General features: G+C 45.1%; 54 protein-coding genes and 1 rRNA gene (1 of these 55 running past the window's edge). 28 read left to right on the plus strand and 27 right to left on the minus strand.

What is annotated here, in order from left to right; all coding sequences use genetic code 11:
• Positions 1 to 77: 77 nt before the first annotated feature.
• Positions 78 to 551: a hypothetical protein gene (locus JGK11_RS03105; RefSeq protein ID WP_293210534.1), complete on the minus strand. Its 474-nt coding sequence runs from the start codon at positions 549 to 551 to the stop codon at positions 78 to 80.
• A 361-nt stretch (positions 552 to 912) separates the two neighbouring features.
• Positions 913 to 2,283 (minus strand): chromosomal replication initiator protein DnaA, encoded by a 1,371-nt coding sequence (dnaA, locus tag JGK11_RS03110; protein WP_293175392.1) that lies wholly within the window; start codon positions 2,281 to 2,283, stop codon positions 913 to 915.
• A gap of 1,038 nt (positions 2,284 to 3,321) precedes the next feature.
• Between dnaA and JGK11_RS03115 the strand changes: the two genes are divergently transcribed.
• On the plus strand, positions 3,322 to 4,566 hold the full coding sequence (locus JGK11_RS03115) for an HhoA/HhoB/HtrA family serine endopeptidase (protein ID WP_293175390.1): 1,245 nt from the start codon (positions 3,322 to 3,324) through the stop codon (positions 4,564 to 4,566).
• 101 nt (positions 4,567 to 4,667) lie between these two features.
• Positions 4,668 to 5,201 carry a peptide deformylase gene (gene def, locus JGK11_RS03120; protein ID WP_293175388.1) on the plus strand — a complete coding sequence of 178 codons (534 nt, stop codon included), beginning with the start codon at positions 4,668 to 4,670 and terminating at the stop codon, positions 5,199 to 5,201.
• 118 nt (positions 5,202 to 5,319) lie between these two features.
• Here the strand turns inward: def and JGK11_RS03125 are convergent, their stop codons facing one another.
• Positions 5,320 to 6,006, minus strand: coding sequence for a PEP-CTERM sorting domain-containing protein (locus JGK11_RS03125; protein ID WP_293175386.1), 687 nt, complete (start codon positions 6,004 to 6,006; stop codon positions 5,320 to 5,322).
• Between the two features lie 188 nt (positions 6,007 to 6,194).
• Between JGK11_RS03125 and JGK11_RS03130 the strand changes: the two genes are divergently transcribed.
• The 3 genes from JGK11_RS03130 to JGK11_RS03140 all read left to right on the plus strand — a co-directional run bounded on the left by JGK11_RS03130 (position 6,195) and on the right by JGK11_RS03140 (position 8,252).
• The gene (locus tag JGK11_RS03130; RefSeq protein WP_293175384.1) at positions 6,195 to 6,755 is read left to right on the plus strand and encodes an AAA family ATPase; all 561 of its coding nucleotides are present in this window, start codon (positions 6,195 to 6,197) and stop codon (positions 6,753 to 6,755) included.
• Positions 6,756 to 6,881: 126 nt separating this feature from the next.
• A complete protein-coding gene (locus JGK11_RS03135; RefSeq protein WP_293175382.1) occupies positions 6,882 to 7,451 on the plus strand; it encodes a TerD family protein in 570 nt (189 codons plus the stop codon).
• Positions 7,452 to 7,652: 201 nt separating this feature from the next.
• On the plus strand, positions 7,653 to 8,252 hold the full coding sequence (locus JGK11_RS03140) for a TerD family protein (RefSeq protein ID WP_293175380.1): 600 nt from the start codon (positions 7,653 to 7,655) through the stop codon (positions 8,250 to 8,252).
• A 442-nt stretch (positions 8,253 to 8,694) separates the two neighbouring features.
• On the opposite strand, the gene sufD is transcribed toward JGK11_RS03140, so the two are convergent.
• The 3 genes from sufD to sufB all read right to left on the minus strand — a co-directional run bounded on the left by sufD (position 8,695) and on the right by sufB (position 12,608).
• On the minus strand, positions 8,695 to 10,017 hold the full coding sequence (sufD, locus tag JGK11_RS03145) for a Fe-S cluster assembly protein SufD (RefSeq protein WP_293210536.1): 1,323 nt from the start codon (positions 10,015 to 10,017) through the stop codon (positions 8,695 to 8,697).
• Positions 10,014 to 10,805, minus strand: a complete 792-nt coding sequence (sufC, locus tag JGK11_RS03150; protein WP_293210538.1) for a Fe-S cluster assembly ATPase SufC — start codon at positions 10,803 to 10,805, stop codon at positions 10,014 to 10,016. The genes sufD and sufC overlap by 4 nt, the downstream gene beginning before the upstream one ends.
• 360 nt (positions 10,806 to 11,165) lie before the next feature.
• A complete protein-coding gene (sufB, locus tag JGK11_RS03155; protein WP_293204422.1) occupies positions 11,166 to 12,608 on the minus strand; it encodes a Fe-S cluster assembly protein SufB in 1,443 nt (480 codons plus the stop codon).
• A 188-nt stretch (positions 12,609 to 12,796) separates the two neighbouring features.
• Between sufB and sufR the strand changes: the two genes are divergently transcribed.
• The 3 genes from sufR to rrf all read left to right on the plus strand — a co-directional run bounded on the left by sufR (position 12,797) and on the right by rrf (position 14,448).
• Positions 12,797 to 13,486: an iron-sulfur cluster biosynthesis transcriptional regulator SufR gene (gene sufR / locus JGK11_RS03160; protein WP_293175372.1), complete on the plus strand. Its 690-nt coding sequence runs from the start codon at positions 12,797 to 12,799 to the stop codon at positions 13,484 to 13,486.
• A 202-nt stretch (positions 13,487 to 13,688) separates the two neighbouring features.
• Positions 13,689 to 14,066, plus strand: a complete 378-nt coding sequence (locus JGK11_RS03165; RefSeq protein ID WP_293189478.1) for a hypothetical protein — start codon at positions 13,689 to 13,691, stop codon at positions 14,064 to 14,066.
• A 265-nt stretch (positions 14,067 to 14,331) separates the two neighbouring features.
• Positions 14,332 to 14,448, plus strand: a 5S ribosomal RNA gene (rrf, locus tag JGK11_RS03170).
• A 54-nt stretch (positions 14,449 to 14,502) separates the two neighbouring features.
• On the opposite strand, the gene JGK11_RS03175 is transcribed toward rrf, so the two are convergent.
• The 4 genes from JGK11_RS03175 to JGK11_RS03190 all read right to left on the minus strand — a co-directional run bounded on the left by JGK11_RS03175 (position 14,503) and on the right by JGK11_RS03190 (position 18,194).
• Complete coding sequence (locus tag JGK11_RS03175) at positions 14,503 to 14,697, minus strand: hypothetical protein (protein WP_293189476.1); 195 nt, start codon at positions 14,695 to 14,697, stop codon at positions 14,503 to 14,505.
• Between the two features lie 79 nt (positions 14,698 to 14,776).
• Positions 14,777 to 15,229: a nuclease gene (locus tag JGK11_RS03180; protein ID WP_293189474.1), complete on the minus strand. Its 453-nt coding sequence runs from the start codon at positions 15,227 to 15,229 to the stop codon at positions 14,777 to 14,779.
• Positions 15,226 to 15,510, minus strand: a complete 285-nt coding sequence (locus JGK11_RS03185) for a hypothetical protein (protein ID WP_293189472.1) — start codon at positions 15,508 to 15,510, stop codon at positions 15,226 to 15,228. The genes JGK11_RS03180 and JGK11_RS03185 overlap by 4 nt, the downstream gene beginning before the upstream one ends.
• Positions 15,511 to 15,872: 362 nt before the next feature.
• A complete protein-coding gene (locus JGK11_RS03190) occupies positions 15,873 to 18,194 on the minus strand; it encodes a calcium-binding protein (protein ID WP_293189470.1) in 2,322 nt (773 codons plus the stop codon).
• A 130-nt stretch (positions 18,195 to 18,324) separates the two neighbouring features.
• On the opposite strand from JGK11_RS03190, the gene JGK11_RS03195 reads away from it, so the two are divergent.
• Positions 18,325 to 18,891 carry a hypothetical protein gene (locus JGK11_RS03195; protein ID WP_293210540.1) on the plus strand — a complete coding sequence of 189 codons (567 nt, stop codon included), beginning with the start codon at positions 18,325 to 18,327 and terminating at the stop codon, positions 18,889 to 18,891.
• A 101-nt stretch (positions 18,892 to 18,992) separates the two neighbouring features.
• Here JGK11_RS03195 and JGK11_RS03200 read toward each other — a convergent pair whose 3' ends face one another.
• A complete protein-coding gene (locus JGK11_RS03200) occupies positions 18,993 to 19,349 on the minus strand; it encodes a DUF2281 domain-containing protein (protein ID WP_293189466.1) in 357 nt (118 codons plus the stop codon).
• 295 nt (positions 19,350 to 19,644) lie between these two features.
• Between JGK11_RS03200 and nadC the strand changes: the two genes are divergently transcribed.
• Positions 19,645 to 20,502 (plus strand): carboxylating nicotinate-nucleotide diphosphorylase, encoded by an 858-nt coding sequence (nadC, locus tag JGK11_RS03205; RefSeq protein WP_293210542.1) that lies wholly within the window; start codon positions 19,645 to 19,647, stop codon positions 20,500 to 20,502.
• Positions 20,503 to 20,874: 372 nt separating this feature from the next.
• On the opposite strand, the gene JGK11_RS03210 is transcribed toward nadC, so the two are convergent.
• Together JGK11_RS03210 and JGK11_RS03215 are read right to left on the minus strand one after the other, a co-directional pair.
• A complete protein-coding gene (locus JGK11_RS03210; protein ID WP_293175352.1) occupies positions 20,875 to 21,903 on the minus strand; it encodes a C39 family peptidase in 1,029 nt (342 codons plus the stop codon).
• 373 nt (positions 21,904 to 22,276) lie between these two features.
• Positions 22,277 to 23,605, minus strand: coding sequence for a pitrilysin family protein (locus tag JGK11_RS03215; protein WP_293210544.1), 1,329 nt, complete (start codon positions 23,603 to 23,605; stop codon positions 22,277 to 22,279).
• Between the two features lie 323 nt (positions 23,606 to 23,928).
• On the opposite strand from JGK11_RS03215, the gene JGK11_RS03220 reads away from it, so the two are divergent.
• The 4 genes from JGK11_RS03220 to JGK11_RS03235 all read left to right on the plus strand — a co-directional run bounded on the left by JGK11_RS03220 (position 23,929) and on the right by JGK11_RS03235 (position 26,700).
• Positions 23,929 to 24,801 (plus strand): ABC transporter permease, encoded by an 873-nt coding sequence (locus tag JGK11_RS03220; RefSeq protein WP_293210547.1) that lies wholly within the window; start codon positions 23,929 to 23,931, stop codon positions 24,799 to 24,801.
• Positions 24,802 to 25,101: 300 nt separating this feature from the next.
• Positions 25,102 to 25,311 carry a DUF2997 domain-containing protein gene (locus tag JGK11_RS03225; RefSeq protein ID WP_194071124.1) on the plus strand — a complete coding sequence of 70 codons (210 nt, stop codon included), beginning with the start codon at positions 25,102 to 25,104 and terminating at the stop codon, positions 25,309 to 25,311.
• A gap of 40 nt (positions 25,312 to 25,351) precedes the next feature.
• Positions 25,352 to 25,738, plus strand: coding sequence for a DUF1257 domain-containing protein (locus JGK11_RS03230; protein WP_293175346.1), 387 nt, complete (start codon positions 25,352 to 25,354; stop codon positions 25,736 to 25,738).
• Between the two features lie 494 nt (positions 25,739 to 26,232).
• Positions 26,233 to 26,700, plus strand: a complete 468-nt coding sequence (locus JGK11_RS03235) for a ferredoxin (RefSeq protein WP_293175344.1) — start codon at positions 26,233 to 26,235, stop codon at positions 26,698 to 26,700.
• 176 nt (positions 26,701 to 26,876) lie between these two features.
• Here JGK11_RS03235 and JGK11_RS03240 read toward each other — a convergent pair whose 3' ends face one another.
• From JGK11_RS03240 to JGK11_RS03280, 9 genes are all read right to left on the minus strand, one after another.
• Positions 26,877 to 27,158: a YiaA/YiaB family inner membrane protein gene (locus JGK11_RS03240; protein WP_293149023.1), complete on the minus strand. Its 282-nt coding sequence runs from the start codon at positions 27,156 to 27,158 to the stop codon at positions 26,877 to 26,879.
• 234 nt (positions 27,159 to 27,392) lie between these two features.
• Complete coding sequence (locus JGK11_RS03245; RefSeq protein WP_366038516.1) at positions 27,393 to 27,674, minus strand: hypothetical protein; 282 nt, start codon at positions 27,672 to 27,674, stop codon at positions 27,393 to 27,395.
• 122 nt (positions 27,675 to 27,796) lie between these two features.
• Positions 27,797 to 28,519 carry a DUF433 domain-containing protein gene (locus tag JGK11_RS03250; protein ID WP_293210551.1) on the minus strand — a complete coding sequence of 241 codons (723 nt, stop codon included), beginning with the start codon at positions 28,517 to 28,519 and terminating at the stop codon, positions 27,797 to 27,799.
• A gap of 146 nt (positions 28,520 to 28,665) precedes the next feature.
• The gene (locus tag JGK11_RS03255; RefSeq protein ID WP_293210553.1) at positions 28,666 to 29,757 is read right to left on the minus strand and encodes a hypothetical protein; all 1,092 of its coding nucleotides are present in this window, start codon (positions 29,755 to 29,757) and stop codon (positions 28,666 to 28,668) included.
• Between the two features lie 133 nt (positions 29,758 to 29,890).
• Complete coding sequence (locus JGK11_RS03260; RefSeq protein ID WP_293210555.1) at positions 29,891 to 30,868, minus strand: hypothetical protein; 978 nt, start codon at positions 30,866 to 30,868, stop codon at positions 29,891 to 29,893.
• A gap of 57 nt (positions 30,869 to 30,925) precedes the next feature.
• Positions 30,926 to 31,294, minus strand: a complete 369-nt coding sequence (locus tag JGK11_RS03265; protein ID WP_293175334.1) for a hypothetical protein — start codon at positions 31,292 to 31,294, stop codon at positions 30,926 to 30,928.
• Positions 31,295 to 31,355: 61 nt separating this feature from the next.
• Positions 31,356 to 32,057, minus strand: a complete 702-nt coding sequence (locus tag JGK11_RS03270) for a hypothetical protein (RefSeq protein WP_293175332.1) — start codon at positions 32,055 to 32,057, stop codon at positions 31,356 to 31,358.
• A gap of 167 nt (positions 32,058 to 32,224) precedes the next feature.
• A complete protein-coding gene (locus JGK11_RS03275; protein ID WP_265234661.1) occupies positions 32,225 to 32,491 on the minus strand; it encodes a hypothetical protein in 267 nt (88 codons plus the stop codon).
• Positions 32,445 to 32,708, minus strand: coding sequence for a hypothetical protein (locus JGK11_RS03280; protein WP_293175327.1), 264 nt, complete (start codon positions 32,706 to 32,708; stop codon positions 32,445 to 32,447). The genes JGK11_RS03275 and JGK11_RS03280 overlap by 47 nt, the downstream gene beginning before the upstream one ends.
• A 38-nt stretch (positions 32,709 to 32,746) precedes the next feature.
• Between JGK11_RS03280 and JGK11_RS03285 the strand changes: the two genes are divergently transcribed.
• From JGK11_RS03285 to JGK11_RS03320, 8 genes are all read left to right on the plus strand, one after another.
• Complete coding sequence (locus JGK11_RS03285) at positions 32,747 to 33,070, plus strand: helix-turn-helix transcriptional regulator (protein ID WP_190739559.1); 324 nt, start codon at positions 32,747 to 32,749, stop codon at positions 33,068 to 33,070.
• Positions 33,071 to 33,085: 15 nt separating this feature from the next.
• Entirely contained in the window at positions 33,086 to 33,775 is a 690-nt protein-coding gene (locus JGK11_RS03290) for an ImmA/IrrE family metallo-endopeptidase (protein WP_293175325.1), read from the plus strand.
• Positions 33,776 to 33,837: 62 nt separating this feature from the next.
• The gene (locus tag JGK11_RS03295; protein ID WP_293196610.1) at positions 33,838 to 34,077 is read left to right on the plus strand and encodes a polymorphic toxin type 33 domain-containing protein; all 240 of its coding nucleotides are present in this window, start codon (positions 33,838 to 33,840) and stop codon (positions 34,075 to 34,077) included.
• Positions 34,078 to 34,100: 23 nt separating this feature from the next.
• Positions 34,101 to 34,532, plus strand: coding sequence for a DUF4279 domain-containing protein (locus JGK11_RS03300; RefSeq protein WP_293196612.1), 432 nt, complete (start codon positions 34,101 to 34,103; stop codon positions 34,530 to 34,532).
• A 75-nt stretch (positions 34,533 to 34,607) separates the two neighbouring features.
• The gene (locus JGK11_RS03305; RefSeq protein ID WP_293175319.1) at positions 34,608 to 34,787 is read left to right on the plus strand and encodes a hypothetical protein; all 180 of its coding nucleotides are present in this window, start codon (positions 34,608 to 34,610) and stop codon (positions 34,785 to 34,787) included.
• A gap of 107 nt (positions 34,788 to 34,894) precedes the next feature.
• Positions 34,895 to 35,737, plus strand: coding sequence for a YheC/YheD family protein (locus JGK11_RS03310; protein ID WP_293196614.1), 843 nt, complete (start codon positions 34,895 to 34,897; stop codon positions 35,735 to 35,737).
• 61 nt (positions 35,738 to 35,798) lie between these two features.
• A complete protein-coding gene (locus JGK11_RS03315; RefSeq protein WP_293189450.1) occupies positions 35,799 to 36,296 on the plus strand; it encodes a hypothetical protein in 498 nt (165 codons plus the stop codon).
• The gene (locus tag JGK11_RS03320; RefSeq protein ID WP_293175313.1) at positions 36,286 to 36,684 is read left to right on the plus strand and encodes a type II toxin-antitoxin system RelE/ParE family toxin; all 399 of its coding nucleotides are present in this window, start codon (positions 36,286 to 36,288) and stop codon (positions 36,682 to 36,684) included. Before JGK11_RS03315 ends, JGK11_RS03320 begins: the two co-directional genes overlap by 11 nt.
• 22 nt (positions 36,685 to 36,706) lie before the next feature.
• On the opposite strand, the gene argS is transcribed toward JGK11_RS03320, so the two are convergent.
• Positions 36,707 to 38,464, minus strand: coding sequence for an arginine--tRNA ligase (gene argS / locus JGK11_RS03325; RefSeq protein ID WP_293196616.1), 1,758 nt, complete (start codon positions 38,462 to 38,464; stop codon positions 36,707 to 36,709).
• 347 nt (positions 38,465 to 38,811) lie between these two features.
• Between argS and JGK11_RS03330 the strand changes: the two genes are divergently transcribed.
• From JGK11_RS03330 to JGK11_RS03340, 3 genes are all read left to right on the plus strand, one after another.
• Positions 38,812 to 39,207 carry a hypothetical protein gene (locus JGK11_RS03330; RefSeq protein WP_293196618.1) on the plus strand — a complete coding sequence of 132 codons (396 nt, stop codon included), beginning with the start codon at positions 38,812 to 38,814 and terminating at the stop codon, positions 39,205 to 39,207.
• Between the two features lie 1,168 nt (positions 39,208 to 40,375).
• Positions 40,376 to 41,767 (plus strand): malic enzyme-like NAD(P)-binding protein, encoded by a 1,392-nt coding sequence (locus JGK11_RS03335; protein WP_293175307.1) that lies wholly within the window; start codon positions 40,376 to 40,378, stop codon positions 41,765 to 41,767.
• A 670-nt stretch (positions 41,768 to 42,437) separates the two neighbouring features.
• Entirely contained in the window at positions 42,438 to 46,274 is a 3,837-nt protein-coding gene (locus JGK11_RS03340; RefSeq protein WP_293210558.1) for a PAS domain S-box protein, read from the plus strand.
• A 301-nt stretch (positions 46,275 to 46,575) separates the two neighbouring features.
• Here JGK11_RS03340 and JGK11_RS03345 read toward each other — a convergent pair whose 3' ends face one another.
• The 4 genes from JGK11_RS03345 to JGK11_RS03360 form a co-directional block, all read right to left on the minus strand.
• On the minus strand, positions 46,576 to 47,967 hold the full coding sequence (locus tag JGK11_RS03345; RefSeq protein ID WP_293210561.1) for a cytochrome P450: 1,392 nt from the start codon (positions 47,965 to 47,967) through the stop codon (positions 46,576 to 46,578).
• Between the two features lie 72 nt (positions 47,968 to 48,039).
• Positions 48,040 to 48,537 (minus strand): GNAT family N-acetyltransferase, encoded by a 498-nt coding sequence (locus JGK11_RS03350; RefSeq protein WP_293189440.1) that lies wholly within the window; start codon positions 48,535 to 48,537, stop codon positions 48,040 to 48,042.
• Positions 48,538 to 48,628: 91 nt separating this feature from the next.
• Positions 48,629 to 49,225, minus strand: coding sequence for a tRNA isopentenyl-2-thiomethyl-A-37 hydroxylase MiaE (gene miaE, locus JGK11_RS03355; protein ID WP_293196621.1), 597 nt, complete (start codon positions 49,223 to 49,225; stop codon positions 48,629 to 48,631).
• A 357-nt stretch (positions 49,226 to 49,582) separates the two neighbouring features.
• Positions 49,583 to 51,772, minus strand: a complete 2,190-nt coding sequence (locus tag JGK11_RS03360; RefSeq protein ID WP_293210564.1) for a tetratricopeptide repeat protein — start codon at positions 51,770 to 51,772, stop codon at positions 49,583 to 49,585.
• 99 nt (positions 51,773 to 51,871) lie between these two features.
• Here JGK11_RS03360 and JGK11_RS03365 point away from each other — a divergent pair, with 99 nt between their 5' ends.
• The 3 genes from JGK11_RS03365 to JGK11_RS03375 form a co-directional block, all read left to right on the plus strand.
• Entirely contained in the window at positions 51,872 to 52,534 is a 663-nt protein-coding gene (locus JGK11_RS03365; protein WP_293175294.1) for a glycosyl hydrolase 108 family protein, read from the plus strand.
• Between the two features lie 784 nt (positions 52,535 to 53,318).
• Complete coding sequence (locus JGK11_RS03370; RefSeq protein WP_293204455.1) at positions 53,319 to 54,455, plus strand: serine/threonine-protein kinase; 1,137 nt, start codon at positions 53,319 to 53,321, stop codon at positions 54,453 to 54,455.
• A gap of 833 nt (positions 54,456 to 55,288) precedes the next feature.
• Positions 55,289 to 57,671, plus strand: the 5' portion of a protein-coding gene (locus JGK11_RS03375; RefSeq protein ID WP_293210566.1) for a PAS domain-containing protein. Its footprint extends 761 nt past the window's final position; the window shows 2,383 of its 3,144 coding nt (coding positions 1-2,383); the start codon lies at positions 55,289 to 55,291; its stop codon lies off the right edge, out of view.

The raw sequence follows: 57,671 nt of genomic DNA on the forward strand, positions 1-57,671 counted from the left end.
AAGTAACAAATGGAGTCATATTTTAATTGGTATCTCGGTAAAAAAATGAGTAAGATTACTCATTGACAACAGTGCTTTTAGCTTAACTTGTGAGTAATGATATTGACCCGATAATTTGCTAAAAAATAGCGCAGTTCCTCGTGACTCAGATTGTCATTGTCAAACAAGACAAATAAAGGATGGTGATTTACTCGGTGACTGCTAATGCGTTCTTTTAACCATGGCATGAAGTTTTCTACATTATTCAGATATTCAGGGAGCAGCTCGTTCGGCTGGTACTGTTTCTCAATCCGTTCAATAGTGTCACGTAGTATCCATTCCCTCAATGAACGCTGCGTGCCTAACCCATAACCATTCTGCATCAAGCGTAAATTCATCTCAAATACCATGAACTGAAGTTTTCTCCAGTTCGTACCATTTTTGTTCTTAAATGCCTTGATTGCGAACTCCTCTACTACCGTTATATATTCCTTCAGATTTTCAACTTGGAACAATTCTGCAAAGAATGTTTCAAGGTGTAATTGTTCAGGTGTTTTGAGTCTTGCTATCATTGTGCCCTCTTTAAAAATCTTTACAACAGAACTCAGCTAACCACCATCAAAATCCCCACCTGATTACGGCGATAATTGTTACAACATCATGTTATGAATAAATTGGAGCATTACATAGCTCCAATTAAAGTTTTTTTAAGTGTACCAATGTGTTGCAGATCAAATTAGATCAGGACTTACGCAACTGGCAGAAGCCCGAAACTTAACCTAAATCACCGGTTTTCCATAGTATCCGTATCTGGACTCAGTGCCATCGATTATTTTGAGGTAGGGAAACGGCATTGCCGTGTCCTCAGTTGCCTATCTGTTTATCCGTGTATCCGTGTCCGAATCCCTGTCATGGCTTCCTTCTTTCTTCTTCTTAACTTTTGCGGCTGACAGCGTTAATTCGATCGCTCAATTGACGCAAAGTTTGGGCTAAAGTCGGATCGGTATTCCGCAACTGAGCAATTTTGTCGCAACTATAAAGCACTGTCGTGTGATCCTTGCCGCCGAAAACTTCGCCAACCTTCGGCAAACTCAAATCGGTATGCTGCCGAATTAAATACATCCCGATTTGACGGGCAAAGCTAATTTCTCGCCTGCGGGAAACACCCTTCAAGTCTTCCACAGAAACATCAAACACCTCAGCCACAACTGCAATGACTGCATCGGGTGTCGCCTCTACGGTTTCAGTTTGCGGGTTCAAAATCGGGGTGATATTCTCCACAGTCATCGGCAAACCGGTAATAGAAAGATATGCTACGGCTCGAATTAAAGCACCTTCTAATTCCCGAACGTTGGAAGTGTAACTAGAAGCAATGTATTCTATGACATCTCGCGGCAGCCTCATGTTTTCATACTCGGCTTTTTTCTGCAAAATTGCCATGCGTGTTTCCAAGTCTGGCAATTGAATATCGGCAATTAATCCCATCGAAAATCTGGAACACAAGCGCTCTTGCAGGCGGGGGATTTGCTGCGGCGGGCGATCGGAAGCTAAAACTACCTGATTTCCGGCTTCGTGCAATGTATTAAAAGTGTGAAAAAATTCTTCTTGGGTGTATTCTTTGCCTTCGATAAATTGGATGTCATCTATTAATAAAACATCGGCTGCGCGATAGTGATCGCGGAAAGTTTGCATACTATCTTTGCGAATGGCAGCGATTAAATCGTTAGTGAATTTTTCAGTTGAAACGTAAAAAACTTTGGCGCTGGGGTCAATTTCTAAGCGATAATGACCGATCGCCTGCATGAGATGAGTTTTGCCCAAACCAACGCCGCCGCACAAAAATAGGGGATTGAATTCTCGGCCCGGAGACTCGGCTACTGCGAGGGCTGCTGCGTGGGCCATGCGGTTGTTGGAACCGACGACAAAGCGGGAAAATACGTATTTGGGGTTTAAATGGGCAGGTTTCGGCGGGTGTAGGGAGTGGCTTTCGGGGCTATCGGCGATCGGGGATGGCCAAATCATGGCGGAGTCGTTGCTACCACCTGTTTCATTTCCCCCGGCAATTGTCAAGTAAATTTCTACGGGATAGCCGAGAATTTCTTCAACTGCGTCGGCGATCGTTTTGACGTAGTATTTTTGCAACCAATTGCGAGCAAAGGGGTTGGGGGCGCTGACGATCAAACAGTTATTTTCGAGTTGTTCGGCTCTGGCCGTTTTGATCCACGTCTCAAAGCTAGGCCTGCTCAGTTGTACCTGGAGACGTTCAAGTATCTGATTCCACAGACTTTCGAGGGTAATGTCCACTGCTTACGTTTGCCGATCGGCATTCAAGAGATTCAATTTGTATTCTCACAGAACTCAGTTTAATCGAAGTGGCGATTTTGAATGTCGATCGATCGAGCGACATGGTGTCGGCTTGGGATCTGTTTGGGAACCCATATCTAGAGGCTCTGCCTCGTTGATAGTGGAGTAAAACAATTGCCCAAAATATTTTCCGTAACAATTATATACACGCTAAAGCAGTGTTAGACTCACCTTAACAAGCAAACAAGCGCCCCTAGCTGTTACTAGAGACGCTTTCGATCGCTTGTTTTTTTCAGAGCGACTGGCTGCCACCAAAAACGCTCGTCAATTTCCCATTTTTATGGTCTTTGTACAGACCAAGGAGTTTATATGCCGCTTCTAAAAACCTACAGAAATCTGTAAATCAAACTTAGCGGTCTATGTTTTGCCTAGAGCAAGTGCTATATGCTTGCCTTTTTGCTCAGGTTGGCCTACTCTTCCCAGTTAGAGACTGCCTTGATTAGCAGAGGACTTGAAATATTTGGTTTTTTGACGATCAGTTTGAGCCAAGTGTTTTTCTGTGGTTTTCATACCCAGTAAGCTTTAGCAACCCGCACTAATCAAGCGTTTCCCCAGTTTATCACAATTATTGTTGGTTTTCGTCAAATTCTGAGAAAACCTAGACAAACCTATGTATTTTGGCAACTGCCTAAAACCCTGAACAAAAAACACAAATAGCCCTTATTTCCCAGGCTCTTCCTCGCTTGTGTCTGATTCACGGGAGGTAGAGCCGATCGATTTATGTCCCCAAGTAGAGCCGGGAGACGAAAAAAAATGAGAAAAAATTTGAAACATGAGTGTAGATCAACAAGTTGTCTGAAATATTAACCTTAGCTAAAATCTACAATCGGCTGACCAAATTACTTTCGGTCAATGCTAGAGTTTAAGGGAGTCTGCCGATCGCCCAAAAATTTTGTTTGTGGCTCTGCGGATATAGCAGCTATCAAAGAGCTGCTAGGCAAGTATTTAAATTTGGCCCGAAAGCCTTAAAACGTCGCGATGAAGAGTTCTACTGGCAAATTTTGGAAGCAACCGGCAATTTACATATTGCTGCTGGTAACGGGAGCCGCAGCCGCCATGTTGGGCGATCGGCTATCGGTTTCTCAATTACGTGCAAATTCGGGGGATGCGGGACAAAGAACCGTGCAACCGAGATTGCAAGTGCCTGCTAGTACGAAGCCTCAAGCTAGCAGCAAAGTCTTGCCGTCTGTTCCCTTGTCGGGGGATGCGGCTAATGTGAATTTTATTGTGGCTGCGGTGGCCAAAGTGGGGCCGGCTGTGGTGCGGATCGATGCTTCGCGCAAGGTGAAACCAGGAAATAGAGGGGTTTCGCCGGAGGATTTTTTTGGTGGACAACCAAATTCGGGCGGCAGGGGCGGAATCGAACGGGGTACTGGTTCGGGTTTTGCGATCGGGACTGACGGCGTGATTCTCACTAACGCTCACGTTGTGGAGGGCGCGGATACGGTAAATGTCACACTCAAGGACGGCCGCAGCTATCAGGGGCGGGTGTTGGGGGCGGATAAGGTGACGGATGTGGCTGTGGTGAAGATTGAGGCGAATGATGTGCCTGTGGTGACGATCGGCAATTCTGATAAGCTGCTGTCTGGGGAATGGGCGATCGCGATCGGCAATCCTTTGGGTTTGGACAATTCCGTAACTGCGGGGATAATTAGCGCTACAGGGCGATCGAGTACCGAGGTGGGCGTACCCGACAAGCGCATTGGTTTTATTCAAACAGACGCTGCAATCAATCCGGGAAATTCCGGCGGCCCGCTGCTGAATGCTTCGGGTGAAGTGATCGGGATGAATACGGCGATTATTCAAGGTGCTCAAGGATTGGGGTTTGCGATTCCGATTCAGGCGGCGCAAGAGGTGGCGAAGGAACTGATTGCGACGGGGAAAGTCGAACACGCTTATCTGGGTATTGAAATGGCGACGCTGACTCCAGAGGTGAAGCAGCAAATTAACGGCAATGCTAACAGCAATTTGCGAGTTGCAGTCGATCGCGGTGTGGCGATTGTGAGTGTTGTTCCTAATTCTCCCGCAGCCGCCGCAGGTTTGCGGGCTGGAGATGTGATTCAAAAGATTAATAATCAGCCGATTATTCAGTCGGAAGCTGTTCAGGACTTCGTGCAAAATGCGAAGGTTGGCGGCAATTTGCAAATGGAAATCAACCGCAACGGGCAAATAGTTAATTTGAGTGTGAAACCGGGGAGTTTGCCCGTTCAACAAGTTCGATAATCAGTTGTCAGTTGGCAGTTGGCAGTTGGCAGTAGTTATTTAACAATAACCAAATAACAAATAACAAATAACCAATAACAAATAACAACTAACCAATAACTATGCCAGAAATCTTGCAAATTTCACAATTAGGAAATCCGGTACTGCGCCAACCGTCGCAAGTTGTCGAGAATGTGAAGGACGATCGCATTCAACAGCTAATCGACAACCTAATTTCTACCGTCCAACACGCGCACGGAGTGGGAATTGCCGCCCCTCAAGCTGCGATGTGCGATCGGCTGTTCATCGTCGCATCCCGCCCCAACCTGCGGTATCCCCAAGCACCGCACATGGAACCGACAGCGATGATTAATCCCCGGATTGTCGCTGCATCAACAGATACAGCCAAAGACTGGGAAGGCTGTTTGAGTATTCCGGGGATTCGGGGATTGGTGCCGAGAAGTAGGGCGATCGAAATTGAATACACTTGTAGAGACGGGAAACTCCACAGACAAGAATTGACAGACTTTGTGGCTCGGATTTTTCAGCACGAATACGACCATTTAGATGGGATCGTGTTTTTAGACAGGGTGGAAAGCACGACAGAACTGATGACAGAGGATGAGTATCAGCAGCAATTTGTTAAATTACTTTAGCTGTGCAATACTGTTAGCCGATTGTTACTCATTGTACTGGTGAGCAGACTGTTCGTGCAACCTATACAAAGTAGTAAATTCGAGATTTTGAGATTACATAAGTACGGCGATTGCATCCTCAAGATGCCATCTTTTTTGTTTGCTTGAAACCCGCAAAACCAACCAATGCTAAAGCAGTTCCCGCAACAGTCATTGGTTCGGGAACTGGTTCGGCTGCCGTGTCTGCCAGTTCATACAACATAGTGTTACCAGAGCGATAGGGCGATCGCTCAACACCAAGAAAATGAGTGCGAGCGTAGATATAAGTTTCAGTATATCCCTCAAATCCAGATATCCACCGACCGGGATTAGATAATCCATTGGTATCCAAAGACCAGGCTGCTCCTGACTCGTATCTCGTGTAATACTCTCCAAATCCTGTGTCTGGAATGTCAACTACTTCGGTTAATCTGTCTGAACCCCTAGCTTTTATGCCGCGAAATTCCCCTTCAAAAAATAAAGCTATTGCTCCTGCTAAATCATAATATTCTCTGCGTGGCAATCGATATTCTGGCGAACTTGGTCCAGCTAATCCGGCAACAAATACAGTATTTAATCTCCCTTCAGAAACTGTAGCTTCTTCTATGCCTATTCCTGCAATCCCAGAGTTGCTAAACTTAACCAAACCGCTGGCAAATCCGGGCGCCTTCAAATTATACGTGAGAACTGCCGAGCGGGCGATCGGCATATCGGCTATTGAAATTGCTCCGTAGCAGATCGCTGTCCCTGCTAAAACTGCCAGTATGTTTCGAGTATTATTGGTCATAACTTTTCAATGAAGTCCCTAATCAACTCGCTCTCTAATCGATGTAACTAGAATATCCCTCATAATAAATAATGGCAAGCAAGTATCTACAATATTCACAAACGTTTACGTTTTAAAATATTTTTATCACTCATTTTCTTGTATAGTTGTTATTGATATTAAAAGTTGGTGGTATAATTTTTAACATTATGAACAGCAATCAACAACCTGAAAATCATCAGCCACAAATTATTTTAATTACCGGAAATATGGCTGCTGGAAAATCAAGTGTTGCCCAATCACTTGCCGAAAGGTTGCCCAAAAGCGTTCACCTGCGCGGGGATATCTTTCGTCGCGCGATCGTGAATGGGCAGGCCCAAATGACGTTAAATTTGTCAGCAGAGGCATATCAGCAACTTCAATTGCGCTATCACCTGGCAGCAATGGCAGCGCGACAATATCTCCAGGCTGGCTTTACCGTTGTCTATCAAGACATTATCATTGGTTCGGCACTTGCTGAGATAGTTGCCTCGTTTCATGATGTGCCGTTGTGTGCGATCGTTCTGTGTCCCTCGGCAGAGGTTGTAGCGGCACGGGATGCAGCACGATTGAAGACCGGATATGCCAACGAAACCATGGTTTATGAATTCGATCGCATCCTCCGCACCGAAACCCCTCATCTCGGTTATTGGCTGGATTCAACCCATCTAACGGTTTCAGAAACGGTCGATCGGATTTTGGCACATTTACAGGATGAATCAGTGAGTTGACATCGCTATGTGCCGAATGCGCGCTCCTAAATCAATCGTTTAAAGAGAAGACATATGATCCTTGACATTTAAAATTTGTCGTATAATTGTTAAATAACATCAGTGATGTCGCGAACAGGAGAGCAAATGTCAATCAACTTGGAAAAAGGCGGAAGAATCAATCTTTCTAAAGAAGCACCGGGGCTGAAAAATGCCGGGATCGGTTTGGGATGGGATATCAACGCTACAGACACCGGAGGGGCATTTGACTTAGACGCTTCCGTGTTTATGCTGGGCGCTGCTGGTAAAATTCCCAGCGAAAAATACTTTGTTTTCTACAATAACAACGAGTCGCCGGATTCTTCTGTAAAACATCTGGGAGATAGCAGAACCGGAGAAGGAGTTGGCGACGATGAAACCGTTACAGTTGATTTAACCAAAGTCGATCCAGCGGTAGAAGAGATTGTGTTTGTCGTGACAATCCACGAAGCGGAATCGAGAAGACAAAATTTTGGTCAAGTGCGGAATGCTTTTATCAGGATTTACGACACCACTACTAATACAGAAGTAACGAAATACGATTTGGACGAGGATTTTTCTCGGGAGACTGCGGTGGAGTTTGGCAGACTTTACAAGAAAGATGGCGAGTGGAGGTTCCAAGCTGTCGGACAAGGCTATAATTCCGGCTTGCAAAGCTTTGTAGATAAGTACGCCTGATCAGAAGGAAATAGAGAAGACGTAGGATTGAAACCTCGTCTAAAAAAACAAAGTCCCCAGAGGCGGACTGAAGAAAGTCAGGTAATTTCAATCGCCCGTTCTTCAACCCGCTGATATCGAGCTTTGTTTGTATAGGCGCGGTTTCAACCTAAATCTGATCAGAACTGTATTGCACGATAAACCTTACACAATTACAAAGATATGGCTATTAACTTGACAAAAGGACAATCGATCGTACTCAGCAAAAGTGAATTCGACTTATCCCGATTAACATTAGCTTTGGGCTGGGATGTAGCGCAAGCTAAAACAGGTCTTTTCGGTAGAAGCAGCGGTGCAAATTTTGACTTAGATGCCTACGCTTTGCTGCTGGGAGAAAATGGCAAATTAAAAAATTACAAAGAAGATGTAATTTATTACTCTCATTTAGAGTCGAAGGATAAAACAGTTGTTCATTCCGGCGACAATCTCACGGGAGCCGGAGACGGAGATGACGAACAAATATTTGTGAAACTAAGCTCTTTACCAGCAGAATATCACAAAATTATCTTGGGCGTAAATATTTACAATGGAAAAGACAGACAACAGCATTTTGGCATGGTAGAAAATGCTTTTGTGAGGGCTGTAGATGCAGCCGGAAAAGAAATTGCTCGCTATCGCTTGTCAAGCGATCCTTCCTATGAAGGCAAATTAAATATGTTGATGGGAGAAGTTTATCGAGAAGGTGGCGAGTGGAAATTTAAGGCCTTGGGAAATCCTTTGGCTGAAGATTTGAACGGTGTTGTCGGTTCGTTTATGCGGTGAATAAAAAGCTTCACTTGTGTTCAAAAGATAATTCATCTTTTCACATATACCCGCCTTCATTCAGTTGACAGTTGACAGTTGACAGTTGACAGTTGACAGTTGACAGCACTTGAGCTAGAAGGAAAAAGATAGGAGCAATGAATAGTCTGATTTTAGTTTATTCCTACAAGGGAGAGAGGCTTGAAACCAATTCTTTCTGGTAAAACAGACGGGGATTACATTTAGTTGAATAAATCAAAAATTGACAACCACAATTTTTGATTTAAATAAAAATCTATGTTTATCTAGGTTGTCTGTGGTGGTGGGGCGGGTTTATATAGATTGTTTGTGGGAAGTAAATGTGATTGGTGAACCCGCCCTTACAGATTTGTTGAAAATTGTACAAGATTTATGGGTAGGGACACAGCATTGCTGTGTCCTAATTTGTATGCTAACCAATCAGTTATTCTTGGATAGCCATGCAGGTAGAAAGCATTTTTGCCACACCGACAATTGGCAATTTATCCAGAATTTCGGCCGCAAAAGCATCAATCAGCAAATAGCGACTTCTTTCTAAATCTAACCCGCGACTTTGCAAGTAGAAAAGTTCATCATCTTCCAACTGGCTGACAGTTGCACCGTGGGAACATTTAACGTTATCCGCCACAATTTCCAACTGCGGTTTTGTGTCTACGCGCGCCCTCGGCGACAGCAACAAATTCCGGCTCAATTGTCCGGCGTCTGTCAATTGTGCGGCTTTGCGAACAAAAACTTTGCCGTTAAATACGGCGCGGGCTTTGTTACCGACAATGCACTTGTGCAATTGCCGACTTGTGCCGTGGGGATGATTGAAATCGATTAAACTGTGAGTGTCCGCCAACTGTTCGCCAAAGGCTACGGTTAAGCCGTTTAAAGTTGTTTCGGTGCCTTCGCCGCGCTGAAATACTTCTAAATTGTGCCGCGATATTTTGCCGCCCAAACTGATAGCATGACAAGTATAACGACTATTGCGCGCTTGCTCGATCGCACTTTTGCCCACATGAACAACATCCAAACCTTCGCGCTGAAGCCGAACATGATTCACCGTGGCGTTTTCACCGACAACAACATCCGTGACAGCATTCGTAAAAGCGGGTACATTGCCGATAGTTGCGTAATCCTCAACAACAGTGATGTTGCTGCCAGCCTCAGCTATGATTAAGCAGTGCGGCTGACACATCGTCCCAGATGCACCTGGTGCAGTCAGGAACAGCAAATGAATCGGAAGGTCGATCGACATATTAGCTGGTACGAACACCACCGCAGCATCGACCAAACCCGCAGTATTCAAGGCTGTGAACACTTCAGTTTGCTGTTTGTGCTTGCTCAAAACATCGGTGATGCGCGATCGATATTTTTCCGGTACATTGGATAGATTACCTACATAAAAGTCCGGCAAATTCCCCGTTGACAAATCCGGCGCATAAAAACCGTTAACAAATACCAATCTTAATGGTAAATCATCCCGATTTTTCACAGGCATAATAATATCAGTCAGCTTAACATTTGACTGATTGCTCTGCGGTACATGAAAAGGAACTTGCAAAACCGGCGACAAATCAGTAAAGCGCCATTCCTCATCCCTCACCGTCGGAAAACTCGCAGCCAGCACATATTCAGTCGCCGCATCCCGCAAATCCTGCAACCCGTAAGCCGAACTTTCGCTATTAGCAACCTCCAACTTACCGCACTGATTAACCAAATCAGCCAAAAACATTTCCCTAGTAGCAACCTGAGTATTTATCATCGCGCGCCAACTCCTGCTGCTTCCTCTTCCACAACCCAGTCATAACCGCGCTCTTCCAATTCCAGCGCCAACTCTTTCGGGCCAGTTAAGATAATTCTACCAGCTTCCATGACGTGAATGAAATCAGGGATAATGTAATTCAACAACCGCTGATAGTGAGTAATCACCAACATAGAATTTTCAGCAGTTGACAACTGATTCACACCACCGGCAACAATTTTGAGAGCATCGATATCCAAACCAGAATCAGTCTCATCCAAAATAGCTAACTTCGGTTCCAACAGCGCCATTTGCAAAATCTCATTCCGCTTTTTCTCACCACCGGAAAAACCTTCATTTACGCTGCGGCTCAAGAAAGCCGGATTCATCTTGACAACATCCAGCTTATCCTCGATTAAATCTTGGAAATCAAAAGCATCCAACTCTTCCAAACCGCGATGTTTGCGATGAGCATTGTAAGCCACACGCAAGAAATCGACATTACTAACGCCCGGAATTTCTAAAGGATATTGGAATGCTAGAAACACACCAGCCAGAGAGCGTTCTTCTGGCGGTAATTCCAGTAGATTCTGCCCTAAAAATGTCACTTCTCCACCTGTTACTGTATAAGCGGGATGGCCGGCTAATATTTTGGATAATGTGCTTTTCCCTGAACCGTTCGGGCCCATGATGGCGTGAATTTCGCCGGATTTAATTTCTAGGTTCAAACCCTTCAGGATTTGGGTATCTTCAACATTCGCAGTTAAATTGCGGACGGATAGAATTACTGGACTATTTTCAACAATCATCTCTTTTTTTCCTTGGCCTCAATGCAGTTTACAGTGGGTGGGGGCGGGTTTATTTAACCTGTTTGCACCGTTTAAGGTTTTTGGTGAACCCGCCCCTACAAGTTTTTGATAATGGTGCAAGATGTGAGTTCTATCAGGGGCTTTTTGGTGGGTGGGGGCGGGTTTATTTAACCTGTTTGCACCTTTTAAGGTTTTTGGTGAACCCGCCCCTACAGGTGTTTGATATATGGCGCAAGATGTGAGTTCTATCAGGGGCTTTTTGGTGGGTGGGGGCGGGTTTATTTAACCTGTTTGCACCTTTTAAGGTTTTTGGTGAACCCACCCCTACAGGTTTTTTGATAATAGTGCAAGATGTGAGTTCTACCCGACACTTCCTTCGAGTTTCAGGCTCAACAGCTTATCAGCTTCCGCAGCAAATTCCATCGGTAACTGATTGAACACATCTTTGCAGAAACCGCTAATCATCATCGAAATAGCATTTTCTGCGGAAATTCCCCGCTGGGCGAAGAAGAACAATTGTTCTTCCCCAATTTTGGAAGTCGAGGCTTCGTGTTCCACTTTAGCAGTATGGTTCTGCACTTGAATATAAGGGAAAGTATTCGCTTGAGCGTTATCGCCAATCAGCATCGAATCGCACTGAGAATAATTCCGAGCGCCTTTCGCACTAGGCCCCATTTTCACTAAGCCGCGATAGCTGTTAGAAGAATTCCCCGCCGAAATTCCCTTGGAAATAATCGTGCTGCGAGTGTTTTTGCCGACGTGGATCATTTTGGTGCCGGTATCAGCTTGCTGCTTGTTGTTTGTCAGGGCTACCGAGTAGAATTCGCCCACCGAGTTGTCACCAACTAACACGCAACTGGGATATTTCCAAGTAATCGCGGAACCGGTTTCTACTTGTGTCCAAGAAATCTTGGAATTGACTCCTTGACACAAACCGCGCTTTGTCACAAAGTTGTAAATGCCGCCTTTCCCATTAGCATCGCCGGCGTACCAGTTTTGCACTGTGGAATATTTGATGTCGGCATTGTCCATTGTTACCAATTCGACGACGGCGGCGTGTAGTTGGTTGGTGTCAAACATGGGTGCGGTGCAGCCTTCGAGATAACTAACAGAGCTGTTTTCTTCTGCGACAATTAGGGTGCGCTCGAATTGGCCGGAATCTCCGTTGTTGATGCGAAAATAGGTGGATAATTCCATCGGGCATTTTACGCCTTTGGGGATGTAAACGAAGGAACCGTCGCTGAATACGGCGGAGTTGAGGGCTGCGAAAAAGTTGTCGCCAACGGGTACAACGCTGCCGAGATATTTTTCTATGAGTTCGGGATAATCTTTGACGGCTTCGGAAATGGAACAGAATATTACGCCGTCTTTGGCTAGTTTTTCTCTAAATGTGGTGGCGATGGAAACGCTGTCGAAAACGGCATCGACGGCGACATTTCCCAGGCGCTTTTGTTCGGAGAGGGGAATGCCTAGTTTCTCGAAGGTTTCGAGGAGTGTCGGGTCAACTTCATCTAAGCTGTTGAGTTTTTTGGGCTTTTGTTTTGGCGCTGAATAGTAGATAATTTGTTGGTAGTCGATCGCGGGATAGTTGACATGAGGCCAGGTCGGCTCGGTCATGGTCAGCCACTTGCGGTATGCTTTCAGGCGGAATTGCAGCAAGAATTCTGGTTCGTTTTTCTTGGAGGAAATCAGCCGTACTACATCTTCGCTCAAGCCGCGAGGGATGGTGTCTGACTCGATGTCGGTGACGAAACCGTATTTGTAGGGCTGGTTGACTAGGGTTTGGGCTGTGGTAGAACTCATTATTTTGCGTGTTCAGTGTTCTAGATAATGCTCTCAAAGATGGCAGACGGGGAATCCCTGTCTGGGCTTGAGCGAGTTTTGCTGGACTGCTCGGTTAAGTTAAACAACAAATCTGTTGCTTTACTATATTTTAAGCTACATTAACAATAGTGATATTGTCAAAGTCTCAGAAATATTTTTTTGTGAAGATGATGCAGACTCAGCAGACTTCCACTAAACAAGACATCTTGCAGTTTTTGCTCAAGGGGGGTCAAGGGACGGCTCTCCAGTTGGCGGAGTCTTTGGATGTCAGCCCCCAGGCGATTCGCCGTCATTTGAAGGATTTGGAGGGGGAGGGGCTGATTCAGTATCGGTCGGTTCAGGCTGGGATGGGGCGACCGCAGCACATTTATGAGCTTACCAGTCTGGGGCGCGATCGCTTCCCGAATCGTTATGGCGATTTTGCGATTTCTTTTCTGGATACGTTGGCTGAGACTGTTGGCCGCGAGCAAGTGATTTCTATCTTGCGAAAACAGTGGCAACGTAAGGCGATGGAGTACCGCAGGGTGATGGGTGCGGGTTCGCTGCAAGAGCGGGTGGCTAGGTTGATGGAGCTTCGCAGGGATGAAGGTTACATGGCTGAGTGGTATCCTGTAGATTCTGTGGATGATGATTTGTGCGATCGCGATAAGGGCGATCGATTTGTGTTTATGGAACACAATTGTGCTATTTCTAATGTGGCTGAAACTTTTCCGAGTGTTTGTGGTAATGAGTTGGAGATGTTTGCGGCTGTGTTGCCGGATTGTACGATCGAGCGCACTCACTGGATTATTGATGGGGAGCACCGTTGCGGTTATTTGATTATTGCGAGGAAGGAAGTTCGGCAGCGGATTTTGTAACGGATTTAACGGATGTCACGGATGGCGGATTGGCAGCGGATTTTGTAACGGATTTAACGGATGTCGGTTCGGCAGCGGATTTTGTAACGGATTTAACGGATGTCACGGATTAGCAATAACAAATAACCCTTCGACTACGCTCAGGGCATCGCAAATAACAAATAACAAGTAACAAGTAACTAATAACAAGTAACTAATAACTATGGAACCATTAGCTGATTTTTTAAAGCCGGAAGAGTGCGCGGAAGTTGATATGGCGCTGTTGTCGTCGAAGGAGAAGTTTTCGGCGCGGCTGGCTATTTATGCTTTGAGGGTGTTGAAGCAAATTGCTGGGGAGACTGGTTTGCCGGTGGCTGAGGTGACTAATGGGCAGGTGATGGATTGGATTAAGAATGATGAGAGTATTAAAGGGTCGATCGAGCTTGATGCTAGTTTTGAAAACTTTTTTACGAATTTGGTGGTTGCGTCTTTGCGGCCTTTGAGGCAGATTGCTGTGGAAGCTGGAGGGGCGATCGAGCAATTAACAGTTAAGCAGGTTGTGGCGTGGTTTGAGAAGGATGCGAAGATTCGCAGAGAGTAGGGTATGGATGCTGCGTTTTTGGATTTGCGATCGGGCTGATGGGCGGGCAGGATGCCCAACCCCTACTCCCCACAAGAGAATTTACTCTTTGTGGAACAGGCCGGAAAGCCTGTTCAGCGAGAAAGGTGCAACATCTCAGCAAAAAAATATTTCAAAAAACGCTTGACAAACTGAGGGGAGTTTGGTAATGTAATAAATGTCGAGCAAAAGAGATGCAGCGCATCAAACTTAACGCAGACACAGGATTCAAAGTTTTCAAAGCTTTCCTGGTGCTTATGATGTAATGGAACCACTCCGATCCATCCCGAACTCGGTTGTTAAACGTTGCTATGGCGAAGATACTCGGCGGGTCACTGCCCGGTAAAATAGCTCGGTGCCAGGTTAATAATAAATTAAAGCTCTTTTCCCACAACAACGGAAAAGAGCTTTAGTTTTTTCACAGAATATTTTTGCCCCGTCCGCTCCAACGCCCTGTTAGAAGGCGCTTTGGCGACAATTTCACAACTTCTCTGCCGCTTTCAGCTTGTTTCTTCTGCAAGTCTGCAAATATGGCATCCAAGTCATAATTGAAAGATTTGGCATACTCTTCACGAATTTTGTGAATTTCTTCTACGATTTCATCTTGCAACATAAATTAATTTCCTAGTAGTTCATAAGGCGTACACCTGTTCCACAATAATTACGGAAGATGTCTAATCAGCACCAGAATCTCAACCGAGATTGATGTTTTGCCATAAATCGGCGGTCGCAAACCTAGAAAGATGACCGACATTTGTTGTCGCGATTACAACATCCACAACATCAAGAGTCATCGCCTGTGCTGCCAAAATCATATCGCTGTCAATCGTCTTATCACCTGCTGTCGGTTGTCCTTGCTGACGAGCTTGTGCCCAAAACATCGCAGCTTGTCGCATAGCAACAGTTGTAATGGGTAAATACTCGACCAAGTTGGCTAATTCATCTAATCGAGCAATACCCCTTACCTTGTTTGCCCGCAGCAACTCTCGGCGAACTTCGTAATCGGCTATTTCGGGAATAATCACTCGAATATTGGATGTAATAAGTGTTTGCAACCAGCGAGTACAAAGGGTGCTTTCAGGAGATAGCTTTGGATTCGTAACTAAACCAATTGGGCCTGCATCCAGAACAACGACTCTGCTCACCAACTTACACCTTTTAATTCAATAGGAAATAGCTTGCGATCGGATAAACGATCTTCGTCAAGAGCCTGAATTAGATACTCACCTGTTTCTTGCTGCTCTTCGGCATTTTCTTCATCCATCCAAGACTGAAGCAGATTAACCGATTTTGTCTGCGTTTGTTTTAGCAGAATATGTTCTATCAGCAGTTGCAGAGTGTATGCTTCTGTCGAAAGCCCTTGCTCTTCTGCTCTTTGTGTTAAGTATTGCTCTATTTCTCGTGTCAGAGTGAGGGTGAGTGTCATAGGGTGTTTTTATAGCTATACTTTTATATTTTACAACCTACTAGGCTAAACTGGCGATCGATCATTAAAAAACAGAGGATCGCAAAACGGGCAACCACGGGGGAATTGCTCCTACCAATGGCGAGCACACCAAATGATGACTGTAGGGGCGGGTTCGCCGAAATATTTGACACCCATCGACAAATGACAAAAACCCGCCCCCACCCACCCAAAAATTAACAATTAATTCAATTTAACGATAAGGCGAGGATGGTTATTCGGGATTATTCGTTGGGTGGGGGCGGGTTTATCAAGATTATCGGTGGGTGGCACAAATCATCGGTGAACCCGCCCCTACAAATTTTATTAAATATCGATCGCCCTTAAACCAACTCCATATCACACACACCGGAACTGTCGAATATAGTACCGCCAGGGATAGGAAAAACTAATCCACCACCAAGCCTAAAATTAGGCAGAGCCCCGAATGAAGCGAACCCATTAGCGTTGTCTCTTATACCTTCAATGACCACACTCTGCGATATTCCTGGGCTACCACCGGACGCAGTATCAAAGTCATAACAGTCCCCATAAGAGTTTGACTTGCTTCGGATCTCAAAACTTACCGTGCCACTCGAAGAGGAAACGGGAATGTTTTTGGTTTGTATTTCACCACTTCTTGTCCCAAGTTTTACGAATATGTTGTTTATTTTGTTTTGTGGATCGCAGTACGTGACTTTGACTTCTACCGTTTTTCCATAGTTGAGAACTGAAGGGATGACTTCTGCCTTAAAGACTTGTTCCAAACAAGTTGGTGCTGGTTGAGGAGTAGTCGCAGGTCGATCGCAAAAGTCTATCCCCAGAGACTTTCGGAGCTTAGGTAAAAAGTCTGTTTTAGAGGCTGTTGGCTCCTTTTTCTGAAATAAATCAATGAGTCCAGCAGTAGATGCAGCTAGATCTAACTTCTTTCCTGTACCTTCTGCCAAGTCTCCTGCAAGTTCTCCTGATTTGGCCACTTTCTCAATTGCCTTTCCAAACAATTCTTGAATTACTGCACCAGCAACGTCTTTATCATCACCCCTAAGCACTATACAACTGTAATTAACGACTTTTAACGCAGTCGATACTCCCTTCAATCCTAATCCAACAAGTTCAAGCGGAGCAAAGGCTAAACCACCAACGATTGCAACGTTAGCAGCAAAATCCACCACTCCACCCACTTTGTTAGCTCCTTCACAGAACTTTTTAAGCGACTCACAAGCTTTTGCAAAATCTGGATTGGTAGCTGGAAGAGAAGTAACTGGTGGCTCAGGAGTAGTCGATATTGGAGTTGGCTCGGTTGGCACAGGAAAAGTTACAGAGTCAATAATCTGACCATCCTTGAGCCGCGATATAACACCTCGATCCTGCTTTCCAGTTTCTTTGCTCTGTTGATACTCAATTCGCGCCGTTTCATTAGATCCCTCAAGCGTGATATCCGCACTTGTACCATCTCGACTGAAGCGCGTTGTACTACCACGAACACCCGTTGTGCGATTGGGTACAAATATAACTGATTCTACAAAACGTCCGTCAGCATCATCTTGAAAAACAATTATATATTTGCTACCATCACTCGCCGGAAATTCCATCTGAAATTTGTTATCAGATAGCTTTTTCACTTCCGGTAAATCAATTGTGACTTTATCTTCAGGACGCTCTGGTTCCACATCATAAGGTCTGAATCGACCTCTTAAATCCTCTGGTGTCACTCCCAACACAGTACCTAACAAAGCCCCTGTTGCAACCACCTTAATATCCACAGCCGAACCGCCCGACGGCTGCACCTTCGACTCCAAAACAATATCGGATTCCCTAAGATTTGTGCTAAGTCCGATGAAATCGATCGTTCTTTGAAAGTCAGTAATTAAGTCAAAAGTAGGAGAGCCTAAAGCCGCCTCAGAGCGCAGAAAAAATATATCTTGACCCGCACCACCAGTCAGAGTGTCATTGCCCAAATCGCCAATCAGGAAGTCATCGCCATCTTGCCCATTGATAATATCGTTACCGCGACCACCCCGCAAAAAGTCGTCTCCGCCTGCGCCGAAGATTACGTCCTTACCTGCGTTTCCGTTGACACCATCAGCATTTTCACCACCCTGCAAGGTGTCTGCACCTTCACCGCCAAGGAGACCATTTTGGTCCGCACCGCCACTGAGAAAATCGTTTCCCAAGCCGCCGTAGAGCAAATCAGCACCACCTCGGCCCTCAATTCGGTCATTTCCTTCGTCGCCATAGACGATATCCCCGGATTCTGAGCCTGTAATCGAATCCGCACCGCCTAAGCCTCGCAAACCACCTAAAAGAGTATCGAGCAAGCCAAGGGGAATCGTAAATGTGTCGCTTCCCTCTGTCAAAATGTAAGCACTACCATCGATCGAAAGTGAGCCACTACCGACTTGAGAAGTCGATCGCCCAATATCGCCATCAGCACTACCGGAGATAAAGTCGTTTCCTGTGTTACCATTCAAAAAGTCTTGCGTGACAGAACTTTCTAGCGTATCGTTGCTTCCCAAGCTAAAGATATTCTGGATATTCTGAGAATTTGATAGCGTCTCTTGAGTCGCGGCTTTTTTCGATCCACAGCCACAATCCTCTCGATCCTTGGTGCTGCTACCGTTCAATATGTCATCGTTCTTGTCCAGCAAAGCTAAATTGTCAGGCATACACTGTTGGTTTGTGTTGGTGATTTAAGAAATCTACCTCACCTGTCTCATCTATGTCATGGCTGAAAAAGCCCGAAAAAGACTGAAAAAGCCCGAAGTTTCCTTAACTTTATATTTCTTCACTTAACCCATGCAGCCCAACGACGATCGCCCGTTGCAAGCCGTCCCTGACGATAACGAACTGCTGAAATTGGTCGATGGTCTAATATTTGAAAAAACAGGCAAACATCTCAACACGCTACAACAGTTAGTGTTGCAGGGAATGTATGATGGCAAAACCTACGAAACGATCGCCCGCGACACCCGCTACACTACAAAATATGTCCGAGAAGTCGGCTACAAGCTGCTCAAAACTCTCTCCGCAGTGATGGATGAAGAGATGCAAAAAGGCAATCTCAAAGCTGCGCTAGATCGTAGAAATATCAGCAATACTCCAAACTTCGGCAGAGATTATATTCATCAATACGTCGAATACGTTCACACCCTCAACCTCAAACCCTGTCCTTCTGGACCTAGCAACTCTGACAACAATCGCCCCACTGAATCGAAATTCAAAACTCAGATCGAACGGCTGGAAATTGATGTCGCTGAAGTCGTTTGCAAATTGCACAGTCAAGGTATCGAACCATCTCAAATCGCTCAGTTGCTTGGTTTGCCGGATGCGGTAATCGACAAAATATTGCGTGAATTATCATAGCTAAGGGCGATATTCAATAATTTATGCTGCTTTATAACTTAATTCTTTACTGTCTTCCAAGTACCAGAGAAAAGTATGGGTATCCAGTATAATATTCATGTTTATATATAATCCTTTAAATCTTCGAGAGGTTCATCAAAATCATCAGACATCGAGATTTTATCTTTCCAAATTCCCAGTCCGCCTCGCTTGGCAGCTTTTTCGGTTTGAGGAGCCTCTTGGGCGTATCGGTTAACCATGTATTCCTTCATATCCTCAAGCGGCTCATCAAAGTCATCAGGCAGCGGTAGAACAAACATTCCTTTCATTGTTCCGGCAACTCGACGCTTCTTTGTTGGCTTTTCTTGGGTTGAGTTTTTAGCCTGCTTTTCTATCAAAAACTCAATGTAATGAAGCACTTCTGTCTGAAGAGACTCAGGGAGTTCTTCTAATTTTTCTAAAATGACTGGCTGTATCATGGTTTCTGCTCGCGATCGCCCCATCTACTCCATTAAAGCACCAAAACCCAATGTCAGCAACAGAATAGCCGATTATCTAGCCCGATCGCCCAAAATCGCACTCACACCATCATCATTCTGCAACTTGCCGAAAATCACCCGATCGACTATTATTCCTAGTAGCAGTCCTAGACGCACGGGTAGTCAGAAACCGGGTTTTTTCCGAGATTCTTTGTTACAGCCCAATTCAATCGCAAAAACCCGGTTTCTTGGGTTTTGATGCGTAATTCCTATTGATATAACAACCGACAAAAACATGACAGCAATATTGCCACCTTGGATAGTTTTAGACTCCCTACTGCACAACTGGCTGCTAGAAGATATCGGTAGGGGCGATCGCACAACATCGGCTTTATTCCCCGCAGCCAGCATCCAGGGTACTGCTAAATGGATTGTCAAGGAGGCTGGAGTCGTCGCTGGATTGCCGATCGCACATCGCACATTTAAACTTTTAGACAGCAGCCTCAGTTTCATCCCCCAAGTACCCGAAGGGAAACTGTGCGAAAAAGGAGAAGTAATCGCCGAGATTTCCGGCAATTTCGATGCGCTGCTAACGGGAGAAAGAGTAGCTTTAAACTTGGCAATGCGTTTGAGTGGCATCGCTACTTTAACTCAGAAATATGTTGACAAAATTGCCGATTTGCCAGTGCAATTAGTGGATACTCGGAAGACAACACCAGGATTGAGATTGTTGGAAAAATACGCGACTCAAATCGGCGGTGCTTGCAATCATCGCATGGGATTAGATGATGCGGTGATGATTAAAGACAATCACATTGCGACGGCTGGGGGAATTGCCGAGGCGATCGCCCTTATTCGCAATTCTATCCCCTATCCGCTGACAATCGAAGTTGAAACGGAAACTCTGGCTGAGGTAGAGACAGCATTGCAGCACAAGGCGGATATCATCATGTTGGATAATATGTCCTTCGATTTGATGCGGCAGGCTGTGGCAATAATTCGCGAAAAGAGCGATCGGGTAAAAATTGAAGCTTCCGGGAATGTGACTTTGGAAACTATTCGGAGTGTGGCGGAAACCGGAGTTGACTATATTTCTACGAGTGCTCCAATTACGCGATCGACTTGGCTGGATTTAAGTATGAAAATCAGTTGACAGTTGACAGTTGACAGTTGACAGTTGACAGTTGACAGTTGACAGTTGACAGTTGTCAGTGGGAGCATCTCAGTTTTTTATCTATAGTGCGAGCGTCCCCGCTCGCGTTTTTTATCTATAGTGCGAGCGTCCCCGCTCGCGTATTGTACAATACGCGAGCGGGGACAGCACTATAATAAGACAAATGCTTTTTATAAAAATGAGATACTCCGGTTTACAACTATCAACTGACTACTGTTAACAGTCAATTATTAGACATCTCCCATAATTGTTGTGGAACAGGCATCCTGCCTGTTCAAAATTGGCATTTTGGGAGGGTTCTATTGGTTAGTTATTACCAATAACAAATAACAAATAACCAATAACCAATAACTACTTCGAGATAAAATGCACCCAAAAATTCCCATCAGCCATACAAACGCTGCGGATTAAGCGATAGGAATAGTGCAAGTAAGAACCGCTGACAGTTGTGTCATAACCCGTGGGGAACCATTCGCCATAGGGATCGTGAACGAAGAATCCTTCGCTGTCGTAGCCTGTGGCAACTATAATGTGACCGAAAGATGTGAAGTATCCGTGGATGACAGCGGGATTTCCGCTGGCGAGCCAATCTTGAACGTCATCAATCGTTGCATTCTCGGTAAAGTAATCTTGAGCGCCGTAATCTCTAACAATTTTGGCTAAATCTCTCGGTTCCCAGCGACTGTAACCTTTGTCGATCGCATATTGGTAGAGTTCATCTTCATATTGTCCGGTTTTTTGGCGCCGGGGAACTCTCAAAAAGTCCAAACACATCGCGATGGAAGTAACATTGCAAGAACCTGTAGGATTGTACAAGTTATCCATTTGCGATCGATAAGGAATGCCCAGTCTGACAGTCGGCGGATTCGGTTTGGGATACAGCAAAACGCCGTCTAGAGTAACTTGAGCGTGTCCTCCGTAAACATACCAAATCCCTGAACCTTTGAAAGACTCGTTGCGGAGAGCAACTCTGATATGACCGCGAATCGGAGCAAATGCTAGGAGTTCAAACTCTTTTCCCGCTGGGATTACTTGTTTTTCCGCTTCCTGAAGTTGAGAAGACGCCAGCGGTTTTGATTTAAAAATTGTGTCTTTGAGGATTTTCAGGATGGGGCGAGGTTTGGGAATGTCCCCCGGTTTGGTTTCGATCAGCTTTTGGGCTGTGATTGCTCCCAAAAAACCCGGCTCGCCGCACTTCATCAGGGTTTGAAATCGGTGGAGGGCTGCGGTAGAAAGAGGGCCAAAGATGCCGTCTACTGGAGGTTTCAGTAAACCTAGGTCAATGAGGCGACTTTGAATTTGGCGGCTCAGTTCGTCGTCCGCAGCGATCGCCCTAGAATCATACCTAATTTTTGACTTGAGAAAGTTTTGTAATTTCATGCTTCCCTGCGCACTTCAACGATTCCAAGTTTATACTCTCAGAAAATTACGGCAATTTTACCGATCGTCCGCACCTTAAGGGCTTTGTATTCATGATTCGATACAAACCTTTAAGGCGACAGCCGATCGAACTTGATATCGTGTCCGGTCGATCGATCGCAATAAGATTGGTTCGTAGTACGGACTTTAGTCCGCTCTTAAGTTGCGGACTAAAGTCCGTACTACGAACCTTTTTTTGTGACGATCGTAGATCGGACGTGATATGACGCAGTATTCTCTAATCTAAGATGACGATAATTTAACTTTTTTGTGCCGTTGCAAGTCTCCCTAGCTTAGCCATGAAACGATCGCGCTGTTTAGCAAAAAGTCGATTTTATGCTTCGCTGGGGCGAATTACCACCACACCCATGGCGTCGGGAGATAGGTATTTGACGGCGGCTTCCCGAAGATCCTCGGCAGTTTGAGCTTGGATACAGGCTGCGTAGTTGAGCGCGGGAGCGATATCTCCTACCATCGACTGATAGTAACCGTACAAACTTGCTCGATCGCTCGGAGTTTCGTTACCGAAGATAAACCGATTTGCTACTTGGGTGCGGATGCGGGAAATTTCGGCATCTGTCACCAGTTCGGTTTGTAGAGTGCGGATGTGTCCGACGATAGCTGCTTCCACTTCTTCTATATTTTCTGTCGCTAGTTGAGCAGAAATCGAGAATACACCGCCGAGTCGCTGAGTCATGTTGCTGACAGAAATTGACGAGACTAGCCCTCTGTCTTCGCGCAAATCCTTAACCAAGCGAGTTGTGCGCCCGTGGCCCAAGACTGTCGCCAAAACGTCGAGGGCATAGGTTTCAGACATTTCCACGAAACCTGGCACCCGCCACATGACGATCAGTCGAGCTTGCTGGAGGGCTGAGTCTACAAATTCGCGGCGGACTGTTTCGGTAAATGGCGATTCTTGGCCGTAGTTGAGAATTTCCGATTCTGGGTGAAAGCTGCTGACGGCGGGCAGATTTATGGTGCTGTTTTGTGCTGTGCTTTTGGTGGCAAAACTTTCTGCGACAATTTCAATTAGTCGATCGACCGGCAAGTTACCTACAGCGACTGCTGTCATCGCCCCTGGCTGGTATCTGCTGCTGTGAAAATCCCGCATTTGTTGGGCGGTAAGATTTTCGATGACGGAAGTCGGGCCGAGTACGGGTCGTTTGTAGGGCAGGACTTCAAAGGCTAATTGCATCGATCGCTGATAGGTGCGGCGGCGCGGATTGTCTTCGGATCGTCTAATTTCTTCTAATACTACCAGCCGTTCGCGATCGAAGGCGTCATCGGGAATGCTGGCGTTGAGCAAGACATCGACTTGCAGCGGGGCTAGTTCGGCAAAATCTTTAGGAGCTGTAGTGATGTAATAGTTCGTGTAATCTTGGCTGGTAGCTGCATTAGTGACAGCGCCGCGTTGTTCGATCGCCCGCTCAAATTCTCCGCTCGGAATGCTGGGAGTTCCCTTAAAAATCATGTGTTCTAAAAAGTGCGCCATACCGTTGATTTCGTCGGATTCAACGGCTGAGCCTAAATTCATCCACACGCTGAGGTTAACGGCATCGACCGGCAAGTGTTCGGCTATAACTGTGAGGCCGTTGGGGAAATGGCGCACTGTTGGGGCGTTGAGGGGCGATTTGGAGGAGGCTTTGAGTAGGGTTGATGTCATGCGCTTTTAAAATTATCTTGTTATCTATATCTTAAAGGGTCTTTTACGAAGGGATCGGGCATTTGGCATCTGCCATTGGCTATAAAAACTGCGATCGTTCTGGTTTTTCACTCTTGGACGCACCAAATGGCTAAAAACCCGGTTTCTTCCTAGATACCTCGTTACCAAACCGAATATTCTGCGAGAAACCGGGTTTTTTCCTCACTCCTAGGCGGAAGTCCTGTTAAGATTTCTGCGATGGCTGCTCCGTCGTTGCCGATCGCGATCGTTAATTTATTTTAATAATTTGTGCAAAGTCCTCAGTTTTTTGGTGACAGCACTCAATGGACAATCGAAAATTGCATAAAAATTTAATATTTTCACAGCCTGCTTGGCAGCGATTTGGGCGATCGACCTCCGGGAAAATCGGCTTAATTTTGACTGTAGCGCTGATTGTTGTGGCAGTGTTAGCCCCCCTAATTTACCCTTACAATCCTGCGGTCGATCGCGATTATTTATCCCGATTAGTGGCTCCTAGCGTCAAACATTGGTTCGGAACCGACGGTTTGGGGCGGGATTTGTTAGTGCGGGTATGGCACGGATTGGGGATATCTTTGATTGTCAGCCTGGTTTCTGTGGGTGCGGGATTATTTGTGGGCTCTCTGTTGGGGCTCTTGGCTGGATATTTTCGCGGATGGGCTGAAGTGGCGATCGGGATTTTGGCGGATATTTTGCTAGCTTTTCCTTCGATCTTACTGGCGATCGCCATTGTTACCGTCACCGGGCCCAGCTTGCAAAGCGTAATTATCGCCGTCAGCGTCGTCCAAATTCCGATTTACATCCGCCTCACACGCAGCATGGTGCTATCCCTGCGAGAACAAGAATTTGTGTTAGCTGTCAAGGCCTTAGGCGCCAGCGACTTGCGGATTATTTTTCGCCACATTTTGCCGGGAAGTCTCGCCCCGCTTGTTGTACAAGCAACTCTTTCCACAGGTACAGCGACGCTAGAAGCTGCTGGTTTGGGTTTTCTCGGTTTGGGCGCGCAGCCACCAGCCCCAGAGTTGGGGACGATGCTTTCCGATGCTTTCAAAGGCGGATACGCTCTTTCGTCTCCTTGGACGATTTTGTTTCCCGGTTTGCTGATTACCTTGACAGTTCTGGGTTTCAACCTTTTAGGCGACGGGCTGCGAGACGTTTTAGACCCCAGGGGGAATTAAAGGGGAGAGTCGGACAGTGGGAGAATTTATACTTTTGGCTTCAAAATCTAAAATCTAAAATCTAAAATCTAAAATCAACTTGACTGGTGTCACAATGTACGCGAAACTTTACATACAACTGATGTATTGCTTCTACCTATTAATAACTTCTGTTAAGTTGTGACTCAAAACCTATCAATTAGTCAAAATTGATATAGCGGTTTGTCAGTCCGCCAACTCTTAAGAAGCGACCTCAGGAGGCATCGTCCCCGGCTTGCTGGTGTCGGTGTCATTATTGTTCCTATTCAGTCAGCCCGGATTATGGAAACACTAGAATTTGTCATTTATCCAGATGGCCGCGTACAGGAAACAGTCACCGGCATTGTCGGTGCTTCCTGCGCTGAGGTAACGGCAGCAATTGAAGCCCAGCTCGGTGTGGTGCTTCATCAAGAGTCAACATCTGAATATTTCGCGCAAGTGCTGCATCAGTCAGCCGAAGCGACGGCCCAAGTGGCTTTTAGCGATTGGTAATCTTTTTTGTTCAGTTCACTTAAATTTTTTTGGAACCACCATGTCACACTTTAGCCAAATTAAAACCCAGATCCGCAATTTGAATTCTTTGGAAGCTGCTTTAACTGACTTGGGTATCGACTGGAAGTCTGGCCCCACTGAGGTGCGCGGCTATCGCGGCCTCACCAGCACTGCTGAGGTGGTGATTGAGCAAAAAAACGGCTATGACTTAGGTTTTAGCTGGAACGGGACTGAGTATGAATTGGTGGCGGATTTGCAATTTTGGCAGCAAGCTTGGTCTGTCGATCGTTTTCTGAATAAGGTGACTCAGCGCTACGCTTACCATACTGTGGTGAATGAAAGCGCTAAGCAGGGTTTCCAAGTTTCTGAGCAAAAGCAAAATCAAGACGGTTCGATCCGCTTGGTGGTTCAGCGCTGGTGCGCTTAAGGGTTGTTTGAGATTTTTACAATTCAAGTCTCATCTCAAGTCCGCCCGTGCGGACTTATTTATTATCAGAAAATTGGGTTGAAAACCCTGTCCTTGTAGCACGGCTTTTTGCCATTTTTAAGTAAAATAAAAAATCCATCTTCACCGAATAGCGGGGGTTTGAAGCCCCTGCCTTTAGGCAGATTGTGATAAGAACGGAGTTTAAATCTCCGTTCTTATCACTTCGCTGTCAACTGTCAACTGTCAACTGTCAACTGTCAACTGTTTAAAAATGAATATGGTAGGATAAACAAATCAGACAAGATTTAAAAACCTACCCCCGGACTGGGGGAAAGTCTACGCCCAAAACATTTTTGAGGAGATATGACTACGCACTTGAGAGTGCAAACGTAGTCAGCCTGGGAACCCACGCTTGCGCGGGATATTTTGACAGAAATGTCTTAAGAATCCCCGTACCTTTAGGTCGGGGAGTGTCAATATTGTGAGGGATCTAAATGTCTGAGCTTTCTGGACTCGGAATAGATACAGCAGGCGATCGCACTGGTTTAGAACCGGAGTTGGGCGGATTTTTGCGGGATGCGCCCGATCGCACTGGTTTAGAACCGGAGTTGGGCGGATTTTTGCGCCAAAAAGGCGTCTATGTTGACGAGATTACCTGCATCGGCTGCAAGCATTGCGCCCATGTTGCTCGCAATACTTTCTACATTGAGCCGGATTACGGGCGATCGCGCGTAGTCCGACAAGACGGAGATTCCGAAGAGTTGATTGCTGAGGCGATCGACACTTGTCCGGTAAATTGCATTCACTGGGTTGACTACACCGAACTCAAGAACCTCGAAGAAGAGCGTAAGGATCAGGTGATTCCCGTAGTTGGTTTTCCCGTGGATATGGCTACAGTTCAGGCGGGTGTTCGCCAGCGCCAGAAGGCTAAGGGCGATCGTAAGTTCAAACACAACTATTGAAACCCACAATCAAAATCCACAGCTTGAAACCTGTGGCGACAAAAACAAAGCCCGCCTGCGCGGGCATTTTTTATACAAAATATAACTTTCTCCGACTCTTAGTCCGCGGAGGCGGACTTCGTTTGTATAGCAGCGGTTTCAACCGCCGAGTCAACCCCCAAGTTATGAACAACAGATTATTTCAAAGGATGGTGATCCGCGAGAATTTTCTCAACTCTAGCCTCATCAATTCTCGCAGTCAATCTAGTTGCCTCATTGTTATCCCGAATCGTTTTTGCTAAAGTAAAAGACGAACCAACCGAAAAAGTTAAACCCATACCCACGAAACTTTTTACCCAGATATCTACGGGCAGATAAATGACACCTATAGCCGTAGTGGAAATAGCTAGAATAAAGGAAACCCAGCACTGTAAAATCCAAGCATTAGTATCTCTTTGACGTACAATTTGTTGCTGCATAATGCCTCTATCTAAAATATATCTTTTGGTTCATTAACTTCAATAATAGAGAGTATAAATGAAGCGATCGGGAGAGATAGGGACAGTTTGGATAAGTGCACAGGGCGATCGATATTTTTAGTAAAAATGCGATCGCTGTAGATAGGGTTTAAGGCTCTCTAAAGACTTGGTGGGAGTAGACAGTTAGGAAACTGCACTAAGGGAGATTGATTTGGGATGATTTACTCACTGGTTTTAGAGCATTCTCAAAAGTTCTTTTCGGTTCTTGCAGGGCTTTACCAAACCCGACTGGTACACCTTAGCGATGAAAGGTGATTGATTCCCACGAATAAATCGTTGCATATTTTCCAAGGCATTTACAAAAGCTTGTGCCACTACAACTCCAGAAACATCGCCACCCACAAATGCAAACAGCCGTACATTACTTTGAGCCACAGCCAATAACTCCAAAGGACGACTAGCAATTTTCTTGTCCTTTGTAAGTACCACCCAATTGTGTTCTCCAACTATCCTCAGCCAATCCTAATCATTGAGGTCTTGACTAAAATGATCGTCGTGAATTTCTACTGTAGCTCCCGAATTTCGTAATGAATCTGCCAGTTTTTTTCCTAAACATCTGTCAATAAAAAATATCTCATTCATGCTACTAGCGGAAGTTGGCAGCGAATACCTTCCTCTATTTGGAGGCGCGAGCAATTGTAGTCCTCGGCAAGTTCGTCTATGGAATCACCCGCCTTGTAACGTTCTGCCAGCATAGCTGTGGGAATGCCAGTTCCAGCTAAAACAGGGCGGCCAAAGGAGATTGTGGGGTCAATCATCACTGTTTTAGGTTCGTCGGAACCTGGTAGCTTCGTGAAAGGGAAGAGTTTGATAGGTAATCCAGCTTCATCTCGTACAATGCGATCGAAATAAGTGTCTAGAATCTGCCTCGCTTCCTGCTTCCTGTCCGATGTTGCAAGCTTCTGTCCGCATTTCTCAAACAAAAGAGCAATTCCCTCGACTTGAAACTCAATTCGAGCGTATAAGTGAGGATTAGAAAAATTACGGTTGACGCATTTGAGAGCCGTACTAAGTTCCTGGCGGGAGAAGCCTGTAGCCTTAACAATAGCAATCAACACATGAGCCTCTACCAAATTGGTGAAAGAAAGTAGTCTAGTTTTGGACTGGGGCAGCAGTTCAAGATTATTGTGTTGAGGTAACTCAATCAACGGCTCAAAGAAGTGCTTGTCCGTTTTTGTTTGCGAGTACCAGCCAACAACCCAATGTCGCAACATATCTCTCCGCAGCCTGAGATATTGTGCTGCTTGAGGGATAGAATATATCGGAATATCCCGCAGTTCAAAGTTGTTAGTATCAGCCATAGCAGTTGTCCTAATTCTAAATACTTATATTTTTGCACAGTTCGCGGGCGATCGCAAAAATCTCTCCCGACCATACCCAGATACCCGACTTCTTCAAGAAACCGGGTATCTAAAGCAACCTATTTAGCTGCTGACAGCGCTGCGGATTACTTATTTTTCTGCTGAGTCTTGGCTTGTTCGATCGCAATTTCCCTCACAGCTTGGAAAGAACTCAAATTCGACGAACCCTCAATCGCCTTCACCGCCAAATCTTGAACCTGTTTCAAAGCAGAATCAAGCTGTTTCGACAAACTCGCAATCCGCGATTCCTGATTTTGAATTGTCTGCAACATTCCTTGAATTTGCAATTCATAATTTTGCTTTTGTCCCTCGATATCCTTAGCCGACAAATCAGCCTTAACCTTAGCTTGATAATTGCCAATATTGCGACCATTATCTTTCCCATTCTTGATATTAGCTTCCAGTTCCTTCGGGAAAGCTTCCACCTTAGCCTTAACTTCAGCAGACAATTTTTCCCGTTCCGAAATAGATTTTTCCCGTTCCGCCCACTGTTTCTCCTGTTCCTGACGAAACTCTTCAATTTCTTGATACAGCCTTTTCTGACGCTGTTCGTATCCTTCGATATCCAAATCTCGCTGAAGATTCAGATCGTAATCATACAACTCTTCATCCCGATCGCAATTTTTTTGCTGATTCTCATTGCGTTCTGTAACAGCCAACTTTTGCAACTCCTGCTCTTTTTCCCAAGCTAGACGCTGTTCCAGCAATTCCTGTTCAACAGTATCGCGCTGTTCGGTGAGTTCGTTAGTAAAAGTTTTCGCACTTTCTTCGTACTGCTGAATCAAATTATCCAGCGTATCTTCCGCAACATCTTCTAAACTGTGCAACTCTTGCAGTTGTTGAATTTCGTCGCCCACTGTGCGCCGCAATTCTTCCAGTTTAGCAGCTTCCGAAGTTAATTTTTCCGACAACTCGCTGACAGCGCCACCAAAGCCAAATTGTAGCAAGATTAAATTATCAATTGTGGACTGCATTTTTTGTTGAGATTGAGTTAAAGCCATTGGTTTTTGTGCCTCCACAATAGGTTTTTCTGGTGCTGCTGCTGCTGCTGCTGGTTGTTTTGGAGAAGCATTTAGCTGTTTAATTTGCAATTCTAACGCAGCTTTTTCTTGCGCGGCTTCCTTGTACGCTTCTAAGATTTCAGCCTTAGTGCTTTTGTCCGTAAGTTTTTTGTTCATGGCTTTTCATTTGTTAATATTTGGGAATTTGTTTCGTAGTAAGGACTTCAGTCCTCAAGTGTTGAGAAAATAATGAATAAAGTCCTCACTGCGAACCGGGGAAAGGACTAAAAGCCTCACTACCAACCGGGTTTTAAGCTTTGCTCGCAAAAGCTTTCATTGCCAAATCTTGTGCTTGCTTCATCGTAGCTTGCAGTTGTGCAGAAATTTCGGCGATTTGTTCAGTTTGGCGCTGCATTGTCTGCTGTAAAGATTGTACTTTCAACTCATATCCCTGCTTGCTTCCTTCCCATTCTTTATCCGCTAAATCTGCCTTGACTTTAGCTTCGCGGGAAACTTCTTGAATTGCTTCTTCTTTAGCTTTGATGTAAGCCTGTTTGAGTTCTTCTTCAAATCCCGCAGCTTTGGTCTGATTCTTTTCAAACTCCGCTTGATTGTCGCTGAGGACTTTTTCTCTTTCTGCCCAGTTTTTATCTTTTTCGCGGGTAGACTCTTGCAATTCCCGTTCTAGTTTGCGCTTCGTTTCTTCGTATTCGTCGGTTTCAATTTTGCGATCGCGCTGCAATTCGTATTGATAATCTGCCGCTTCCTGCTGGCGCTGTTTAGTTGTGAATGCAGTTTTTTCGGAAACTGCGGTGTCAAATTCTTGCTGTTCTTTCCCCCAAGTCTTGCGTTTTTGGGTCGTGTCTTTTTCGATAATTTCACGTTGGTTCGCAGCATTTTGTTCGAGTACAGTCAATTTTTCTTGATGCTCTTGAGTTAAAATGTGGAGGGCATCTGCTACAACTCGAATTTGCTGCAACTCTTGTAATTGTTCAGCTTCAATGTCGATCGCCTTTTTTAACTCATCTAATTTTGAAGATTCCGCCTTCAGTTTTTCGGAAAGTCCGCTGGTGATGCTACCGAAATCTAATTGTAAGTCTGCCAAGCCTTTAACAATGCTGTCAATTGTGTAGGTAGAGGCGACTTCGAGGAGTTGTTTATTTTTAGCTTTTTCGGCTGATTGTTCTTTCGTTTCGACTTTAGATTCAATCTTTTTCTTTTCTGCTAAAATCTGCTGAAAACTTTGCAAAATTTTGGCTTTGCTATCTTTAACATTTGCTAGTGTCATAATGCTTGTTGCTCCTGATTCAAACTTTTCGAGACCTTGTTACTAAGACGTGTTGAACTATCCTAAGTTCCGGAGTTGGCTGAGAATAGATCGATATTTTTTGGCTGCATTTGGTGGGAAGTTTGGATGATTGCTCTCAAGAGATTTGAGAATTTTTTTACAGCGAGCGCACCGATTGGCTTGCCAGCACTCGCAATCGTCAACTATACTTACAAGTGTGTCTTTAAGCAGTTGATTTTCCGAGAGCAAAGCTTGGTAATTTCGCCGGATAGATTCGGCAACTACACTCATGTGCTGGAAGTCTTCGGTGAGACTTTCGATGTCGTTAATTGTATCTGCCCGAATTTGGTCGAGTAGCTCGCAATTTTCTCGCAAACGGCTTTCTTGCAGGTTGGGTTTGGTTTTAATTTTCGTTAATTTCTTCATTTTACTTTTCGCTGTCACAGTTACGGAAAAGGCGCGATTAAATCGCGCCTTTTCCACAAAATTAGAACAAGTCAGCAGTTGCTCTGTCTTCCGCTGATGGCAGCGACATATTACCGTTGGAATTCAAAGCAATAGCATCGCTTTCACCGTTGGCGTGAGCGGCCATCAAGGATGCAACTTGTGCTGCTGGTAGGTTATCTAAACAAATCATAGCCCTGGTTCCTTCCAAGTCAATCATCCGCGATTGATTGCTCAGATCGGATAAAACTGCTGCTGCTTGATCGATAACTCCCCAGTCTTTTCGCTCCATCCACGACCATTTTAAACTGTAGTAATTAATCGGTTTTACTACTCCGCTGTCGTCGGGTTTTTGACCGGAATGTTTGACAAATTCGGGGATAAAAATTCCGGTTGCTGGCTCTACGCCGCGCGATTGAACTGATGCGACTAAACGGTTAAAATCGTTCAAACTGCGGTTTTTGATGTAGGTGACCATGACAACTCCTTGGGGCAGTTCGCCTGTTTCTGCGACGAACCAAAGTTGACCCCAAAGTGTGTGGGAAGTTTGACCGAGGGAACCGAAGAATTTGGCAAATTTGAGGATGGTGATCGAACACTTGGAACCATAGTCTGTGTCGCCGATCGCCCATTGGCCGCTTTGGCAATTGTTGCGAACGGCGATCGGAATTTCTGGTACTAGCAAAGCATTGCTCGGTTTGGCACCAAATACTGAAAATGTAGGTCTTTCTTTTGTAGTAGTCATTGTTCGTTTTTCCTTGGTTATTTATTTGCTGGTAATTGGTAATGGGTAATTGGTAATGGGGAATTGGTAATTGGTAATTGGTAATTGGTAATTGGTAATTGGTAATTGGCTAATTCTCCCACTCTCCCCCTCTCCCCCTCTCCCACTCTCCCCCTCTCCCCTTCCGATTACCGAATAAGATGTGTTGTCGCTTTTGGTTCTGGATATGTGTATTCAAGCATCGCCTCTTGTTGAGCTTGAATAATTCGCAGCGCGGTGAGCAAATGCTCTAACGTTTCTAAGTGCGCTGGGGTGAAGTGGATGCTGAAGCCTTCGCCATCCCGTGCGTAGCCCGGACAAACCAGTGAGGCCGAGCTTTGTTCTTCGTGGGTGGCGATGTATAGCCAGTCATCGTCTTCGAGCTTGTAATGCGTGTCTGTCCAGGTTCTCAGCATTTGCTATCTGTTCCTCCTTAATTTGCTGCGTACAAGCGTTTTGACGCCCAGCGCCGATCGCTCCTCTAAAGTTAATGGTGCTATATCTAGTGTTTTGTCTGGGATATTTTGCACCCTCAACCATACCTGTGCGGTTAAGTTGGTTGATTAAACCGTCAACTAAACCTATGGTAGCCTGTGTTGATTTTCCCGTCAAGTATTTTGTTGAACTTTTCATCAAAACAGGCTAGAATGCCTGTCAGGAGGCGAAAAACCGTGGAACAAACATTTGGAAGACTGATCCGTCAAGCTCGCAAGGACAAAGCTTACTCACAACGTGAGCTAGCGGGTATGTTAAGTGTGGATTTTACTTATTTGTCGAAGCTGGAGAACGATCGCGCCGATTATGCGCCAAAAGAGGAGGTAATCCGAGCATTAGCGCGGAATCTCGATATCAACGAAGAGGAATTGATTTTTCTGGCGGGGAGACTGCCTCAGCAGTACGAAGCGCTGCTGAAGCAGAATCCGAAGGAAATGCAGGCTCTTTTCCGGCGGATGCAAGAAAATCCAGATTGGCTCAAACAATCTTTTGAAGCGTAACAGAGGCCTATCACAGTGAGTATTTTTAAACCGTATTGCTTCTATCCCAAAGAATCGATCGAGCGTTTGGCTTCGGACATCCTGATGCAGATGCAGAAAACGCAAAATTTTGCTCCGAAATGGCCTTTTGAAGCGACAACGGTGGCTGATTTCCTGGATTTGGGCGTAGTCTGGGACTGCATTGAGCCCGATGAGGAAGGTGCGATCGCCGCCAGGATTTTACCCCAGCAGCGGTTAATCGAAATCAACGAATTGATTCTCGAAAAACCGCCGGGGTTCATCGAATCGACGATCGCCCACGAAATCGGCCACTGGGTGCTGCACGTCAATCAAGACGAAGCAGACGGAACTGTGAAACAGTTGGAACTCAACCTGGGCGATACAGAAAAAACCGCCCAGGATGTCGAGGAACCGTTTGTGTGTCGGGGCGCGGGTGCGGATAATAAGGTTTTGTCGATCGAATGGCAAGCGCAATATTTCGCAAGCTGCTTGTTAATGCCCCGATGTATTTTGGAAGATAAAAGACAGGGACGGGATTTAACAAAGTGGTCGCATTTATACAAAATGAGAGATGAATTGGGAGTGAGCATTTCCAATTTAACAAACCGCTTGCAAGAGTTTGGTTGGATTTACATTCCCAAGGGAACCCGCGAGATTTATGCCGGGAAAGAGGCAGCAAACGGTCAGCAGCGGTTGTTCGGGTAAAATTTGATTGAATTTGAGATTTGAGAGAGATTCTCGAATCTCAGCTTTTTTTGGTGTCAGGAATGGCGGAAATAATATCAGGGAATAGCGAAGAAGAGCGAAACAGGAGACAAGACAAGCTGCTTACCAAGCAGGAGATTGAGAGATTGAAAATAGGAGGAGTTGACATTCACGAAATCAAAAATGAAGAAAATGCTTCTAAAAAAGACCTTTACAAAGACAGAGATGGAAACATCTACGTCAAACCTAAATGCGGCATGAGTCCGGGCGAACCAACAGATCTAAACATTAATGATTTCTAATCACATTTAACAGGAGTCTGAGGATGGAATCAGAAATTTACGCTTATTTTGCCTTAATTGGAACTGACTTATCTCCAGAAGAGGTAACAGAAAAAGTGGGCATAAAACCAACTAAAACTTGGAAAATTGGCGACTTAATTCACTCAAAGGCTACTATCCGCAAAAAGTATAATGGCTGGAGAGTAGATTCTCAACTTAGCAAGTCGGACGACTTAGAATCTCACATTAAATCTGTGATGGAACAACTTCAACCGGGATGGCTATCTTTGGTAGAGTTGTGCAAGCATTGTAAAGCCGAGATTGCTTGCGTCATTTATTACAGAAGTGGCAGTGTGCCAGCGATTCATTTTGATAAAAGTATCGTTGAAAAGGTACATCAATTGAATGCGGCAATTGATGTTGATTTTTTTGTTTTGCCAGAGGAGACTGCCTCGGATGAAGCAGTAGCAGCATGAGGGGCATAGCCTTGTGCACACACAAAGAGCGATCGCCCTTCTGGGTTCCTTGCTTCCTACTGTGGTACAGTATGAATGAAAAAAATCAGGGCTTACCAGAAAGAATTGGTTGAAAGCCCCAAGCCGGAGCGGGGAGAAATTAAAATTAGACTATTCATTACTCCAATCCTCTTCCTTCTAGGTAGAGGTCGCTCTCAAACTGTCAACTGTCAACTGTCAACTGTCAACTGTCAACTGTTGAAGCATGGTGGCTAGAAACCGGGTTTCTACGATTTTTACATTGAGTGACGAGAAATAGACGAAGAAACCCGGTTTAGTAAAGTCAGCGCGCGCAACTCATAAACAAATATACTGTGCAAATTATGCAGACAAATATCAGTCTGATTCTCGAAGCTTGTCAAGAGTTAAATATCAGTTATGAAATCCTCGCACCAAACCAAAACTTAGTTAGAATCAAACTGAACGGTCAAGACTATTATTTTGTCAATTTCAGTATGCCGTTTAACAACGAGCAAATCGTACACATATTTAAAGACAAAGAATATACCTATCACTTGCTAAAAGGCAAGATTCAAACTCCTCACACCCTAGGATTTCTCTCGCCTTTTTGCGAGGAAAAGTATCACAAATATTTAGAGTTTAAAGATTGTGCAGAAATTGCAGCCGAAGTGAGTAAAACATTTTCGCTACCCGTGATTGTGAAAAGAAATCGCGGTTCGGCGGGAAACAATGTATTGCTTTGTGAAACGAAAGAGCAAGTTCAAGCAGCGATTGAACTTGTATTTAATGTCAATAGCAAAGATTATGACTATGTTTGTCTAGCTCAAGAGTACATTGATATCCGACACGAATATCGGGCGGTTTTTTTCAATCACAAGCTGGTTTTGCTGTATGAAAAAGATAAATCAGACGCTAAATTTGCGGGGAATTTAAGCCCGCTGCACTGGGAGGGTGCAAAAGCTAAGCATATTACCGACTCAGAGATTATTTCGGAAATTGAAAATTTTGTTCGCCCTGTTTTTGAAGAGATTCGGATTAATTATGGTGGGTTTGATATTGCGCTAGATACAAATGGGAAATATTGGTTAATTGAAATTAATTCAAGTCCTAATTTTGAGATTTTTGTGAGAGATAATCATCGCCGGATTGCTGTAAAGATGTTTAAAGATATGTTGGAGAGCTTGACTATTAATCAAAAGCCGTAAATGTTCGATTTTAGAGATGCGCTACAATTAACTAAATCCAACAATTACACAAGAAAACATAATGACAGGACAAGTATTAGAAGTAGAGGGTACGTGGGAAGAGATTGTAGCCCTATCCGAAAAATTTGCTGGACGCAGAGTTCGCATCATCCTTCTTGCTAACGAAGACGAAGAAGCACTCCCATCTCCAGAAGAGAGCTTTCGGCAAGCATGGCTGGAAATAAAGACCGGAAAAACTAGACCTGTATCGGAACTGTGGGAAGGTATTGATGCAGCGATCGAGATGATGGAGTCTCTGCCAGAAAATTTACAGCAGCAAGTAGCAGAATACTTGAAAGAGTATATCGCAGACTTAAAAGATGAGCTTCAATGGGAAGAATCTTTCAAAAAAACACAACCGCAACTTGTGGCGGCTGCCAAACGCGCAAAACAAGAAATTGCTCTTGCTAAGGAACCGCTGAAGTCAGCAGAAGAGTGTTTTCGCCAAGGATGGTACGAAGCAATGACAGGGCAGACTATACCGCTTTCTGAACTGTGGGATGGAATTGATGCAGAATAATCCTCCTTTAAGGCAGATTATACCCACGCGAGAATTCCAACGCGACTTACGCGCTCTTTCTAAAAAGTACCGCCATATCCGATCGGATGTTCAGCCAATTATTGAAAAACTGCAAGCTGGAGAGTTGCTGGGAGTTCCGATACCTGGGATTGGTTACGAAATATTTAAGGTGCGTGTTAAAAACAGCGATGTTCAAAAAGGAAAAAGCGGTGGATATAGATTCATTTACTACCTTCAAACAATGACGATCGTTATCTTGATTGCCATTTATTCAAAATCAGAACAATCAGATATTGCCGCCGATCGAGTTTTAGCAATTATCAGCGAATTTAACGAGTTGATTGAAGACGCAGGAGAAACGACAGAAGAAATACAAGATAAGGACTAAAGTCCTCACTACAAACCTTAGATTACATCCTCTCCAACACTTGAATCCCTAACAATCCTAATCCTAACTTCAAAGTCCGTGCCGTCAAATCGCACAAAATTAACCGCGAAGTCCGTAACGGTTCCTCCGCTTTCAACACCGGACATTGCTCAAAGAATTGATTGAACTTTTGACTTAATTCAAACAAATACTGACAGATTCGATTCGGCAACAAATCGCCGCCAACAGCATTTACAACTTCATTCAACTGCAATAAATGCTTGGCTAAAACTAACTCCGCATCCGACTCCAAAATTACTTTTGCACTAGCATCTAAGTTGTCAAAATTAATCTCACCTTTGCGACGAATTCCCTGCACGCGCACGTAAGCATACAGCATATAAGGTGCGGTGTTTCCTTGCAATGCGAGCATTTTGTCGTAACTAAATACATAGTTGCTCGCCCGGTTTTGACTTAAATCGGCGTACTTAACGGCGCTCAAACCAACTATGTGAGATACGTTGGCTATAAACTCTTCTGTCTCCTGTCTTTCTTCTGTGACTAATCTCTCTTCTAAATCTTGGCGCGTGCGGACGATCGCCTCATCGAGCAAATCTTGCAGCCGCACTGCATCCCCAGAACGAGTTTTTAGTCTTTTACCATCTTCTCCACATACCAAGCCGAAGGGAATGTGGACAATCTCGACATCTTCGGGAATCCAATTGGCTTTTCTGGCGACTGCAAATACTTGGGCGAAATGGTTGGATTGTCCGGAATCTGTGACGTAAATTATGCGCTTTGCCTTGTCGTTTTGAATGCGGTAGCGGATGGCAGCTAAGTCTGTTGTGGCGTAGTTGTAGCCGCCGTCGGTTTTTTGGACGATTAGCGGTAATGGTTCGCCTTCTTTGTTGGTGAATCCGTCTACAAATACGCATTTGGCGCCGTCACTTTCTACTAGCAAACCGAGATTGGTTAAATCTTCGACTACTCCGGGCAATAATGGATTGTAAAATGATTCGCCGCGTTCGGTTAATTTGATGTCGAGCAAATCGTAGATTACTTGGAATTCGCGGCGGGATTGATCGCACAGCAGTTTCCAGGCGCGTCTGGTGTCTTCGGCGCCGGCTTGCAGTTTTACGACTTCTTGTCTCGCGGTTTCTTTGAAGATTTCGTCTGCGTCGAAGCGCTGTTTTGCTTGGCGGTAAAATGCAACTAAATCGCCTAAGTCTAGGGCGTCAGCAGTTGTTAAAGCTTCGGGGTGAACTTCGCGCAAATAGGCGATTAGCATTCCGAATTGGGTGCCCCAGTCGCCGATGTGGTTGATTCTGATTACGTCGTGGCCTTGAAATTCGAGGGTGCGGGCGATCGCATCTCCGATGATTGTCGATCGCAAATGTCCGACGTGCATTTCTTTGGCGATATTCGGGCTCGAAAAGTCGATCGCGATTCTCTGAGGCGTTTGAGTCGGTGAAATCCCCAAACGGGTGTCGGCGGCGATCGCGCTTATCTGCGCTTCCAAATAAGCCGGTTTCAGCTTCAAATTGATAAAACCCGGGCCGGCGATTTCTGGAGTTTCGCAGATGTCGGCAATATCTAGGTTTTCGACGATCGTAGAGGCGATCGCCCGCGGTGGCTTGCCTAACTTTTTGCCCAAACTCATCGCCGCGTTGCACTGAAAATCCCCAAACTTGGGATTATTCGCAGGCGCTAGCATCAGATCCGTATCGGCATAACTCTCGCCGAATGCGGAGGTGAAGGCTTTTTCAAATCTTGTTTTTAACTGTTGGGCGATCGAGTTCATCTTTTATATTTTGATTGGATACTTATTTTAAACTCTAGATTAAGCACTTTGTGTCAATAATACTCTTACAACTCAGGCAATTTCCCTCTCCCCCTCTTTCCCTCTCCCCCTCTTTCCCGATTCCCAATAAAATTTTGTGTGCTTAGGTTTGAGCTGCTGGTGCAGTCGAAATCACTGACCGCATTAACACATAGTACATTTTATCACAGTTGCGATCGCTACACAAAGCAAAAAAGATCACATCTAGTCAACGATCGCGATCGCTAGATAATTTATTTAAATGAGTTACATTAACGTATGTTAATATTTTTTTAATGCTCCCGAAAATTCTACCCAAGGAAGTAGTTATGTTATCTCAACCTGTTTTTGGCGATCGTTCTTTGACCCAAGCCTTTTATCAAGCTGTAATCGATCGCTTCGATGACCCTCTGAGTCTTTCGACTCAAGCACTATTACGAGAGTGTACCCTCGGTTTCGCCCCTTGTCCCGAGGGAGTCAAAACCTTTTTCATTATCGCGCCGAGTCTGGAGGCTGCCGAGCAACTAATTGGCAAAATGGACAACATTTTAGAGCGAGTTGCCGAACTCATGGCTGGAGTCGGACAAGTTGCCCTGTGCATCGTTCCCCCCGGCAGCGAGGTCGAGGAACAAGTAGATCTGCAAAACTTAGAAAAAGTTCCCCCCGATTGTCTCGCTTGCAAATTCTTTACAATTATGTGTGCTGATGCTGCGAGCGATCGGTAAAATTGACACTTAGCAACCAGCAACTTGCTGTGTTGCGCCGAACCTGTGCCAGTACCGGCGCGGGAGACATTGCCTACTTAGTAACAATCCCTGGAATCATCAGGGCAAAGCGTGCAGGTAATTCGATCGAAAGCAAGGTTGCACTCGCTATCAAAGATTGTTCAACAAGCAGGCACAATTAACATACCTTCATGCCCGCTTATCAGTCGATCTGATTTTTACCTGCCGGCTCAAGCAGCCGTGCATCTACTTTTTAGCTCCCCAATCAAAGCCGCCAAAAAGCCGCACTAACTTTCCTCGGTGTCTCGCTTCAAAAGATAGCAAACAGTTGACAGTTGACAGTTGACAGTTGACAGTTGTTAGCTGTTAGTTAGTTGGTAGGGGCGGTGGATGGTGCAGGCCCGCCGTCTTAGTCATCAGTCATCAGGAAGAAGGAAGTTCATCCGAACTTGCAATGTACGGAATGTAACGGATTTAAAAGTCAAGGAAGAGAGAAGAAGGCTTGCTTCGGCTACGCGATCGCGTCAAAAGAAGGAAGAGGTTCGAGGGCAGAAGATATACACAGCAAGCTTTTTAACAAGAGATATTTTAGGTTGAATTAGGTGCATTTACTGCTCGTTGCAAAAGAGAGTTTTGCTTGACATTCATTAAGTTTGCAGCGAGCAGAAATATTGGAAAAAATAGATAGTTAGTAGTTAGTAGGGTGCATCAGTCGGGTGCATCTGGGTTTGGCGAATACATCCGTAGGGGCGAAGCATGACCGCAGAAAATATGGGATGATAACTAATAATTTATATGCGGTCATGCTTCGCCCTCTTCAAAAGTGAGATGCACCCCATCAGTCCCAAGTTTTGACACAATTTAAACACAGAGAAACTGACGCAGTTTACCAAGAAGAATGGGTTTAAAGCCTCCTCCTTAAGCAGGGGGAAATAAAACAAAATTATTTACTGCTTCAATACTCGGACTTCTAGGTAGAGGTCGATCTCAAACTGTCAACTGTCAACTGTCAACTGTCAACTGTTGAAGGGGATATATAGTGCGATCGCATCCCAGGCTCATAGAATTTGTTAAAAATTTAAGTTGAAAAATTGAATTATTAAATTTTATGCCTAGCATTGGCGATAAAATCTAAGATTGCAATTCTCAAATCTAAAATCAAGCCATCATGGTAAAACTGACACCGAACCCTAGCTTTAGTTTAACGATTCGCGTTGCTCTGCCGAACCAGCCGGGAATGCTCGCTAGCGTCACCAGTGCGATCGGCTCTGTGGGCGGCAACTTTGGCCAAATCGACTTGATCGAGCAAACCCGCGCCACTACAGTTCGCGATATCACCGTCGATGCTTACAGCACCGAGCACAGCGAAGAAATAGTCCAAGCAGTGAAAGCGCTAGCGGATATCAAAGTGATCGACGTGTACGATCGCACTTTCAACCTGCACCGCGGCGGTAAAATCAGCGTAGAAAGCAAAATTTCCCTCAAACGCCAGTCAGATTTGGCAATGGCCTACACTCCAGGAGTCGCTCGCATCTGTACTGCGATCGCCAATGACCCCCAACAAGTTTACAACCTGACTATCAAACAAAATACTGTTGCCATTGTTACCGACGGTAGCGCAGTTTTGGGACTGGGAAACCTGGGGCCCGAAGCCGCCCTGCCAGTCATGGAAGGCAAAGCCATGCTATTTAAAGAATTTGCCGGAATTGACGCCTTTCCTATCTGTTTGAATACCCAAGATACTGACGAAATTATTCGCACAGTGCAGAATATCGCCCCGGTTTTTGGTGGTGTTAACCTCGAAGATATTTCTTCACCTCGCTGCTTTGAAATTGAAGCAAGATTGCGGGAAACCTTAAATATTCCGATTTTTCACGACGATCAACACGGAACTGCGATTGTTAGTTTGGCAGCATTAATTAATGCCTTGAAACTCGTCAAAAAAACAATGGCAGAAGTGTGTATCGTAATTAACGGCGCCGGTGCGGCCGGAGTCGCGATCGCCCGTTTGCTGCGGAAAGCAGGTGCCGAAAACATCATCATGTGCGACTCCAAAGGCGTCCTTTCCAAAGATCGCACGGATATGAACCCAGAAAAACTGGAATTTGCTGTAGCTTCGAGCGGTACTTTGGAAGATGCGATCGCCGGTGCGGATGTATTTTTAGGTGTCAGCGCCCCTGGCGTGCTCACGCGATCGATGGTGCGATCGATGGCCGAGAATCCGATCGTTTTTGCCATGGCAAATCCCATTCCCGAAATTCAGCCAGAATTAATTATGGAGGATGCGGCGATTATTGCTACCGGACGCAGCGATTACCCGAATCAAATTAACAATGTTTTGGCGTTTCCGGGGATATTTCGAGGTGCTTTGGACTGCAAAGCTCGCACGATTACGACCAGTATGTATCTAGGTGCAGCTTACGCGATCGCCTCTTTAGTCAGTCCTTCACAGCTTGACAAAGAACACATTATACCCTCAGTTTTTGACGAGCGAGTTGCCATTGCTGTCGCCGGTGCAGTGCAGTTGGCCGCCCGATCCGAAGGTATCGCCCGCGATTAACAGAAGGAACAGTTGACAGTTGACAGTTGACAGTTGACAGTTGACAGTTGACTCCGAAAGCAGGAAAGCAGTTGACAGTCGAGAATAGTTGACAGTTGAGGGAGAAAAGAGGGAAGAGGGAAGAAGGAAGGGGGAAGATACCATGTATAAATTCATGGTCTTTGTCGCAGTTTTGTACTTCTTGTTTTGGGATTTTTCTGGTTTATTCTCATTCTCCGTTTCCTCCTTCCCGTTCATTCTTACTCCTTTTTCCTTCCCCATCCTCTCTTTGTCCCTCTCTCCTCCCTCAGCGGATCGGCATTAAATTCCGTACACTGCTAGTTGCCGAACTTCCCTCGAACCTCGAACCTTTAACCTCTTCCTTCTGCCCCCGAACCTCAACATCTATCCCTTACCAGAAATCATTGGTTGAAAGCCTCTCCGTTTTAGGGATAAATTAAAATCAGACGATTCATTACTCCAATCCTCGGACTTCCAGGTAGAAGTTGCCCTCAAGCGGTCAACTGTCAACTGTCAACTGTCAACTGTCAACTGAATGAAATCCGTTATACAATCCGTTGCCGAACTTCCTTCTTCCTGCTTTTTTGCTGAGTGATAAAAATCACACCAATAAACCAGATAATCGACATAATAAAGATATAATTAATTATCCCAAGCCCAGCTAGGTCAGATGCAAAGCCAGTTAGGAGAAGAGCGCAGCAACAGCAAATTATTAGAACCGTCCCCGCTCGGGCTGGCATTGTGCCGGACGGACGGGACTTTTCTTGACGTAAATCCAGCTTTTGCGAATATTATTGGTCGGACAGTTGTAGAAACTCTCAACCTCAACTACTGGGAAATTGTGCAAACACAGTGTACTGCCAGAGACAAGTATCTAGAAATTCCAACCAAAAATAGGTGCGCGGGCACGTGTGCAGCAGCATACAAACATAAAAACAACCATCTCGTACCCGTGCGAGTGTCGGAGCGGGCAATTGAAACAGACGGAGAGTGGGCGATTTGGTTGAGTGCTGAACAAGTTGTTAATTGGGAGCCTGAAAATAGCGAGCTGCTGGAATCAGCGCCGTCGCACTGCAATTGTCATCTAGAAAAATTGCTGGAAAACCAGAATACTGAGTTGGCAAAAACTCACGAACTACTCCAAGAAAAAATCGCCGAACTCGAACTTGCAAAATCGCAACTGCAACTCCAAAATCAGATTTTAGAGCAAATTCGCGAAGCCGTAATTTGCACGGATGCTGGCGGCTCAATCACCAGTTGGAATAAACAGGCTCAAAGACTCTACGGATATGAGAATAGTGAAGTAATCGGTCAAAATATTGCTCTACTTTATCTGCAAGAACAGCGAGAATTACTATCTATATTAGTGGCTCAACAGCTAGAAGAAACAGGCGAGTCGGATCTAGAGATTACCATGCAGCGCAAGTCTGGAGAAAATTTTTACTCGCACTTGTCACTTTCTCTGTTAAAAGACGTTCGTGGCGAAATTATTGGAAGTGTCGGCTGCATCAGAGACATTAGCGATCGCAAAAAAATAGAACAAGAATTAGCACAGAGACAAGCACTATTTGATTCCTTTTTGCAGGAGGCACCCGCAGGATTTTGCATTTTTGATTCCCAACTTCGGTACGTGCAAATTAATCAATTTCTAGCCGAAATAAATAGCCTGAGTCCTGCTGAACACATTGGCAAGACTTTACGCGAAATATTGCCGGAAATCGCTCCAATGGTAGAGCCTTTATACGAACAAATATTGAGAACCAAGCAACCTCTAATTAACATGGAAATGAGCGCTGAGAATCCCAGAAATCCGGGGATTATGCGACACATGACAGCTTCTTATTTTCCTCTACTCGACAAAGACGGTGAGGCGATCGGCATGGGTGCACTGGTTATTGACATTAGCGATCGCAAACAAGCAGAAGCAGCCCTCCAAAAAAGCGAACAGCTCTACCGCACTATGGCAAGCAACATTCCCAACAGTGCGGTGATGCTGTTCGATCGCGAAATGCGCTTTACCCTGGTAGAAGGCACAGAATTAGCAGGAGTGGGGCTTTCTAAAGAGTTAATGGAAGGCAAGACAATCTGGGAAGTATTCCAGCCGGATTTTTGCGCTGCTGTCGAGCCAAATTATCTGGCGGCCCTGGCTGGAGAAACAGTTGTTACAGAATTTACCTATGGCGATCGCATTTACCTCGCTTATACTTTGCCAGTCAGAAACGAACGGCAAGAAATCACCGGCGGATTGCTAATGACTCAAAACATTACGGCTCGCCAATTAGCAGAAGAAGCCCTCAGAGAAAGCGAAGAAAAATATCGCTGCATTGTCGAAACAGCCGATGAAGGCATTTGGATGATCGATGCGGAGGGTAAAACTACTTTTGTTAACCAAAAAATGGCTGATATGCTAGGCTGCACCGCAGAGGATGCGATCGGGCAGTCACTATTTGCTTTCATGGATGCAGAAGGCATCGCGATCGCCCAAGCCAATCTCAACCGCCGCAGTCAAGGAATTCGCGAACAGCACGATTTTAAGTTCCTGCGCCGAGACGGGAGCGAGTTGTGGGCGATGCTTTCTACTAATCCATTGCCAGACAAAGAAGGGCGCTATATCGGCGCTTTGGCAATGGTTGCCGACATTACCGATCGCAAGCAAACAGAAGCCGCATTACAGCAGTCAGAAGCCAAATTTCGATTACTTTACGAATCAACCAGCTTGGCTGTTTTAATGTTAGATGAAAACGGTATCCGCAATGTCAACAACGCCACCATAGAACTATTTGGAGCCACTAGCCAAGGGCAGTTTGTCGGCAAGAATCCAGGCGAATTGTCGCCTCCTTTCCAACCCAACGGCAGAGACTCTTTGAGCATGGCGAATGAGATGATGGCGATCGCCTTTGAATGTGGTAATCACCGTTTTGATTGGGTTCACCAGCGTTTAGACGGTACGAATTTTCCCGCAGAAGTCGTGCTGACAGTCATCGAAGTTGGAAATGAAAGCGTTATTCAAGCAGTCGTCCAAGATTTAACCGATCGCTTCCTTGCAGAAGAAACATTAGTGCGATCGGAACAAGCCCTCAGACAGCAAGCTCAGAGAGAACAACTACTCAATCAAATAGCCAACCAAATCCGCATTTCTTTAGATTTAGACACAATTTTAGCAACCGCCGTTCAAGAAATTCAGAATCTCATGCAGCCAGATTGGTGCATCTTCACTTGGTACCGTCCCAACAGCAATCCTCCGGTTTGGGACGTGACTTGCGAAGCCAAAAATGTAGCTTTGCCAAGTTTCCTAGGTACTTATGTTGTAGAGAACACATCTAGTGCAGGAGTAGAGCAAATTTTGCGCCGAGAAATTCTGCGAATTGATGATGTTAGCACTTTTGACAATGTAGAATTGCGCCAAGCTTTCCAGGCAATAAAAGTTAAATCAGTGCTGTCGCTGCCAATTCATACTGCTGCCGGCGATATTGGCGCGATTACCTGCTATCAGGCTCTGTCGGCGCGAAATTGGAGCGATTCGGAAGTCGAATTGATGCAAGCGGTGATCGCTCAAATTGCGATCGCGATCGACCACGCCGAACTCTACGATCAAACCCGCACAGCAGCCCGATTAGCTCAAGATCAAACTCAACAGCTAGAACAAACTTTGCACCAACTCCAACGAACCCAAACTCAATTAATTCAAAGTGAAAAAATGTCTAGTTTGGGACAGTTAGTCGCAGGTGTAGCCCACGAAATCAATAACCCAGTTAATTTTATATACGGCAATCTGAGCTACACCAGCGAATATACTGAAAACTTGCTAAAAATGCTGCAATTTTACCATCGTGAATACCCCCAGCCTAGCGTAGCAATTTTAAATGCCAGAGAAGCCTTTGAAATTGATTATATTGTTGAAGATTTACCAAAAATTGTCACATCAATGAAAGTCGGAGCCGATCGCATCCGCGACATAGTTTTGAGCCTGCGGACTTTCTCAAGACTTGACGAAGCCGAAATGAAACAAGTTGATATTCACGATGGCATTGAAAGCACGCTGATGATTTTGCAAAACCGCCTCAAAAATAAACCCGATCGCCCGCCAATCGATCTGATTAAAGAATATGGTAACTTGCCTTTAGTTGAATGCTATCCCGGTCAGTTAAATCAAGTATTTATGAATTTGTTGAGCAATGCGATCGACGCATTGGAAATGGAGACAAATAAACCAGAATGCAAGGAAGGGAAGGATTTAGCAATTAGAATTCGCACCGAAGTAACCGACAATAACTGCGTAATGATGCGGATAGCTGACACAGGCCCCGGGATGAGCGAAAACGTGAAACGGCGCTTGTTTGACCCATTTTTCACCACAAAACCCATCGGCAAAGGCACAGGCTTAGGATTGGCGATTTCGCACTCTATTGTCGTAGAAAAACACGGAGGCGAGCTGACCTGCAATTCTGTATTGGGAGAAGGTTCCGAATTTGCGATCGAGATTCCGCTGCGGCAAAAAAGAAATTAGTTATTGGTTATTGGTTATTGGTTATTGGTTATTGGTTATTCGTAGGGTGCGTCAGTTAGGGATTCAAATAGCACAGAAAATGGGAGCATCTCAGTTTTGCAAGAAGCATTTTTTCTTGTAGTGCGAGCGTCCCCGCTCGCGTGCTTGTAAGCACGCGAGCGGGGACAGCACTGTAAATACAAAACTGAGATGCTCCCCAGAAAATCCTGTAAGCTGACGCACCTTTCAACAAACTATGGTGCGTCAGCCACTAGCTTCTCAACATCACCAAATATCGCGCATACTGACGCACCCTACGACACTACGACAAACTACCCTTTACCACCAGACGCACACCGCCAGCGGGCGCCATTGTCAAACCGCGGCGTACAGGCACAACCGGACGATTTTCTGCAAGTTCCAAACAATATCGCGACAGCACTTTCGCCAAGACTAACTTCATTTCAAACATCGCAAATGCCGCGCCAATACAGCGACGGTTCCCTCCCCCAAACGGCAAATATTCGTAAGGTGAAAATTGCCTTTCTAGAAAACGTTCTGGTTTAAAACGATTTGGTTCGGGGTAAAGATCCTCTCGGTGATGAACCAAATAAATGCAGGTAGAAAGCATGACTCCTTTGGGAATATCATAACCCATTAACTGCATCGGAGCTTGCGGAACGCGCGGAAATGCAAAAAATACGATCGGATAAATTCGCAGCGTTTCCGAACAGACAGCATTCAAATACGGCAGTTTAGCAATTTCCATCCCATCGCAATTGTCAACATCAATAGAAGAGAGTTCTTGCAGCAATTTTTCGCGGACTTCCGGGAGATAGTGAATCCAATACAAAGCCCAGGCTAAAGCTGTGGCGGTAGTTTCGTGTCCCGCGAATAACATTGTCATTAATTCATCGCGCAATTCAACGTCGCTCATCGGCTGTCCCGCTTCGTCGCGGGCTGAAACCAACAAGCTGAGGATGTCTTCGCCCAAGGGTTGAGATTGAGTTTTGCGATCGCGAATTTCTTGATAAAGCAGTTCATCCAAACGCTGTCTCTGCCGCAAAAACCGTCCCCAAGGACTCCAAGCCCCCAAATCTTTTTGCAGTGACTTTACCAGCAAAAAGGTAGCATTTAATGGATTACTAAACACGCTGAACATATCAACCATTAATTGGTGAATTTGTTGGTAGCGTTCTCCTTCGCTCAGCCCAAAAACTGCGTGCAAAATCACATCCAAAGAAATGTTTTGCATGGTTGCTTGGGCGATGAAAGTATTACCAGGAGTCCAAGTATTAATTGCTTTTTCGGTGATGTCGCGGATGATTTCTCCGTAAGCTTTCATACGTTCACCGTGCAAAGGTGGCATTAAAAGCTTGCGCTGCTGCAAATGTTGATCGCCATCTAACAACAATAAGGAATTGGGGCCTACCAAAGGTAACGTTACTTGGTTTCCCGTACCAGATTCAAAGAATTTACTATCCGCTGTGAAAATTTCTTGAATTGCTTGAGGATTGCTAATAACTACCTGGGGCGGAAAGTTGCTGAATTGGGTGGTGAAAATGTCGCCGTATGTCTTATAATTTTTCTCTAAATAATAGAGGGGATTTAAAATCCCCCGGACTGTCTGAACAAATCTCCCCTGTTTAGGGCCGTCTAGCAATTTGTTGCTAGTGTTATTTTGAGATTGAGAATTTTCTGTGAGGATAGTCATTGGTTTTTATCCTGCTTTTGTTGTTTCAGATGACTGAAAGCATTATTACTATTTCCAAGCGATCGCGAATCTCTATTCTAGCTTGTTGACGCCGAGAGATTTTACGTAAACCCGATCGCACCTTGCTGTTTCCACACCCGTTGTCGGTAGATATCCGCTAGTTTCGTACATTTTAACAGCTTCTTTGAGAACGCTAGCAGTTTCGATCCAGATTTCATCAAAGCCGCGAGCCATTATTTTACTTTCCAATTCTTGCAGTAAAAATTTCCCCAAACCTTGTCCCCTTGCTGCTGGCAAAATATACATTTTGCGAATTTCCACAGCATTCTTCCCGCGCTCGATGGGATAGTAAGCCGCCGTACCGACTATTTGATCGTGCTTTTCAACTACCCAAAATTCCCCGCCCTTCTTCTGATAGTGTAGTTCTACATCATAGACATCTCGATCGGCCCCATGAACTTCGCATTGTAAACCGTACTCTACCAAAACATTCTGAATTAAATGGAATGCCTCAGCCCGATCGCGCGTTTCCCACGAACGAATTAAAAAATCCCGATGTTGGGTTCTCATTAGTTGTTACTAATTATACTTATTTTTGGACTTTGGCAACTGTAATTTTACTGATAATTAGTGTTTTACAGTCTGGAAATGCACCCAACTTTTAACTATGAATTCTCGGTTCAGGATAAAGAGTTGCCAGCAACTCGCTCTCTATCAATGATAATTGCTCCAGCCGCTCAATAACAAGAGCGCGATCGAAATAAGTTGTTGCCAAAATCCAATATACCCCGTAATGGCGCGCTTCCGAAGCCATCAAACTGCGGTAAAACTTAGCTAATTCTGCGTCGGGACAGTGTTCGCCTAGCAGCCCCAACCGCTCGTGACTCCGCGCTTCAATCAAACCAGAAACCAACAAAGAATCCAAAAGTCTTTCCGGTTCCTGCTTGCGAATTTGGGCGGACAAACCCCCACCGTAGGGAGGCGCAGCCAAAGGGCCCAAAGCGATCCCGCGCTCTTCTAAGCGCTGGTTGACTTGCTCGAAATGCTCCAATTCTTCGCGGGCGATGGCGGTTAACATCCGCACCAATTTTTCCCGCGCTGGGTAGCGAAACATTAAATTTAACGCTACTCCGGCCGCTTTCCGCTCGCAGTGGGAATGATCTAATGAGATTGTATCCAAATGGGCGATCGCCTGTTCGATCCAAGCTGGCGAAGTCGGCTGTTTCAAAAACTTAATTGTTGGCAGTGTTGAACTCATATTATTTGACATTTTAGATGTGAGATTTTAGATCATTTCCGTTTAATTCGTCCTGGTATTCGATCGAGTTCTGTAGGGGCGGGTTCGCCGAAATATTAGATAAGTATCGACAAATTATATAAACCCGCCCCGCCCCTACGCCCGACGATGTAACCGGATTTGATTTGATATGATATCATGTCCGGTCGATCGTAATATCCGGTCGGGGCGGGTTTATTGGATTTAGGATTTGTGTTGAATATCAGGGTGAACCCGCCCCTACAACAATCACGATCTATTGACCAGATTTGATACGATCTAGTTTATTTTTGCCTCGGTAAGGATAGGCAACCGAGGACACTCTACTGTGCCGTTTTCCTACTTTTGGGAATTGACTTTGCCTAACTTTTCAAACACCGCATACATATCACCAGCAAACTTTTTCGGATTCCACAACGGCGACAAATTGGCTGCGTCTTTAGATTTCATCAACTGTGCTTGAATTGCCTTTCTTAATTCACCATCTTTACCCAATTTTACACCCATATCCACATATTCAGCCCAAGACCAAGCCACACCAGTTTCAATTCCCAAAGCCTGCAAAAACGAATAACCCATTCTCGACAAAAACTGTTCTCCGGTGCGAGTCACCACCGGCAAATTAAACCACAAAGCCTCTAAAGTGTGAGTACCTCCATTATAAGGATAAGAATCTAACAAAACATCGGCCAGCAAATAGACAATTCTGTGTTCTTCCTCCGTAGCAAACCTGGGCAAAAACTTAATTCTGTGCCGGCTAACTCCCTCAGCTTCGCAAGCTTGATGGTACGCACCTTCAAATACGGCAGCATCGCCCAAAGCTTTGTGAATTAAAATACTGTTAGGCACTTGTTTGAGAATCGCAATTTGTGCTTTTACTAAGTCGGAATTGAATTTTCTGCCGGGAGTGACGCACAAGTAAACTATTTGATCTAAACCGATGCGATTCGACTTTCTCAACGCCACCGGATCGACTCCATACCTCTGAAAACCTGACACTGCGACAAAGGAATCCGGCATTCTAATTAGCTGCTCGTCATAATATTTTTCCCTACCTGCTGGGTGCGAATGCCAGTCTGTAAGAAAGTGATTTTCCGAGGATATGTAAGGGGCGTCAAATCCGAGCCAAGAGACACAAACTGGTGCGGGTTTTTGGTGAAGAATTTCAGCGTGAATTGGGACGCAGAGAGAATCTAAATCGACTAAAATATCCAATTCATCTTGCTGAATTTGGTTGATAATTTCTGCGGAATTGGCAAGTCCGTTTGGGTAAGTTTTGGGGAAAGTGAGTTTGCCCAAACTATCAAATTGCTGAGTGCGATCGTCAGGAGTAATTCTTTCGGAAGCGTACAGATATAAATTGGGTGTGAACTCGGACAATTCGCGAATGATGTCAGCGCTGCACCAACCTACAGAATGACGGCTGAAGTGATTGGACAAAAACCCAATTTTTAATTTGCTGGCTGGGGATTGTGGTTTGAAACTGTAATTTGCGGGTTGAGAAAAATTAGGTTTGATACATTTTTCGATATACTTTTGGGCAATTAATCTGTAAAGTTTAGAGTTGGCTGCTAAGTCATCTCGCACGTAGGGCGTGCTGAATAAGAAGTTTGCATAAAGCGATTTAATTTCTACCGAGCTAGCCGTTTCTAAGTTTTGTTGCAAGTACGACTCTAACTCTAAAAATCGATCGCGCGCAATTTGATTCAATCCCGAGACTTGATAGGTGCTGACGTAGTAAATCGCCGTCATAATTGGATCGGTTTCGGCGCACATTTGGCTGTATTTGTGTACGGCTTGCCGCGCGGCTGCTAAATCGCTAGTATCTCGGAGGATGCCGCACAAATGTTGGTGGGCGGCAATAAAATCTGGTTTGATTTCTAGGGCTTTTTGCAGGTTGGGTATGGCTTCTTTTGCTTTGCCCTGGTGGCGCAAAATTATGCCAATTTGACAGTAGGCTTCGGGTAAATCGGGTTTAAATGCGATCGCCTGTTGCCATGCAGCCACAGCCTCGTCTAACTTCCCTTGCCGCGCTAATTTATCGCCTAAATTTATGTGAAAATCTACCTGAGCTAGATGGGGATTGAGTTCTAGGGCTTTTTGCTCGTAGGCTACGGCTGCATCCGACTGCCCTTGCTGCTTCAGTGCGCCTGCCAAATTCCAGTAAGCAGCAGCCAAAGTTGGTTTAAGTTCGATCGCCTTTTGGTAATTGACGATCGCCTCCACGAAATGCCCTTGTTTGTAGAGCATACTCCCCAAATTAGCATAAGCCTCAGCAAAATCGGGATTCAGGGCGATCGCCTCCGAATAAAACCGCATTGCTTCCTGAATCTGGCCGCTTGCTTGCTGCACATTGCCCATTGTCACGTAAGCCGCCGCCCAATTCGGTTGCAATTCCAGAGCTCGGCGACAAGCAGCCACGGCGGCTGCTAAATTGCCTTCAGAGTAATAAGTTTCTGCAACGACAGTCAGCGATGCAGCATCTTCTAATTGGGGTGTTTCGGATTGGTTGCGAAAATCGGAATTCATTTGGCGCCCTATCTGTGCTATCAAGTTAAAGGTTGAATTTAGATTATTTTGCAGAGTAGCAGTTTTATCGGAACTACGGGCGATCGTCACAGATAATTTATGAGCGAGAAGCAAGCGACACAGCGCCAACATCACATCAAGTGGAAACCAAACCTCCTGCTGGGGATACTCTTGTTAGCCTTAGCAATCCCCTTACCCTTTGCCCAAAAGACTCTCGCGCAAAAGCAGACAGCCGACTTTCGGCAGCGACTATTTCAAACAGCCCTTTATTTCACCCTATATTTTGAGGGCGGATTCAGCAATCACCCCGCAGATAAGGGCGGCAGAACCTATCGGGGCATCCTGCAAACGGAATACAACTCCTACCGCTACAGTCGCGGGCTGCCACCCCTCGACGTGACGCAGATGTCGGAAGCAGAGCTCATGGAAATTTATAAATATTACTGGGATTCGAGCCTGTCGGGTACGATGCAGCCTGCTTTGGCGATCGTCATGTTTGACACTGCTGTTAATTTTGGTATTAACAATTCTATTACATTTTTGCAGCAAGCTTTAGGATTGCCGCAAACTGGTGTTTTTGATGCGCGCACGAGGGATGCACTAAAATCTGCTAATAACAAAAATACGGCGCTGCAAATGATTAACGAACGGATTATTTACCGCTACAAACGAGTGCAAGAAGATCCGAGTCAAATGGCTTTTTTCCGGGGTTGGCTGAGTCGCGATTACAGTTTGTGGGGCTACGTAAACAAGATTAAGTAGTTGGGAATTGGGAATTGGGAATTGGGAATTGGGAATTGGGCATTGGGCATTGGGCATTAATAGCCGTTTCTCCCTCTCTTCAATTGTCCAATTCTTCCCTTCTTCCCTCTTCCTTATTCATTCTTCCATCGGAATTCCATCCGTTACATCCGTTACACAATCCGTTGCCGAACTTCCTTCTGCCTTTTTAATATTATCTCTCTCTTCTTCTCTGCGCTCTCTGCGGCCTCTGCGGTAAAATCATCCAGAAAAAATCGTAGTTGCGAGATTCCCCACTTCTTAAAAAAGTAGGGAATCTCAAAAATGAATCTACAGCAACACGAAATCCGATGCAGTAACCAAACTATTGAACCCAGTCACCGTTGCCAACACTTGATTATCTGCCGCTGATAAAATCGTTACCGCTGGCGCCGATTAAAGTAACGCTACGATCGGTACCGAGTCGATCGCACTTTGCTGTAGTTATAGAAGGAAGACAGCCCTTCGGCTTCGCTCTGGGTAAAAAGCTAACTAAGGATTTTTTTTAATTGGGTACAGTCAAAATTGCAACGTGCTAATTTGGGAATATATTCTCTATTTAAAACTTGTACTTGATACAATAATCGCAACTATGAATCATGTCAATTCATAAAAGTCATAACTTAAAGTCATAAAAGTCATATTTATAAAAATATATTTCAATCAGTAGACAAAGCTATCAAAGTTAAGTCAAATCATGTATAACAGAAACTTAAGCATAGAAAAATGCGTGACTCCCGTACAAATCACTTAAAATATGAAGCCTATGACGGTAGAAGAAGCAATAACTTTTTTGGACAACCTGGTATACCAACAAACAGAAAAAAACCTGAGTCGGTTGCAGCAGTCGATAATTAAAGGCGTTTTAACTGGTTTGACGTACCAAGAAATTCAGCAAAACGATCCGATCGCCCGCGGGTACACAGTGGGATACCTGGGGCGATATGTCGGCTACAAATTGTGGAAAGACCTCACCAAGGTATTGAAGCAAGCAGAAATTATTCGACCAGAAGAAAGAGTAGTCGGAGCAAATCTTTGGGACTGTATCATGAGATCTCTAGAAAAAGGCACAAAACCTGTTAAATCTGTCGATCCGATCTTGCAAAGGCTGCTGCGGATGCGTTACCGAATCCGAGAACACTTAGTCAGCACCGAGTACAGCGATACATATCTCGCTGAAGATGAAAATTTGCCCGATCGACCTTTGTGTCTCGTCAAGCGCCTGAAAAGCCAGTCAGAGAAAACCAGCAAGCTATTCGATCTAGAAACGCGAGTGTTATATCGCTTAGGCCAACACGATCGCATACCAGAATTGTTAGCTCGATTTGAAGAAGATGGATATTTTTATTTAGTCTATCAATTCATCGAAGGACAACCACTGTATCAAGAACTCATCGAAGGTCAACCCTGGAAAGAACATCAAGTTATTGCTTTGTTGAAAGATATCTTAGAAGTGCTAGTCTTCGTTCACAAAGAAAATGTAATTCACCGCGATTTGCACCCTCAAAACTTAATCAAGCGATCACCAGATAACAAGATTGTATTAATTGACTTTGGGGCCGTCAAAGAAATTAATACCTCCCAAAATAGCAACGGTCAAACCAAATCGCGCGGCGGCGGCACTCATCAAGAATACATTCCTCCCGAACAAGCCATCGGCGCACCGAAATTTTGCAGCGACATTTATGCTGTTGGGATCATCGGGATTCAAGCCTTGACAGGGATGCGCCCGAAACAACTCAAAGTCGATAATTTAGGCAATCTTATTTGGCAGAAAAATGCAACCGTGACGCCGGAGCTTGCTAGCATTTTAGACCAGATGGTGCTGTACTCTTTCCCCCAGCGTTACCAGTCAGCAACCGAAGCTTTGGAAGCAGTTCAAAATTTGGTCTGTAGTCATTAGTCATTAGTTATTGGTTATTGGTTATTGGTTATTGGTTGTTAGTTATTAGTTATTGGTTATTGGTTATTAGTTATTGGTTATTTCGTGCTAATAACCAGTAACTAATAACCAGTAATATCGTTAATTACTTACTAACAACACACAACCGTTAACTAATTACTAGCAACAGTCAACAGTCAGCAGTCAGCAGTCAACAGTCAACAGTCATTAATGAAAGAAGGAAACCCAACACCGTTGATGTCAGATTTGATACCAAATCCGGCTTGAATATCCCCCTCTTGAGTCTGCGAAAGCGGACGAAAGTTTGTTTAGGATTGGTTTCAAGCGGACAGTTTTATCTTTTGTGAGGTTAGCGGAGCCAACTGATAGCAGAACACGAACCACAGCCACAGCAGCCGGTTGACAATCCGACTGCTATTTTTGTTGTTAGCGCCCTGCGGAGTCGATCGCACAATCCTTTACCATTACCCCTCGAATGAGTGAGTAAAAACACTCTGCCCGGAAGATGAATCGGGCGATCGCACTTTTTACCACCTCGCAGGAACAAGGAATAAGTAACAAACAATAAGGACAAATCCGAAAGAAAAAAGAATTTTTTATTTTAACTAACAATCAAGAAAAATTATTGAATTCTGACCAATGCCTTATACATCAAAGCCTGTTACTTTAGTTGACACTCTATCTCAAGTTAGATAACATAGTTAGTATTATGTGCTATCTACGCAGTTTTAACAATCTCTTAAGCAGCTTGGTATATCTAGCAACAATATAAGTAGAGTGTTTATTGTTACCTTCAACACCTAGAAACCCACATAATTTGAGGGAGCGAGAAATTGGAATTTTTTGAACGATCGCAAAAAGTGCAGCCGCCCTCAACCCCAATTGCAGCACTCCAGTCTTTTTCCAAAAAAGCTGGAATTGCAGTAATCGCGATCGGCTGTACAGTCATGTTGGGTTGGATCTTCGACCTGCAACTCTTAAAGAGCATTTTTCCAGAACTCCCAAGCATGAAAGCGAACACAGCGTTCTGCTTTATTTTGAGCGGATTGTCTCTATTTCTGCAACAGCGCAGGCGCGCCAAATCAACAACAATTAAAGCTCAAAAAACAGATAAAGCTTTAATTGTTTCCAGTTCAATTTTAATTATATTAATCAGTCTATTCACCCTAATTCAATATAGCTCTAATTTAGACTTAGGCATCGACCAACTGCTATTTAAAGACAATTCTAACCTCACAAGTATCTCAGCACCGGGACGGATGGCGCCGAATACTGCCACTGCTTTTTTATTGCAGGGAACTGCCTTGCTGCTGCTGTCTCTACGCCGCCCCAAATACCTGCGGGTTCAAATCTTAAGCTGTTGTGCATTTTTAATTGCATATCTGGGTTTGATCGGCTACATCTACGGCAAACCTTTCTTTTACACAATTGGCTATACAGGAATGGCTTTGCACACCTCCGTAGCATTTATGTTACTGAGCCTGGGGATTTTATTTGCCAGTCCAGAGCGAGGATTGATAGCAGTAATTGTGAGCGATCGCGCGGGCGGCATCATGGCAAGGCGGTTGTTGCCACAGGCGATGGTTATTCCGACTTTGGCTGGTTACTTCATCATCTCGGGAGAGCGGTTGCAAGCCTACTCCCCGGAGCTAGGAATATCGCTGTTAAGCGTATTGAACGCGATCGTTTTTACTGTTCTGATTTGGCAGAATGCGAAAAGTCTCTGCACCGCAGACCGAAGGCGCTATCGAACCCAACTGGGGCTGATCAAAGCTAAATCAGACTTAGAAAGTCAAGTTGAGAAACGGACTCTTGAACTCCAACTTGCTAACGAGCAATTGCAGCAGCAAATTCTCGATTCTCACACAACAGAGCAGGCGCTCCAAAAAAACTACAACCTGTTGCTCACAGTCATTAACAGTACGCCGACCGCCCTATTTGTCAAAGACATTCAGGGCTGCTACATGATGCTCAACGCTGCGGGAGCTAGCATCATTGGCAAGTCTTTTGACGACATTATCGGCCGAGATGACAGCGAGTTATTTCCTGCGGAAATTGCGGCCAATATTACCAAAACCGATCGCCAGATCGTGACAGCGGGAAAAACGCAAGTAATGGAAGAAGAATTGCCAGTTCAAGGAAAATTACGGACATTTCTTTCGACAAAAAACGCTTACCGAGACGGGCAAGGAAAAATCAGCGGTATAGTTAGCATCGCGCGGGATATTACCGATCGCAAACAAGCAGAAGTCGCCAACAGAAGTCTGGCAGCAATTCTCGAAGCAACGCCGGATTTTGTAGGTATCTGCGATCTCGACGGGCACGCTGTTTACATGAACAAAGCAGGCAGAAAAATGGTGGGTATCGACGAAAACGAAGATATATCGAACAAACAAGTTGGAGAATTTGCCGCAGCCTCAGCCCGCAGCACCTTCCAGCAAGCGATCGCCACCGCAATCTCAGGCGGTGTTTGGAGTGGAGAAACAGCCTTCGTGTCAGCCTCGGGAGTTGAAATTCCCGTCAGCCAAGTCATCATCTCCCACTCAGCACCAGACGGCCAACTCGCATATATTTCTACCATCGCCCGCGACATCAGCGATCGCTTCCAAGCCGAAACAGCCCTGCGTTTAAGCGAGCAAAGATACCGATCGCTGATCGCTGCTACCGCGCAACTCGTATGGATCACAGACGCACAAGGAAAGCCGATCGCGCCCACAGACTGGATGGCATATACAGGCCAAAGCTTGGAGGAAGCCACAAACAACTGGTTTTCGGCAATTCACCCAGACGATCGCGATCTCACGCTGCAAGCTTGGATGCGCGCAGTCGAAACCAAAAACCTCTATGAAGTCGAACACCGCTTGCGGGCGTCTGACGGCAGCTACAGGCACTTTTGGGTGCGCGCAGTCCCAGTTTTAGCAACAGACGGCAGCATTCGCGAATGGGTGGGCACGCACACGGATATTAGCGATCGCGTCCAAGTATTGGAAGCACTCAAGCAATCAGCAGGGCAATATCGATCGCAAGCAGCCCAGCTCGAAAAAGCTTTCCGCGACTTGCACGAAACCCAAGCGCAACTAATCCAAACCGAAAAAATCTCTTCACTCGGCCAGCTAGTCGCCGGAGTCGCCCACGAAATCAACAACCCGATTAACTTCATCTACGGCAACATCACCCACGCCAGCCAATACGCCAAAGACTTGCTAAATCTGCTCA

The sequence above is a fragment of the Microcoleus sp. PH2017_34_RAT_O_A genome (assembly GCF_020737885.1).
In the GTDB taxonomy this organism is placed as follows: domain Bacteria; phylum Cyanobacteriota; class Cyanobacteriia; order Cyanobacteriales; family Microcoleaceae; genus Microcoleus.

What these genes read in the sequence shown, in the direction of transcription:
- JGK11_RS03105 (WP_293210534.1), bottom strand. Translation starts at nt 551, where the DNA reads ATGATAGCAAGACTCAAAACACCTGAACAATTACACCTTGAAACATTC.
- JGK11_RS03115 (WP_293175390.1), top strand. Translation starts at nt 3,322, where the DNA reads ATGAAGAGTTCTACTGGCAAATTTTGGAAGCAACCGGCAATTTACATA.
- def (WP_293175388.1), top strand. Translation starts at nt 4,668, where the DNA reads ATGCCAGAAATCTTGCAAATTTCACAATTAGGAAATCCGGTACTGCGC.
- JGK11_RS03125 (WP_293175386.1), bottom strand. Translation starts at nt 6,006, where the DNA reads ATGACCAATAATACTCGAAACATACTGGCAGTTTTAGCAGGGACAGCG.
- JGK11_RS03130 (WP_293175384.1), top strand. Translation starts at nt 6,195, where the DNA reads ATGAACAGCAATCAACAACCTGAAAATCATCAGCCACAAATTATTTTA.
- JGK11_RS03135 (WP_293175382.1), top strand. Translation starts at nt 6,882, where the DNA reads ATGTCAATCAACTTGGAAAAAGGCGGAAGAATCAATCTTTCTAAAGAA.
- JGK11_RS03140 (WP_293175380.1), top strand. Translation starts at nt 7,653, where the DNA reads ATGGCTATTAACTTGACAAAAGGACAATCGATCGTACTCAGCAAAAGT.
- sufD (WP_293210536.1), bottom strand. Translation starts at nt 10,017, where the DNA reads ATGATAAATACTCAGGTTGCTACTAGGGAAATGTTTTTGGCTGATTTG.
- sufC (WP_293210538.1), bottom strand. Translation starts at nt 10,805, where the DNA reads ATGATTGTTGAAAATAGTCCAGTAATTCTATCCGTCCGCAATTTAACT.
- sufB (WP_293204422.1), bottom strand. Translation starts at nt 12,608, where the DNA reads ATGAGTTCTACCACAGCCCAAACCCTAGTCAACCAGCCCTACAAATAC.
- sufR (WP_293175372.1), top strand. Translation starts at nt 12,797, where the DNA reads ATGATGCAGACTCAGCAGACTTCCACTAAACAAGACATCTTGCAGTTT.
- JGK11_RS03165 (WP_293189478.1), top strand. Translation starts at nt 13,689, where the DNA reads ATGGAACCATTAGCTGATTTTTTAAAGCCGGAAGAGTGCGCGGAAGTT.
- JGK11_RS03175 (WP_293189476.1), bottom strand. Translation starts at nt 14,697, where the DNA reads ATGTTGCAAGATGAAATCGTAGAAGAAATTCACAAAATTCGTGAAGAG.
- JGK11_RS03185 (WP_293189472.1), bottom strand. Translation starts at nt 15,510, where the DNA reads ATGACACTCACCCTCACTCTGACACGAGAAATAGAGCAATACTTAACA.
- JGK11_RS03190 (WP_293189470.1), bottom strand. Translation starts at nt 18,194, where the DNA reads ATGCCTGACAATTTAGCTTTGCTGGACAAGAACGATGACATATTGAAC.
- JGK11_RS03195 (WP_293210540.1), top strand. Translation starts at nt 18,325, where the DNA reads ATGCAGCCCAACGACGATCGCCCGTTGCAAGCCGTCCCTGACGATAAC.
- JGK11_RS03200 (WP_293189466.1), bottom strand. Translation starts at nt 19,349, where the DNA reads ATGATACAGCCAGTCATTTTAGAAAAATTAGAAGAACTCCCTGAGTCT.
- nadC (WP_293210542.1), top strand. Translation starts at nt 19,645, where the DNA reads ATGACAGCAATATTGCCACCTTGGATAGTTTTAGACTCCCTACTGCAC.
- JGK11_RS03210 (WP_293175352.1), bottom strand. Translation starts at nt 21,903, where the DNA reads ATGAAATTACAAAACTTTCTCAAGTCAAAAATTAGGTATGATTCTAGG.
- JGK11_RS03215 (WP_293210544.1), bottom strand. Translation starts at nt 23,605, where the DNA reads ATGACATCAACCCTACTCAAAGCCTCCTCCAAATCGCCCCTCAACGCC.
- JGK11_RS03220 (WP_293210547.1), top strand. Translation starts at nt 23,929, where the DNA reads ATGGACAATCGAAAATTGCATAAAAATTTAATATTTTCACAGCCTGCT.
- JGK11_RS03225 (WP_194071124.1), top strand. Translation starts at nt 25,102, where the DNA reads ATGGAAACACTAGAATTTGTCATTTATCCAGATGGCCGCGTACAGGAA.
- JGK11_RS03230 (WP_293175346.1), top strand. Translation starts at nt 25,352, where the DNA reads ATGTCACACTTTAGCCAAATTAAAACCCAGATCCGCAATTTGAATTCT.
- JGK11_RS03235 (WP_293175344.1), top strand. Translation starts at nt 26,233, where the DNA reads ATGTCTGAGCTTTCTGGACTCGGAATAGATACAGCAGGCGATCGCACT.
- JGK11_RS03240 (WP_293149023.1), bottom strand. Translation starts at nt 27,158, where the DNA reads ATGCAGCAACAAATTGTACGTCAAAGAGATACTAATGCTTGGATTTTA.
- JGK11_RS03250 (WP_293210551.1), bottom strand. Translation starts at nt 28,519, where the DNA reads ATGGCTGATACTAACAACTTTGAACTGCGGGATATTCCGATATATTCT.
- JGK11_RS03255 (WP_293210553.1), bottom strand. Translation starts at nt 29,757, where the DNA reads ATGAACAAAAAACTTACGGACAAAAGCACTAAGGCTGAAATCTTAGAA.
- JGK11_RS03260 (WP_293210555.1), bottom strand. Translation starts at nt 30,868, where the DNA reads ATGACACTAGCAAATGTTAAAGATAGCAAAGCCAAAATTTTGCAAAGT.
- JGK11_RS03265 (WP_293175334.1), bottom strand. Translation starts at nt 31,294, where the DNA reads ATGAAGAAATTAACGAAAATTAAAACCAAACCCAACCTGCAAGAAAGC.
- JGK11_RS03270 (WP_293175332.1), bottom strand. Translation starts at nt 32,057, where the DNA reads ATGACTACTACAAAAGAAAGACCTACATTTTCAGTATTTGGTGCCAAA.
- JGK11_RS03275 (WP_265234661.1), bottom strand. Translation starts at nt 32,491, where the DNA reads ATGCTGAGAACCTGGACAGACACGCATTACAAGCTCGAAGACGATGAC.
- JGK11_RS03280 (WP_293175327.1), bottom strand. Translation starts at nt 32,708, where the DNA reads ATGAAAAGTTCAACAAAATACTTGACGGGAAAATCAACACAGGCTACC.
- JGK11_RS03295 (WP_293196610.1), top strand. Translation starts at nt 33,838, where the DNA reads ATGGCGGAAATAATATCAGGGAATAGCGAAGAAGAGCGAAACAGGAGA.
- JGK11_RS03300 (WP_293196612.1), top strand. Translation starts at nt 34,101, where the DNA reads ATGGAATCAGAAATTTACGCTTATTTTGCCTTAATTGGAACTGACTTA.
- JGK11_RS03305 (WP_293175319.1), top strand. Translation starts at nt 34,608, where the DNA reads ATGAAAAAAATCAGGGCTTACCAGAAAGAATTGGTTGAAAGCCCCAAG.
- JGK11_RS03310 (WP_293196614.1), top strand. Translation starts at nt 34,895, where the DNA reads ATGCAGACAAATATCAGTCTGATTCTCGAAGCTTGTCAAGAGTTAAAT.
- JGK11_RS03315 (WP_293189450.1), top strand. Translation starts at nt 35,799, where the DNA reads ATGACAGGACAAGTATTAGAAGTAGAGGGTACGTGGGAAGAGATTGTA.
- JGK11_RS03320 (WP_293175313.1), top strand. Translation starts at nt 36,286, where the DNA reads ATGCAGAATAATCCTCCTTTAAGGCAGATTATACCCACGCGAGAATTC.
- argS (WP_293196616.1), bottom strand. Translation starts at nt 38,464, where the DNA reads ATGAACTCGATCGCCCAACAGTTAAAAACAAGATTTGAAAAAGCCTTC.
- JGK11_RS03330 (WP_293196618.1), top strand. Translation starts at nt 38,812, where the DNA reads ATGTTATCTCAACCTGTTTTTGGCGATCGTTCTTTGACCCAAGCCTTT.
- JGK11_RS03335 (WP_293175307.1), top strand. Translation starts at nt 40,376, where the DNA reads ATGGTAAAACTGACACCGAACCCTAGCTTTAGTTTAACGATTCGCGTT.
- JGK11_RS03340 (WP_293210558.1), top strand. Translation starts at nt 42,438, where the DNA reads ATGCAAAGCCAGTTAGGAGAAGAGCGCAGCAACAGCAAATTATTAGAA.
- JGK11_RS03345 (WP_293210561.1), bottom strand. Translation starts at nt 47,967, where the DNA reads ATGACTATCCTCACAGAAAATTCTCAATCTCAAAATAACACTAGCAAC.
- JGK11_RS03350 (WP_293189440.1), bottom strand. Translation starts at nt 48,537, where the DNA reads ATGAGAACCCAACATCGGGATTTTTTAATTCGTTCGTGGGAAACGCGC.
- miaE (WP_293196621.1), bottom strand. Translation starts at nt 49,225, where the DNA reads ATGAGTTCAACACTGCCAACAATTAAGTTTTTGAAACAGCCGACTTCG.
- JGK11_RS03360 (WP_293210564.1), bottom strand. Translation starts at nt 51,772, where the DNA reads ATGAATTCCGATTTTCGCAACCAATCCGAAACACCCCAATTAGAAGAT.
- JGK11_RS03365 (WP_293175294.1), top strand. Translation starts at nt 51,872, where the DNA reads ATGAGCGAGAAGCAAGCGACACAGCGCCAACATCACATCAAGTGGAAA.
- JGK11_RS03370 (WP_293204455.1), top strand. Translation starts at nt 53,319, where the DNA reads ATGACGGTAGAAGAAGCAATAACTTTTTTGGACAACCTGGTATACCAA.